The sequence below is a fragment of the Leisingera sp. McT4-56 genome (assembly GCF_020514995.1).
GTDB lineage: Bacteria > Pseudomonadota > Alphaproteobacteria > Rhodobacterales > Rhodobacteraceae > Leisingera > Leisingera aquaemixtae_A.
Window position 1 is genome coordinate 272,208 of sequence record NZ_JAJALF010000003.1, and the last position, 53,516, is coordinate 325,723.

General features: G+C 65.8%; 59 protein-coding genes (2 of these 59 cut by a window edge). 24 read left to right on the forward strand and 35 right to left on the reverse strand.

All coding sequences use genetic code 11. The features are described 5' to 3' along the window. Together LHL23_RS06600 and lepA are read right to left on the reverse strand one after the other, a co-directional pair. Positions 1-272, reverse strand: the 5' end (the start) of a protein-coding gene (locus LHL23_RS06600; protein ID WP_226429241.1) for a hypothetical protein. It extends 1,141 nt beyond the left edge of the window; 272 of the gene's 1,413 nt are visible here — the first part of the coding sequence; it begins with the start codon at positions 270-272; its stop codon lies off the left edge, out of view. 9 nt (positions 273-281) lie between these two features. Further along, positions 282-2,081 (reverse strand): translation elongation factor 4, encoded by a 1,800-nt coding sequence (gene lepA, locus LHL23_RS06605; protein ID WP_222478153.1) that lies wholly within the window; start codon positions 2,079-2,081, stop codon positions 282-284. A gap of 344 nt (positions 2,082-2,425) precedes the next feature. On the opposite strand from lepA, the gene LHL23_RS06610 reads away from it, so the two are divergent. Further along, positions 2,426-3,697 carry a hypothetical protein gene (locus LHL23_RS06610; protein ID WP_226429242.1) on the forward strand — a complete coding sequence of 424 codons (1,272 nt, stop codon included), beginning with the start codon at positions 2,426-2,428 and terminating at the stop codon, positions 3,695-3,697. A gap of 160 nt (positions 3,698-3,857) precedes the next feature. Here the strand turns inward: LHL23_RS06610 and LHL23_RS06615 are convergent, their stop codons facing one another. Further along, positions 3,858-4,613 (reverse strand): hypothetical protein, encoded by a 756-nt coding sequence (locus LHL23_RS06615; protein WP_226429243.1) that lies wholly within the window; start codon positions 4,611-4,613, stop codon positions 3,858-3,860. A gap of 211 nt (positions 4,614-4,824) precedes the next feature. Between LHL23_RS06615 and LHL23_RS06620 the strand changes: the two genes are divergently transcribed. The 3 genes from LHL23_RS06620 (at position 4,825) to LHL23_RS06630 (ending at position 6,602) form a co-directional block, all read left to right on the forward strand. Beyond that, positions 4,825-5,007, forward strand: coding sequence for a hypothetical protein (locus LHL23_RS06620; RefSeq protein WP_222478146.1), 183 nt, complete (start codon positions 4,825-4,827; stop codon positions 5,005-5,007). A 149-nt stretch (positions 5,008-5,156) separates the two neighbouring features. Continuing rightward, on the forward strand, positions 5,157-5,468 hold the full coding sequence (locus LHL23_RS06625; RefSeq protein WP_222478145.1) for a hypothetical protein: 312 nt from the start codon (positions 5,157-5,159) through the stop codon (positions 5,466-5,468). Positions 5,469-5,636: 168 nt separating this feature from the next. Continuing rightward, positions 5,637-6,602 carry a LysR family transcriptional regulator gene (locus LHL23_RS06630; RefSeq protein WP_226429244.1) on the forward strand — a complete coding sequence of 322 codons (966 nt, stop codon included), beginning with the start codon at positions 5,637-5,639 and terminating at the stop codon, positions 6,600-6,602. Between the two features lie 15 nt (positions 6,603-6,617). On the opposite strand, the gene LHL23_RS06635 is transcribed toward LHL23_RS06630, so the two are convergent. Further along, positions 6,618-7,055: a low molecular weight protein-tyrosine-phosphatase gene (locus tag LHL23_RS06635; protein ID WP_226429245.1), complete on the reverse strand. Its 438-nt coding sequence runs from the start codon at positions 7,053-7,055 to the stop codon at positions 6,618-6,620. Positions 7,056-7,105: 50 nt separating this feature from the next. On the opposite strand from LHL23_RS06635, the gene LHL23_RS06640 reads away from it, so the two are divergent. Further along, positions 7,106-7,807 (forward strand): NAD-dependent deacylase, encoded by a 702-nt coding sequence (locus tag LHL23_RS06640; protein WP_226429246.1) that lies wholly within the window; start codon positions 7,106-7,108, stop codon positions 7,805-7,807. Positions 7,808-7,902: 95 nt separating this feature from the next. On the opposite strand, the gene LHL23_RS06645 is transcribed toward LHL23_RS06640, so the two are convergent. The 5 genes from LHL23_RS06645 to meaB form a co-directional block, all read right to left on the reverse strand. Then, positions 7,903-8,391 (reverse strand): copper chaperone PCu(A)C, encoded by a 489-nt coding sequence (locus tag LHL23_RS06645; protein ID WP_226429247.1) that lies wholly within the window; start codon positions 8,389-8,391, stop codon positions 7,903-7,905. 56 nt (positions 8,392-8,447) lie between these two features. After that, entirely contained in the window at positions 8,448-8,798 is a 351-nt protein-coding gene (locus LHL23_RS06650) for a DUF2946 family protein (RefSeq protein ID WP_226429248.1), read from the reverse strand. A gap of 138 nt (positions 8,799-8,936) precedes the next feature. Next, on the reverse strand, positions 8,937-9,227 hold the full coding sequence (gene rpmB, locus LHL23_RS06655) for a 50S ribosomal protein L28 (RefSeq protein ID WP_019296104.1): 291 nt from the start codon (positions 9,225-9,227) through the stop codon (positions 8,937-8,939). A gap of 150 nt (positions 9,228-9,377) precedes the next feature. Beyond that, positions 9,378-10,181 carry an alpha/beta hydrolase gene (locus LHL23_RS06660; protein ID WP_226429249.1) on the reverse strand — a complete coding sequence of 268 codons (804 nt, stop codon included), beginning with the start codon at positions 10,179-10,181 and terminating at the stop codon, positions 9,378-9,380. 9 nt (positions 10,182-10,190) lie between these two features. Continuing rightward, entirely contained in the window at positions 10,191-11,168 is a 978-nt protein-coding gene (meaB, locus tag LHL23_RS06665) for a methylmalonyl Co-A mutase-associated GTPase MeaB (protein WP_226429250.1), read from the reverse strand. Positions 11,169-11,499: 331 nt separating this feature from the next. On the opposite strand from meaB, the gene hrpB reads away from it, so the two are divergent. From hrpB to LHL23_RS06680, 3 genes are all read left to right on the forward strand, one after another. Beyond that, complete coding sequence (hrpB, locus tag LHL23_RS06670) at positions 11,500-13,947, forward strand: ATP-dependent helicase HrpB (RefSeq protein ID WP_226429251.1); 2,448 nt, start codon at positions 11,500-11,502, stop codon at positions 13,945-13,947. Between the two features lie 165 nt (positions 13,948-14,112). After that, entirely contained in the window at positions 14,113-14,571 is a 459-nt protein-coding gene (locus tag LHL23_RS06675; RefSeq protein ID WP_226429252.1) for an NUDIX hydrolase, read from the forward strand. A gap of 90 nt (positions 14,572-14,661) precedes the next feature. Beyond that, positions 14,662-16,143, forward strand: a complete 1,482-nt coding sequence (locus tag LHL23_RS06680; protein ID WP_222478125.1) for an inorganic phosphate transporter — start codon at positions 14,662-14,664, stop codon at positions 16,141-16,143. 74 nt (positions 16,144-16,217) lie between these two features. On the opposite strand, the gene LHL23_RS06685 is transcribed toward LHL23_RS06680, so the two are convergent. From LHL23_RS06685 to LHL23_RS06700, 4 genes are all read right to left on the reverse strand, one after another. Continuing rightward, entirely contained in the window at positions 16,218-16,937 is a 720-nt protein-coding gene (locus tag LHL23_RS06685) for an SDR family NAD(P)-dependent oxidoreductase (protein WP_226429253.1), read from the reverse strand. 111 nt (positions 16,938-17,048) lie between these two features. After that, positions 17,049-17,624, reverse strand: coding sequence for an isochorismatase family protein (locus LHL23_RS06690; protein ID WP_226429254.1), 576 nt, complete (start codon positions 17,622-17,624; stop codon positions 17,049-17,051). A gap of 213 nt (positions 17,625-17,837) precedes the next feature. Beyond that, positions 17,838-18,764 carry an ornithine carbamoyltransferase gene (gene argF, locus LHL23_RS06695; protein ID WP_222478119.1) on the reverse strand — a complete coding sequence of 309 codons (927 nt, stop codon included), beginning with the start codon at positions 18,762-18,764 and terminating at the stop codon, positions 17,838-17,840. 79 nt (positions 18,765-18,843) lie between these two features. Beyond that, the gene (locus tag LHL23_RS06700) at positions 18,844-20,019 is read right to left on the reverse strand and encodes an aspartate aminotransferase family protein (protein ID WP_226429255.1); all 1,176 of its coding nucleotides are present in this window, start codon (positions 20,017-20,019) and stop codon (positions 18,844-18,846) included. Between the two features lie 429 nt (positions 20,020-20,448). Here LHL23_RS06700 and LHL23_RS06705 point away from each other — a divergent pair, with 429 nt between their 5' ends. Both LHL23_RS06705 and LHL23_RS06710 read left to right on the forward strand, forming a co-directional pair. Further along, entirely contained in the window at positions 20,449-21,360 is a 912-nt protein-coding gene (locus LHL23_RS06705) for a DMT family transporter (protein ID WP_226429256.1), read from the forward strand. Between the two features lie 130 nt (positions 21,361-21,490). Further along, a complete protein-coding gene (locus tag LHL23_RS06710) occupies positions 21,491-22,729 on the forward strand; it encodes an MFS transporter (RefSeq protein ID WP_226429257.1) in 1,239 nt (412 codons plus the stop codon). 18 nt (positions 22,730-22,747) lie between these two features. On the opposite strand, the gene LHL23_RS06715 is transcribed toward LHL23_RS06710, so the two are convergent. Then, entirely contained in the window at positions 22,748-23,560 is an 813-nt protein-coding gene (locus tag LHL23_RS06715) for an ABC transporter permease (RefSeq protein WP_226429258.1), read from the reverse strand. A gap of 161 nt (positions 23,561-23,721) precedes the next feature. Here LHL23_RS06715 and LHL23_RS06720 point away from each other — a divergent pair, with 161 nt between their 5' ends. Both LHL23_RS06720 and LHL23_RS06725 read left to right on the forward strand, forming a co-directional pair. Further along, positions 23,722-24,315 (forward strand): GcrA family cell cycle regulator, encoded by a 594-nt coding sequence (locus tag LHL23_RS06720; RefSeq protein ID WP_222478107.1) that lies wholly within the window; start codon positions 23,722-23,724, stop codon positions 24,313-24,315. 164 nt (positions 24,316-24,479) lie between these two features. Then, a complete protein-coding gene (locus LHL23_RS06725; RefSeq protein ID WP_226429259.1) occupies positions 24,480-24,875 on the forward strand; it encodes a cupin domain-containing protein in 396 nt (131 codons plus the stop codon). Positions 24,876-24,961: 86 nt separating this feature from the next. Here the strand turns inward: LHL23_RS06725 and LHL23_RS06730 are convergent, their stop codons facing one another. Continuing rightward, positions 24,962-25,480, reverse strand: a complete 519-nt coding sequence (locus LHL23_RS06730) for a YHS domain-containing (seleno)protein (protein WP_226429260.1) — start codon at positions 25,478-25,480, stop codon at positions 24,962-24,964. 272 nt (positions 25,481-25,752) lie between these two features. On the opposite strand from LHL23_RS06730, the gene yghU reads away from it, so the two are divergent. Further along, positions 25,753-26,628 (forward strand): glutathione-dependent disulfide-bond oxidoreductase, encoded by an 876-nt coding sequence (gene yghU / locus LHL23_RS06735; RefSeq protein ID WP_226429261.1) that lies wholly within the window; start codon positions 25,753-25,755, stop codon positions 26,626-26,628. 65 nt (positions 26,629-26,693) lie between these two features. Here yghU and LHL23_RS06740 read toward each other — a convergent pair whose 3' ends face one another. The 3 genes from LHL23_RS06740 to LHL23_RS06750 all read right to left on the reverse strand — a co-directional run bounded on the left by LHL23_RS06740 (position 26,694) and on the right by LHL23_RS06750 (position 28,606). After that, positions 26,694-27,107 carry an ester cyclase gene (locus LHL23_RS06740; protein WP_222478099.1) on the reverse strand — a complete coding sequence of 138 codons (414 nt, stop codon included), beginning with the start codon at positions 27,105-27,107 and terminating at the stop codon, positions 26,694-26,696. A 93-nt stretch (positions 27,108-27,200) separates the two neighbouring features. Then, positions 27,201-27,992, reverse strand: a complete 792-nt coding sequence (locus LHL23_RS06745) for an SseB family protein (protein ID WP_226429262.1) — start codon at positions 27,990-27,992, stop codon at positions 27,201-27,203. Continuing rightward, on the reverse strand, positions 27,989-28,606 hold the full coding sequence (locus LHL23_RS06750; RefSeq protein ID WP_226429263.1) for a uracil-DNA glycosylase family protein: 618 nt from the start codon (positions 28,604-28,606) through the stop codon (positions 27,989-27,991). Before LHL23_RS06750 ends, LHL23_RS06745 begins: the two co-directional genes overlap by 4 nt. A 239-nt stretch (positions 28,607-28,845) precedes the next feature. Here LHL23_RS06750 and LHL23_RS06755 point away from each other — a divergent pair, with 239 nt between their 5' ends. From LHL23_RS06755 to LHL23_RS06770, 4 genes are read left to right on the forward strand one after another with little or no spacing between them, the layout of a single operon-like run. Beyond that, positions 28,846-29,505, forward strand: coding sequence for an ABC transporter ATP-binding protein (locus LHL23_RS06755; protein WP_222478093.1), 660 nt, complete (start codon positions 28,846-28,848; stop codon positions 29,503-29,505). Beyond that, positions 29,483-31,156, forward strand: a complete 1,674-nt coding sequence (locus LHL23_RS06760) for a capsule biosynthesis protein (protein ID WP_226429264.1) — start codon at positions 29,483-29,485, stop codon at positions 31,154-31,156. The genes LHL23_RS06755 and LHL23_RS06760 overlap by 23 nt, the downstream gene beginning before the upstream one ends. A gap of 15 nt (positions 31,157-31,171) precedes the next feature. Beyond that, positions 31,172-32,005, forward strand: coding sequence for a 3-deoxy-8-phosphooctulonate synthase (gene kdsA, locus LHL23_RS06765; protein WP_226429265.1), 834 nt, complete (start codon positions 31,172-31,174; stop codon positions 32,003-32,005). Between the two features lie 21 nt (positions 32,006-32,026). Then, complete coding sequence (locus tag LHL23_RS06770) at positions 32,027-33,523, forward strand: phosphomannomutase/phosphoglucomutase (protein ID WP_222478087.1); 1,497 nt, start codon at positions 32,027-32,029, stop codon at positions 33,521-33,523. A 213-nt stretch (positions 33,524-33,736) separates the two neighbouring features. Here LHL23_RS06770 and LHL23_RS06775 read toward each other — a convergent pair whose 3' ends face one another. From LHL23_RS06775 to LHL23_RS06785, 3 genes are all read right to left on the reverse strand, one after another. Continuing rightward, positions 33,737-35,698: an AsmA family protein gene (locus LHL23_RS06775; protein ID WP_226429266.1), complete on the reverse strand. Its 1,962-nt coding sequence runs from the start codon at positions 35,696-35,698 to the stop codon at positions 33,737-33,739. Positions 35,699-35,938: 240 nt separating this feature from the next. Continuing rightward, positions 35,939-36,793, reverse strand: a complete 855-nt coding sequence (locus LHL23_RS06780) for a pentapeptide repeat-containing protein (RefSeq protein ID WP_226429267.1) — start codon at positions 36,791-36,793, stop codon at positions 35,939-35,941. Beyond that, positions 36,723-37,388, reverse strand: coding sequence for a pentapeptide repeat-containing protein (locus LHL23_RS06785; RefSeq protein ID WP_226429268.1), 666 nt, complete (start codon positions 37,386-37,388; stop codon positions 36,723-36,725). Before LHL23_RS06785 ends, LHL23_RS06780 begins: the two co-directional genes overlap by 71 nt. A gap of 259 nt (positions 37,389-37,647) precedes the next feature. Here LHL23_RS06785 and rimO point away from each other — a divergent pair, with 259 nt between their 5' ends. Next, complete coding sequence (rimO, locus tag LHL23_RS06790) at positions 37,648-39,066, forward strand: 30S ribosomal protein S12 methylthiotransferase RimO (protein ID WP_226429269.1); 1,419 nt, start codon at positions 37,648-37,650, stop codon at positions 39,064-39,066. A 97-nt stretch (positions 39,067-39,163) separates the two neighbouring features. Here the strand turns inward: rimO and LHL23_RS06795 are convergent, their stop codons facing one another. Beyond that, on the reverse strand, positions 39,164-39,994 hold the full coding sequence (locus tag LHL23_RS06795; RefSeq protein WP_226429270.1) for a sulfotransferase family 2 domain-containing protein: 831 nt from the start codon (positions 39,992-39,994) through the stop codon (positions 39,164-39,166). Positions 39,995-40,282: 288 nt separating this feature from the next. Between LHL23_RS06795 and LHL23_RS06800 the strand changes: the two genes are divergently transcribed. Beyond that, positions 40,283-40,537 (forward strand): CDGSH iron-sulfur domain-containing protein, encoded by a 255-nt coding sequence (locus tag LHL23_RS06800; protein ID WP_226429271.1) that lies wholly within the window; start codon positions 40,283-40,285, stop codon positions 40,535-40,537. Between the two features lie 45 nt (positions 40,538-40,582). Here the strand turns inward: LHL23_RS06800 and LHL23_RS06805 are convergent, their stop codons facing one another. From LHL23_RS06805 to LHL23_RS06825, 5 genes are all read right to left on the reverse strand, one after another. Further along, a complete protein-coding gene (locus LHL23_RS06805; RefSeq protein WP_226429272.1) occupies positions 40,583-40,858 on the reverse strand; it encodes a DUF6455 family protein in 276 nt (91 codons plus the stop codon). Further along, positions 40,855-41,115 (reverse strand): DUF6455 family protein, encoded by a 261-nt coding sequence (locus tag LHL23_RS06810; protein ID WP_226429273.1) that lies wholly within the window; start codon positions 41,113-41,115, stop codon positions 40,855-40,857. The genes LHL23_RS06805 and LHL23_RS06810 overlap by 4 nt, the downstream gene beginning before the upstream one ends. Positions 41,116-41,145: 30 nt before the next feature. After that, a complete protein-coding gene (locus LHL23_RS06815; RefSeq protein WP_222478073.1) occupies positions 41,146-41,409 on the reverse strand; it encodes a DUF6455 family protein in 264 nt (87 codons plus the stop codon). 89 nt (positions 41,410-41,498) lie between these two features. After that, a complete protein-coding gene (locus LHL23_RS06820; RefSeq protein WP_226429274.1) occupies positions 41,499-41,891 on the reverse strand; it encodes a YigZ family protein in 393 nt (130 codons plus the stop codon). 2 nt (positions 41,892-41,893) lie between these two features. Next, a complete protein-coding gene (locus LHL23_RS06825; protein WP_226429275.1) occupies positions 41,894-42,619 on the reverse strand; it encodes a M48 family metalloprotease in 726 nt (241 codons plus the stop codon). Between the two features lie 149 nt (positions 42,620-42,768). Here LHL23_RS06825 and LHL23_RS06830 point away from each other — a divergent pair, with 149 nt between their 5' ends. Beyond that, positions 42,769-43,005, forward strand: a complete 237-nt coding sequence (locus tag LHL23_RS06830) for a hypothetical protein (protein ID WP_174146486.1) — start codon at positions 42,769-42,771, stop codon at positions 43,003-43,005. Positions 43,006-43,008: 3 nt separating this feature from the next. Here LHL23_RS06830 and LHL23_RS06835 read toward each other — a convergent pair whose 3' ends face one another. After that, the gene (locus tag LHL23_RS06835; protein WP_226429276.1) at positions 43,009-43,290 is read right to left on the reverse strand and encodes a DUF167 domain-containing protein; all 282 of its coding nucleotides are present in this window, start codon (positions 43,288-43,290) and stop codon (positions 43,009-43,011) included. Positions 43,291-43,487: 197 nt separating this feature from the next. Here LHL23_RS06835 and LHL23_RS06840 point away from each other — a divergent pair, with 197 nt between their 5' ends. Further along, the gene (locus LHL23_RS06840; RefSeq protein ID WP_226429277.1) at positions 43,488-44,066 is read left to right on the forward strand and encodes a nitroreductase family protein; all 579 of its coding nucleotides are present in this window, start codon (positions 43,488-43,490) and stop codon (positions 44,064-44,066) included. Next, on the forward strand, positions 44,063-44,752 hold the full coding sequence (locus LHL23_RS06845; protein ID WP_222478061.1) for an EI24 domain-containing protein: 690 nt from the start codon (positions 44,063-44,065) through the stop codon (positions 44,750-44,752). The genes LHL23_RS06840 and LHL23_RS06845 overlap by 4 nt, the downstream gene beginning before the upstream one ends. A gap of 317 nt (positions 44,753-45,069) precedes the next feature. Here the strand turns inward: LHL23_RS06845 and LHL23_RS06850 are convergent, their stop codons facing one another. Both LHL23_RS06850 and mce read right to left on the reverse strand, forming a co-directional pair. Continuing rightward, a complete protein-coding gene (locus LHL23_RS06850) occupies positions 45,070-45,345 on the reverse strand; it encodes a DUF1467 family protein (protein WP_226429278.1) in 276 nt (91 codons plus the stop codon). 56 nt (positions 45,346-45,401) lie between these two features. Further along, a complete protein-coding gene (gene mce, locus LHL23_RS06855) occupies positions 45,402-45,806 on the reverse strand; it encodes a methylmalonyl-CoA epimerase (RefSeq protein ID WP_222478056.1) in 405 nt (134 codons plus the stop codon). 188 nt (positions 45,807-45,994) lie between these two features. On the opposite strand from mce, the gene LHL23_RS06860 reads away from it, so the two are divergent. Both LHL23_RS06860 and LHL23_RS06865 read left to right on the forward strand, forming a co-directional pair. Then, positions 45,995-46,714 (forward strand): response regulator, encoded by a 720-nt coding sequence (locus LHL23_RS06860; protein WP_226429279.1) that lies wholly within the window; start codon positions 45,995-45,997, stop codon positions 46,712-46,714. 1 nt (position 46,715) lies between these two features. Beyond that, on the forward strand, positions 46,716-46,859 hold the full coding sequence (locus LHL23_RS06865) for a hypothetical protein (RefSeq protein WP_226429280.1): 144 nt from the start codon (positions 46,716-46,718) through the stop codon (positions 46,857-46,859). Positions 46,860-47,132: 273 nt separating this feature from the next. Here LHL23_RS06865 and LHL23_RS06870 read toward each other — a convergent pair whose 3' ends face one another. The 5 genes from LHL23_RS06870 to LHL23_RS06890 form a co-directional block, all read right to left on the reverse strand. Then, on the reverse strand, positions 47,133-48,374 hold the full coding sequence (locus LHL23_RS06870; protein ID WP_226429281.1) for a DUF1501 domain-containing protein: 1,242 nt from the start codon (positions 48,372-48,374) through the stop codon (positions 47,133-47,135). 15 nt (positions 48,375-48,389) lie between these two features. After that, positions 48,390-49,775 (reverse strand): DUF1800 domain-containing protein, encoded by a 1,386-nt coding sequence (locus LHL23_RS06875; RefSeq protein ID WP_226429282.1) that lies wholly within the window; start codon positions 49,773-49,775, stop codon positions 48,390-48,392. 231 nt (positions 49,776-50,006) lie between these two features. Beyond that, positions 50,007-51,791 carry an aspartate--tRNA ligase gene (gene aspS, locus LHL23_RS06880; RefSeq protein ID WP_226429283.1) on the reverse strand — a complete coding sequence of 595 codons (1,785 nt, stop codon included), beginning with the start codon at positions 51,789-51,791 and terminating at the stop codon, positions 50,007-50,009. Positions 51,792-52,082: 291 nt separating this feature from the next. After that, positions 52,083-52,736 carry an aminotransferase class IV family protein gene (locus tag LHL23_RS06885; protein ID WP_226429284.1) on the reverse strand — a complete coding sequence of 218 codons (654 nt, stop codon included), beginning with the start codon at positions 52,734-52,736 and terminating at the stop codon, positions 52,083-52,085. After that, positions 52,679-53,516: the 3' portion of an aminodeoxychorismate synthase component I gene (locus LHL23_RS06890; protein WP_226429285.1), read on the reverse strand. It continues 314 nt past the right edge of the window; the window shows 838 of its 1,152 coding nt (coding positions 315-1,152); its start codon lies off the right edge, out of view — the gene reads right to left on this strand; it ends in the stop codon at positions 52,679-52,681. Before LHL23_RS06890 ends, LHL23_RS06885 begins: the two co-directional genes overlap by 58 nt.

A 53,516-nucleotide genomic window follows, 5' to 3' on the forward strand; every position in this document is an offset into this window, starting at 1 on the left:
TTTTGCTCGACCAGACCCAAAGAAAGAGAAAAAACCTCTTCATCCAATTGAAACAACGCCGCAGCGTGAAAAACAAACAAAAACACAAATACAATTGAGGTCCGTGCAAGCAAACCTAATCGGTCGCCTTCAAGGACCGCAATCGTTGAGCTGAGTGATGACCTAAGAAAGGCAAGTTTGCGATTGTCAGTTGGCAAAACACGGAGTTGCAGCTGGGTGTCGCAAGTGACAGCAGCAGCAAGTGTGGCAACAAAAACCGCAAAAAAATCCAATATCCCTACCTAGCTGTCCATTTTGAGGGCGCTAATAAACGCCTCTTGCGGGATGTCCACCTTGCCGAACTGGCGCATCTTCTTCTTGCCCGCTTTCTGCTTGTCCAGGAGCTTGCGCTTCCGGGTGGCGTCGCCGCCGTAGCATTTGGCGGTCACGTCCTTGCGCAGCGCCGAGAGGGTCTCGCGGGCGATCACCTTGCCGCCGATGGCGGCCTGGATCGGGATCTTGAACATGTGGCGCGGGATCAGCTCCTTGAGCTTCTCGCACATCGCCCGGCCGCGCATCTCGGCGCGGTCGCGGTGGACCATGGTGGAGAGCGCATCGACCGGCTCGTCATTCACCAGGATCGACATTTTCACCAGATTGTCCTGGCGGTAGCCGGTCATCTGGTAGTCGAAGGAGGCATAGCCCTTGGTCACCGATTTCAGGCGGTCGTAGAAGTCGAACACCACCTCATTGAGCGGCAGGTCATAGACCACCATGGCGCGGGAGCCGGCGTAGGACAGGTCCATCTGGATGCCGCGGCGGTCCTGGCAGAGCTTCAGCACGTCGCCGAGGTATTCGTCCGGCACCAGGATGGTTGCCTTGATGCGCGGCTCCTCCATGTGGTCGACCTTGGACAGGTCGGGCATGTCGGCGGGGTTGTGCAGCTCGATCATCTCCCCGTCCTTCATGTAGACGTGGTAGATCACGCTCGGCGCGGTGGTGATCAGCTCGATGTTGTATTCGCGTTCGATCCGGTCGCGGATCACCTCCAGGTGCAAGAGGCCCAGGAAGCCGCAGCGGAAGCCGAAGCCGAGGGCGGCGGAGGTTTCCATTTCGAAAGAGAAGGAGGCGTCGTTGAGCGCCAGCTTGTCGATGGCGTCGCGCAGGTCCTCGAACTCCGCCGAGTCGACCGGGAACAACCCGCAGAACACCACCGGCTGCGCCGGTTTGAAGCCCGGCAGGGCTTTTTCGGTGCCGTTGCGGTCGTTGGTGATGGTGTCGCCGACGCGGGTGTCGCGCACCTGCTTGATCGAGGCGGTGAGGAAGCCGATCTCGCCGGGCCCGAGCTCATCCACCACCTGCATGGCGGGGCGGAACACGCCGATGCGGTCGACGTGGTGCAGGGTGCCGTTCGACATGAACTTGACCCGCATGCCTTTCTTGAGGACGCCGTCCATGATGCGGACCAGAACGATCACGCCGAGGTAGCTGTCGTACCACGAGTCGACCAGCATCGCCTTCAGCGGCGCGTCGCGGGTGCCCTCGGGCGCGGGCAGGTGCTGGACGATTGCCTCCAGCGTTTCGCGGATCCCCTGGCCGGTCTTGGCAGAGACCTGGATGGCGCCGGTGGCGTCGATGCCGATCACATCCTCGATCTGCTCCGCCACCCGGTCGCAGTCCGATGCGGGAAGGTCGATCTTGTTCAGCACGGGGACGATCTCATGATCCGCCTCGATCGCCTGGTAGACGTTGGCCAGCGTCTGCGCCTCCACCCCTTGCGTCGAGTCGACAACCAGCAGCGAGCCCTCGACCGCGCGCATGGAGCGGGAGACCTCATAGGCAAAGTCGACGTGGCCGGGGGTGTCGATCAGGTTCAAGACGTAAGTCTCGCCGTTCTGCGCCTTGTAGTCGATGCGCACGGTGTTGGCCTTGATGGTGATCCCGCGCTCGCGCTCGATGTCCATGGCGTCGAGCAGCTGCTCCTTCATATCGCGGTCCTTCACCGTTCCGGTCTCCTGGATGAGCCGGTCAGCGAGGGTGGATTTGCCATGGTCGATATGGGCGACGATGGAGAAATTGCGGATGTGAGCGAGGTCAGTCATGCTGTGGCATATGATTTGGATTCGGGGTTTGGTCAAGGCTGATTGGAGCGTTGCGTGTGGCTAGAGAATTTCTCAAGCGCATAGGGAGTGAAAGCGAGTGGCTGGGTACGCAACCGTGGCAAACGAAAAATACAGTTGTGGCTCGACACGCACTTCGTTGTTTTTCGTTCGTCAACGACTTTATCATTCATGCTCACAGCAACCGCGTCAGTGAATTAGCTACGCTTGAGGCTGCGAGGACTTGTATTACCCTGGCCTCCAATTGCACTCACTCAGGGCCCTATAACATCGCCCCTCCAACGACGCTTGTTTTTGCCGGGGGAAACTCAGCCGAACAGGCAGGAATGCTTGCGATGCACCCTATTGGCCTTGCAGCTACGCAAGCCATAAAATCTGCCAGTGCAGCACTACCATCTCGCAACTTCAGCGAAAAAATTCAACAATCTCTCGAAATTTCCGCTGAACTTGATGACAGTGTGGCAGCAAACTTTGTCTCGGACGTTGACGTACTGAGACGCGGAACGCCCTTCTCGGACGGCTCACTTCTTTCAGATGGAACGGGATTCGCCATCTCTAGTGAAGAATTATACCTCTCCCCACTGTGGAAAACCGCCCCCCTTCACATTCAGCACTTCGCTGTACCGCAACCCAAAACCCCTTGGAAGTTTTGGGAAGAATGGCATCGAGCCTTCTGGGAAAGCAAACCTCTAAGCTCTTCACTTCAAAGTGAAGTAGCGCGCATAGCAGACCCGATATGGGAAGCCGGCCCCGGAGCTGTCGCCGCCGAGATCGAGCGCATCAAAGCAGAGATGCTCTCCGAAAAACTGCCGATGGCCGAGACCATCGAGCTGAACCCGGAGACCGGCCAGTTCCGCGCAGTGCCCATCCCGGTCGAAAACGCCCCCTATATGTCCGCCCTGCTGTCGCAGATCAGCGACGCGCTGGAGGATTCCTTAGGCGGGCATAACGGGCTGTCGGAGCGTTCAGGAGATACCAAAAAACTCAACCGGGTGCTGACCAAATACAAGGACGACCCGCAGAACGCCGAGCTGACCCTGACCCGGGTGGCGGGCAGCCTGCGGGCGCAGTTGCATGACAGCCGCGAGTTGCCGGACAATGAAGACAACCTCGCCCTGCTGAACGCGGTGGAGGAAGGTGTGCGGGGCATCCGGGCCAATCATCCGGAGGTGGCCGCCAACCGCGAACAACTTGCCCAGCAGGCGTTCAAGGCGCTGGCGCCTGAGGACAAACAGGTGCTGGAAGAGGCCCTGCCCGTGCTGACAGCCATTAGCGAGCCGGAGCTGGCAGAGGACTTCGCGCAGGACATTCCCGAGCTGATCAACGATGCCCGGCTGCCGCTGCCCGATGGCGCGCCGCCCTTGCCGGGGGCTGATGCGGCAACGCGGGTGTTCAGCCGGGTGTCGAAGATGGCTCTGCTGCAAGAGCAGTACAGCAAGCTCACACGCAAGGGCGCCGAATGGTTTGACAGCGACACACGCAAGACCGTGCAGCTCGCTGGTTTGGTTGGTGGCAGCGCCATTGCAGCATGGGTCAATTTCGGCCCCAAACTGCTTGAATTTGTACAAATCGGCCTGCGCCTGCTTGGCGTCCTCTAACTGGACTCCCCGCCCGGCGGCACCGCCGGGCAGCGCCCGTCCGCCCCCATGGGCGGGCTCTGCCCTCGTTATTCAGTTTCCGCCCTCGCTTTTCAGGTTTGAAACAGCCCGCGCTCCGTTCGGGGAGGCGCCATGGCGCCTTCCCTTTGCAGGGCTGCGCTCACCCCTGCCCTGCCATCTCTGCCGACAGCCAGTCCAGCGCGCGGGCGAGATCGGCGGTGCTGCAGGGAGCCGGGGTGACGTCCAGGTCGGCGCCCGCGCGCATCAGGTTGCGCGACCAGGCGCGGGTGTTGGCAAACCGCAGCATCAGGGTGCTGCAGCCCAGCACCGGGTCCGCCGCCACCCGGTGCAGCCGGTCGGCGGGCAGGAAATAGGCGTCGCCCTGCCGGTAGGCCGCGGTGGTCTCCAGCCGCACCCGGGCCGGGCCGGCCGGAAGCAGCGGCTGCTGCGCGTCGCGGTAGTGGTACTCGCTATAGACCTCGGCATCGCCCGACAGCGCGTCCTCCCAGTATTCCGACACCAGCGCGCCGTTCAGCACCCGGGAGACCAGCGGCCAGCGGTGCGAATGCAGGTTCTCCTGCGCGTGGACGCCGGGCAGCCAGATATGCAGCCGCAGCGAAAACCCCGGCCGCTCGGCCAGCCGGACCTTGTAAAACCCGTTCTTGTTGAACACCGAGCGGCGGGCCAGCGCCGCCAGCTCCGCCTCATCCGCGCGCAGGCCGGCCAGCCGGGCCGCCAGCCATCCGGCGGGCAGCGCCGCCAGCGCCTGCTTGGCGCCGTTCAGGATCTGCAGCGTGCGGCGTCCGGCCGCCAGGCCCTCCTGCAGGCGGTCCGCGAAACCTGCGAAACCGCCGTCAGCCTCTGCAAAGCCGGGGCGTGTCTGCGCCGGGCGTGCCAGAGTATAAGAAACGTTCATAAAAGCATCCTCTTGCCTGTTGAAACAAAAGGAGTTTTGCAAAGGAGCGCGGGCAAAAAAACACCGGACGCGGAGACCGTTTGCCGCTGTTGCAGGCGGGTGCGCGGACGCCGCGGATGTGCCTGCCGCCAAAATGCGCTATACTCTCCCAGTACCGCGAGACGCGCGCCCCGCTGACGGGAGATGACCACAGCAAAGGAGGACGACCCGCATGGATGCAATCAAAGCCGCTGAATACGCCCGCGCGCTCTACAGCGCGCATGGCGACAAGGCCGAGGCCGAAGCCGCGCAGAAGATGCGCGAATGCGAGGCAGCCGGCAAGGACAGTGAGGCTGCAGACTGGAAGGCCGTGCGCCAGGCAGTCCGCGCGATGCGCGGGCCGCACCAGACCTGAGCATCTGGCACCGCTGGAGGGCCGCGGGACGCGGCGCTCCGGCCCCCTCTGACCCTGTTCACCGCGATTGAAAATGGCGGCGGATTGCGCCATACTACGGCCAGTTCCGCGGGCATAAGACCCGCTTGCCAAGAACGGGGCACGAGCAGATGAAACACTTCCTGACAGCAGCGCTTTGCGCTGGATTTCTTGCAGCATTGGCCCCGGCCGGGGCCGAGGCCGGCGCCATCGAGCGCGCCTGCCGCCAGTCGGACCGCACCGCCGCAACGCCGTCGCTGTGCAACTGCATCCAGAGGGTTGCCAACCGCAGCCTGACGCGGTCGGAGCGCAAGACGGTGTCCAAGTGGTTCTCCGACCCGCACCAGGCGCAGGTGGTGCGCCAGTCCAGCAACCGCAGCGACGAGCGGCTGTGGCAGCGCTACAAGGCCTTCGGCGACCACGCGGCGCGCAGCTGCGGCTGAACCCGGGCCGGTCCGGCATGGGCCGTTAAGGGCGCCCCTTGGGGCGCCTTTTCATTTGATGCATCATTGCTGCGGCATTTTCGCAAGGGGGAAAGGCTGCGGCATTGCCACCCTTGACCGCACCGCTTCAAACCGCAAAGAACGGCCTAAGGTATTGGAGCAGTTCACATGTTGATCAAAGGTGTTACCCTGCGCGGGCTGGAAGTGTTTGAGGCTTTGGCCAAAACCGGGTCCGTGGCGCAGGCCGCCGAGATGACCGGGCTGAGCCAGCCGGCCGTCAGCCAGCAGATGCGCAACCTGGAAAAGGCGCTGGACAGCGAGCTGATCGACCACGGCCGCCGCCCGATGGTGCTGACCGCTGCCGGGCGCAGCTTCCTGGCCCGCACCGAGGCGGTGCTGTCCGAATTGCGGCTGGCCCAGAGCGAGCTGACGGTGATGGACCTCACCCACCTGCAGGCGCTGTCGATCGGGCTGATCGACGATTTCGACAACGATCTGACGCCGCGGCTGGCGACCATCCTGGCCGACAGCCTGACCCAGTGCCGGTTCAAGATGATCACCGCCTCCAGCCACGACATCGTGCGCGCCCTGGAAGCCCGCGAGCTGCACATCGCCGTTGCCGCCACCACCGGTGAGCTGCGCGAAGGGCTGGTCGAATACCCGCTGGTGCGCGACCCCTTCATCCTGGTGGCGCCGCGCGGCACGGTGTCGGATGCGGCGCAGGCGGCAGAACAGCTGCAGGGCCTGCCGTTCCTGCGCTACGCCCGCGAGCAGCTGATCTCGCAGCAGGTTGAGGCGCTGCTCAGCCGCCAGAAGCTGGAGTTCGAAGACCGCTTCGAGGTCGGCTCGCATCTGGCGCTGATGGCGATGGTGGCGCGGCGGATCGGCTGGGCGATCACCACGCCGCTGGGCTACATGCGGGCGGGCCGCTTCCACGACCAGATCGACGCCTTCCCGCTGCCGTTTGGCGAGATGTCCCGCACGATCTCCCTGTTCACTGCCGCCGACTGGGCCGACCGGGTGCCGCGGGACGTGGCCGAGACCCTGCGCCGCCTGGTGCAGAGCCAGATGATCGACCCGGCAGTGCAGCAGCTGCCGTTCCTGGCGGGCGGCTTCCGGGTGATCGCGGAGTAGGGTCAGGACCCTAAGCTAGAGCACCGCCTTGAGCCCCTTTGCGGCACGCTCGATCAGCTCCAGGCAACCGTCGAAGTCGCGGGTGTAATAGGGATCCGGCACATGGTCCGCGCCGGTATCCGGCGCGTAGTCGGTGAACAGGCGCACCGGGGTGTCATTGCCCGCGGGGCGCAGCATCTCGATGTTCTCCAGGTTGCTGGCATCCATCGCGATGATCAGATCGAAAACTTCGAAATCGCCGCGCCGGAACTGCCGGGCGCGCAGGTCGGAGATATCCAGCCCCCGCACCCGCGCCGCCGCCTGCATCGGGCCGTAGGGCGGCTCCCCCACGTGATAGGAGGCGGTGCCGGCGCTGTCGGTCTCGGCTTCCGGGCAAAGCGCGCGGAACACCCCCTCGGCCGCCGGGGAGCGGCAGATGTTTCCTAGGCAGACGAACAGAATACGGGTAGGCATTGGCAGACGGCTCCTGTGATCCGGGGGTAGTGATAGGAGGTTCTGCGGCGATGGGAAAGAGCGGCCAGAAGATTGTCATCCTGACCGGCGCCGGGATTTCCGCCGAAAGCGGGCTCGGCACCTTCCGCGACGAGGGCGGCCTCTGGGCGCAGCACCGGATCGAGGATGTGGCAACGCCGGAGGCCTTCGCGCGCAATCCGGATCTGGTGCATGGCTTCTACAATGCCCGCCGCGCGCAAGCGGCCGCGGCGCAGCCCAACCCGGCGCATCAGGCGCTGGCCCGGCTGCAGGCGGAACACGCGGGCGAGGTGGTGATCGTCACCCAGAATGTGGACGCCCTGCATGAGGCCGGCGGCGCCGCGCAGGTGCTGCACATGCACGGCACGCTCGCGGGCGCGCTGTGTGCCGCCTGCGGCCACCGCTGGCCCGCGCCGATGCAGATGCAAACCAGCCAGCCCTGCCCCGCCTGCGCCGCGCCTGCCGGGCGGCCCGACGTGGTCTGGTTCGGCGAATTCCCGTATTTCATGGAGGAGATCTATGCCCACCTGGCCGGGGCGGATCTGTTTGCCGCCATCGGCACCTCGGGCGAGGTCTACCCGGCAGCCGCCTTTGTCGATGAGGCGCATCTGGCTGGCGCCCATACGGTGGAGCTGAACCTGGAGCCGTCGGCCACCGCCTCCCGCTTTGCTGAGCGCCGCTTTGGCCCGGCCAGCGAGATTGTTCCGGACTGGGTGGCGGAGCTGCTGGGCTGACCCCTGGCAGCAAAAAGCCCGCCACGGGGCGGGCTTTGGGCGCGAAGGAGGGCCGCAGCGCGGCCTGACGCCGCGCCCGCCCTGCCCCTTGCAGATCAGTTGGAATGGGTGGAGTGGTCCATCTGGCCGTGGCCTTCGTCCTTGCGCTCCAGATCGACCGGCACCTCGATTTCGACCTCGCCGGCCTTCTCGAACACCAGCGTGACCTTCACCACATCGCCGTGGTTCAGCGACTGGTTCAGACCCATAAACATGATGTGGTCGCCGCCGCGCATAAGCATGTGGGTTGCGCCTGCGGGCACCGCAAAGCCTTCCTCCACATGCATCATCTTCATGACGCCGTCATCGCCTTCCTTGTGGGTGTGCAGCTGCACCTTGGCCGCCACGTCGGAGCGCACATCGATCAGCTGATCGTCGGCTTCGCCTTTGTTCATGATCTCCATGAAGGCGGCGCCGGCCTTGGCGGTGGGCGACGAGACGCGCGCGTATTGGTCATGCACCATGATCATGGCATCGCCTGCAAAGGCGGAGGTGGCAAAGGCAGCAACAGCGGCGGCTGCAAAGACAACAGACTTCAGGGACATATCCTGTCTCCTCTTGGTAGATATTCAGTTTTCAAATGGGTGGTTGGGGTGGCCGTTCAGGCGTCGGCTGGCGGCGCGCGGGCGCTGGCGTTCAGACTATTCTGAACGGAGGCCGGAGTGACCTGCCGGCCCGCCGTCACTTCGCTGCTGACCTCCACCGGCAGCACCAGCCCTGCAGGCTGCACCACCGCGTCCAGCACATGCATCACGCAATCGGGGCAATGGTGCGGCGGCTTGGCCGGCTGGCCTTCGCTGTCAACATAGACGGTGACAGGGCCGGTGCCGGTGCAGATCACCATCTGCCCGGCGGCATCTCGCTCCCCCTGCCGGGCGGCGGCGCTATGCGCCGTCAGGGCAACGGCAAAGGCCAGAAACAGGCCGAGGTATAGGCGCAGAAAATGCATCATCACCGCAAGATATGCCCGCGCGGCGCGCAGCCTGCAAGGCGCAACCCTGCGGCAGATTGCACAAACGCAAACACCGCGCAGAGTTGCCTCTGCGCGGTGTCTGTTATCCGATCCGGTGAAGGGATCAGGCCAAGTCGATTAAGCCTGAGCGGCTTGTGCCTTGGCGATCTCTTTCTTCACTTTCAGCGCGTTTGCCGACAGTTCTTCGTCCTTGGCTTTGGCCAGGAACGCGTCCAGGCCGCCGCGGTGGTCGACAGAGCGCAGGGCAGCTGCGGAGATGCGCAGCTTGACGCCACGGCCCAGAACTTCGGACTGCAGGGTCACGTCGTTCAGGTTGGGCAGAAAGCGGCGCTTGGTTTTGTTGTTGGCGTGGCTGACATTGTTGCCAGTCATCGGGCCTTTTCCGGTCAGTTCGCAACGGCGCGACATATCTTCATCCTTCGTTTTTTGTAGGTCCGGAGCAGCTCCGGTCCAAATCACAAGGGGCGCGGCCATTGGCTGCGCCCGAAAACTGGTCCGCTGCTCTTACGCTCAACCGGCAACAGCGTCAAGTGATTCAACTCAGCTTTCTTGCCCGGCTTACTGCACGGTTTCCCGGCCCTCTGCAAGCCCTTGCAGCCAGGCGTCCGCCGCCGCCCCGAGCTGCGGCCTGCCGCGCTGCCGCGCCACCCGTGCCAGCTTCTGCCAGTAGGTCCGCGACAGCCTGCGCCGGCTCCGGTGCAGGTCCAGCACCCGCGCCGCATTCAGCGGCCCGTCGCGCAGCATCGACTGCAGGTCCCAGAAGCTGCCGCCCTCGCGGATCACCTGGCTGGCCGGATGGCCGCCGCAGGACAGCCGGCACAGCTGCAGGTCCGGGAACACCGCCTGGATGAACATCGCGTGGCTCAGATCCATCTTGCGGAACGGGTCGAACAGCACCACCCCCTGCACGCCGTGGCGGCCGTAGCGGATCAGGTCGCCCAGCGCTTCGTCAAACGCCTCCGCCTCCTTGCGGCGGCGGTCGTAGGGCACCACGCCCGGCGCGATGGTGTATTGCGGCGAGACCGCAATCAGACGGCTGAGGCGCAGCGCCCTGGAGAACCGCAGCGCCCCGTAGCCGCCCATGGAGAACCCCATGGCAGAAACGTCCTGATAGCCGTTGGCCAGTTCCTTGAGGCTGCGCGACAGCGCCTTGGTCTCGCTGTTGATGTACCAGTCGTTGTTGCGGGGCTGGATGTGCAGATGGGCATAGCCATGCGCGGTCATGTTCCGGACCGGGCCGCGGTCCTCGAATTCCCCGGCCACGGCAACCCGCTGGCGGAAGGTCACGAACAGACGCTCGCCCCCCGCGTTGAACAGAGAGGCGCGCAGCTTTGCGCCGTCGAAGACCCGGGTTTCCTGCATCTGCGCGGCTCAGCCCTTCAGGTGGTCCTGCAGCATCTGCTGTGCCGCCGCCGCCGGGGTCAGCGCGCCTGCGGCGACCTGGCCCGACAGCTCTGCCATCGCGGCCTGGGCGCTGGCAGTGTGCAGCCGCGCCAGCAGCGCCTGGCGCACCTCCTGGTCGAACCAGTAGCAGGACTGGTCGGCGCGGCGGCGGTCCCAGTGGCCGTTTTCCTTGCGCCAGGCAGTCAGGGTCTGCATCTCCTCCCAGGCCTTGTCCAGCCCGTGCTCTTCCACCGCCGAGACCATCAGCGCCTTGGGAAAGCCCTCCGGGTCCTGCGGACGCTTGCGCAAGAGCCGCAGCGCGCCGGCGTAATCGGCGCAGGTGCGGGTCGCCACCGGTTTCAAGGGTCCGTCCGCCTTGTTCACCAGGATGAGGTCGGCCATTTCCATGATGCCGCGCTTCACCCCCTGCAGCTCATCGCCGCCCGCGGGCGCCAGCAAGAGCAGGAACAGGTCCGACATTTCCGCCACCACGGTTTCCGACTGCCCCACCCCGACCGTTTCGATCAGCACCACGTCAAAGCCTGCTGCCTCGCACAAGGCGACAGCTTCGCGGGAGCGGCGGGCGACGCCGCCCAGGTGGCTCTGGCTGGGGGACGGGCGGATGAAGGCGTTGCGCTCGCGGCTGAGCCGCTCCATCCGGGTCTTGTCGCCAAGGATCGAGCCGCCGGAGCGGGCAGAGCTGGGATCGACCGCCAGCACCGCCACCCGCAGGCCGAGGCCCGTCAGCATCATGCCGAAGCTTTCGATGAAGGTGGATTTGCCGACGCCGGGCGTGCCCGACAAGCCGATGCGCAGCGACTGGCGCTTGTGCTTGGCCAGCTCCGACAACAGCTCGCCCGCCCTGGCGCGGTGATCCTCGCGGCCGCTTTCCACCAGGGTGATGGCGCGGGCCAGCGCCCGGCGGTCGCCATCGAGGATCTTCTGTGTCAGCTGTTCGGTGTCCATGCGTGCTTTCCTGTCGTAATGGGCGGACCTTGGCGCAAGCCGTGCCGCAAAGTCCAGCCCCTGCCGTCTGCGGGGCAACCTACATCAGCAGGCGCCGCAGGAAAGGCGGCAAATCCGCCGCGCCTGATGCGGTTTGCGCAGCGAGTGTTCTGAATTGAAACGCCAACAAACTCACCGATCACCACTGTTTCGCCCGGCGGCACGCCGGGCAGCGCCCGTCCGCCCCCATGGGCGGGCGCTTCGCTTCCGCCCGCGGACAGGCACTCCCCTCTGCGCTCTATCAATAGACACACCGCTAGACCTCCCCCTCCGCTTTGGCGATAAGGCGGGAATGACCAGATTGCCGATCGAAGACGCCCTCCCCGAACTGCTGGACGCCCTGCGCGCCCGCGGCCGTGCTATGCTGCAGGCGCCGCCCGGTGCGGGCAAGACCACGCGGGTGCCGCTGGCGATGCTGGAGGCTGGGTTGACCCAAGGCCGCATCGTGATGCTGGAGCCTCGCCGCCTCGCCGCCCGCGCCGCTGCGGAGCGGATGGCGGAAACATTGGGGGAGAAGGCGGGCCAGACCGTCGGCTACAGGGTGCGCGGCGATTCCAAGGTCTCCAAATCCACCCGCATCGAGGTGGTGACCGAGGGCATCCTGACCCGGATGCTGCAATCGGACCCGGACCTGCCCGGCGTCGGCGCGGTGATCTTTGACGAATTCCACGAACGCTCCCTGAACGCCGATCTGGGCCTTGGCTTATGCCTGGAGGTCGCAGGCGCGCTGCGCGAGGATCTGATCCTGCTGGCGATGTCGGCAACCCTGGACGCGGAGCCGGTGGCGGCGCTGATGGACGCGCCGATGGTCACCTCCGAGGGGCGCAGCTATCCGGTGGAGACCCGCTGGCTGGAGCGCCCCCTGCCCGCGCAAGCGCGGCGCGGCGATGCGCTGGCGGACCTGGTGGTGCAGGCGGAGAAGGAGACGCGGGCAACCGGCGGCGGCATTCTGGTGTTCCTGCCCGGCGAGGGCGAGATCCGCCGCGCCGCCGGCGCGCTGGAAAAGCGCCTGCCCGGCCACTGCCATATCCGGCCGCTGTTCGGCGCCCTGCCCTTTGCCGAACAGCGCGCCGCGATCCAGCCCGAGGCGCAGGGCCGCAAGGTGGTGCTGGCGACCTCGATCGCCGAGACCTCGCTGACCATTCAGGACATCCGCGTGGTGGTGGACATGGGCCAGGCGCGGCGGGCGCGGTTCGATCCCGGCTCCGGCATGTCGCGGCTGGTGACAGAGAAAGTGACCCGCGCCGAGGCGACCCAGCGCCAGGGCCGCGCGGGCCGGGTGGCGGAGGGCATCTGCTACCGGCTGTGGACCAAGGGCGAGGAAGGCGCGCTGATGGCGTTTCCGCCCGCCGAGATCGAAAGCGCCGACCTCACCGCGCTGGCGCTGGAGCTGGCCCTGTGGGGCGCCGCGCCGGACGATCTGATGTTCCTGACCCAGCCGCCCGCGGGCGCAATGGCAGAGGCGCAGGCGCTGCTCGCGATGCTGGGGGCGCTGGACGCACAGGGGCGGATCACCGAGCATGGCAAGGCGCTGGCCGCGCTGCCGCTGCATCCGCGGCTTGGCCATATGCTGCTGCAGGCAGGCCCCGCGGCTGCGCCCTTGGCAGCGCTCTTGGGTGAACGCGACCCGCTGCGCGGGGCGCCTGCGGATCTGTCCTTGCGGCTGAAAGCCCTGAAGGATCCCAAGGGCTTTGAGCGAAATCACCCCTACCAGCTGAACCGCCCCGTCGTGGAGCGGATCAAGAGCGAGGCGCGAAGGCTGGAGAAACAGGCGGGCCGCCGCGATGCGGGACTGTCCGCTGCAACGATGGCCGCCCTCGCCTATCCCGACCGCATCGGCCAGCGCCGCAAGGGCGATAACCCGCGGTTCGTGCTGTCCGGCGGCAAGGGCGCCATACTGGACGGCGGCGACACGCTGGCGGGAGCGCCGTTCATCGTGGCGCTGGATACCGACGGCAACCCGCGCGAGGCCAGGATCCGGATGGCGGCGCAAATCTCGCTGGCCGAGATCCGCGAGCTGTTTGCCGATCAGATTGCCTGGGCTGACACCTGCGAATGGTCCAAGCGCGACCGGCGGGTGGCGGCACGCCAGCAGGAGCGCTTTGGCGCCGTGGCGCTGGACGACCGGATCTGGAAGGAGGCGCCGCCGGAGGCGGTGGCGCGCGCGATGCTGGACGGGGTGCGCGACCTGGGCCTTCGCCTGAGCGGCGCGCCGGCACGGCTGGCGGCACGGGTGGAGCTGGTCAGGGCGGAAGGCCACGATCTGCCGGACTTCTCCATCCCCGGCCTGATGGAAACCTTGGATGACTGGCTGCTGCCGATGCTGGACGGCGTGAAATCGGCCGAGGACTGGAAACGCTTTGATCTGCTGCCCGCGCTCAAGGCGGTGCTCAGCTGGGAGCAGACCCAGCTGCTGGACCGCGAGGCACCGGGCAGTTTCATCACCCCGCTGGGCCGCAAGATCCCGATCAGCTATGACGGCGAGATCCCGGAAATCTCGGTCCGCCTGCAGGAGATGTTCGGCGTCACCCGGCATCCGTCCGTCGGCGGCGTGCCGCTAAAGGTCTCCCTCCTGTCGCCCGCCCAGCGCCCGATCCAGATCACCCGCGACCTGCCGGGCTTCTGGGCCGGTTCCTATGCCGACGTGCGGAAGGACATGCGCGCCCAGTACCCCAAGCACCCCTGGCCCGAAGACCCGACGCAGGAAGACCCGACGCTGCGGGCGAAACGGCGCAAGTAGCGCCGCGCAGCGCATCCGTGATGCGATGGCCCGCGGGCGGGCGCGCGGCCCCTGCCTGCCCGGCAAACCCGCGCATCTCCTTGCAACCCCGGTCGAACAGGCGTAGATTCCCACAATTGCACACATAAACACGGGAACTTCCCCAACAACAAAGGCTGAGCACCCATGACAAGCCCCCTGACCCGCGCCTGGAACGAGATTATCAAACCGATGCTGCAGCGCCCTGCTCGCGTGCAGGTTGCCGCCCTGTGCTACCGCATGGGCGCGGACGGCAAGGAGGTGCTGATGATCACCAGCCGCGGCACCGGGCGCTGGATCCTGCCCAAGGGCTGGCCGGTCGAGGGCAAGGACGGCCCGGACTCGGCGCTGCAGGAAGCCTGGGAGGAAGCGGGAGTCAAATCGGCCCGCATCACCCCGCAGCCGATCGGCGAATACCATTTCACCAAGCGCCATGACAACGGCACCGAAGAGCCGGTCACCACGCTGATTTTCGAGGCCGAAGTGGAGCAGCTGGAGGATGACTACCCGGAATCCGCCGAGCGCACCCGCCAGTGGATGAAGCCGGAGCAGGCCGCCGGCCTGGTGCACGAGCCGCAGCTGCAGGCCGTTCTGCGCCGATTGTAAAAGTTATGTGACATTTTCATGTCGGAAGCTTGAACCGCGCCCCAAGCGGCGTTAGGCGCGTGCGCAGACCTCGGAATCAGGAATGCGACGATGAGCGATGCAGATCAGCGCACGCAATGGAACACGCTGGACAAGGATCTGAACCGGATCTCCCAGCTCGAACTGGCCGCAAGCTATGCCTCCCGCCCGCTGGTGGCGCCGGGCATTGCGCTGGCCTTCATCGTGCTGGCGGGCCTGGCGGCCGGCGTCTTCTTCGGCGGCTCCGCCATGAGCATGGTGGTGATCGCCGCCGCCGCCTTTGGCGCCTACATGGCGATCAACATCGGCGCCAATGACGTCGCCAACAACATGGGGCCGGCAGTGGGCGCAAACGCGCTGACCATGGGCGGCGCCATCGTGATTGCCGCGATCGCCGAAAGCGCAGGCGCGCTCTTGGCGGGCGGCGATGTGGTTTCGACCATCTCCAAGGGCATCATCGACCCCACCGCGGTTGCCAGCAGCAACGTGTTCATCTGGGCGATGATGGCGGCACTGATTTCCTCTGCGCTGTGGGTGAACCTGGCAACCTGGGTCGGCGCGCCTGTCTCCACCACCCATTCGGTGGTCGGCGGCGTGCTGGGCGCCGGTGTGGCTGCCGCGGGCACCGCCGCGGTGAACTGGCCCACCATGGGCAAGATCGCCGCCAGCTGGGTGATCTCGCCGGTTCTGGGCGGCATCATCGCAGCCCTGTTCCTCGCCTTCATCAAGGCCAAGATCATCTATCAGGACGACAAGATCGCCGCCGCCCGCCGCTGGGTTCCGGTGCTGGTCGGCATCATGGCAGGCGCCTTTGCCTCCTACCTGGCCCTCAAGGGGCTGAAGAAGATCGTCAAGATCGACCTGCAGACCGCGCTGCTGATCGGCGCCGGCATCGGGGCGCTGTCCTATGTCGTCACCGCGCCGCTGATCAAGCGCCAGTCCGAGGGCATGGAGAACCGCAACAAGTCGCTGAAGGCGCTGTTCGGCCTGCCGCTGGTGATCTCCGCCGCGCTGCTGTCCTTTGCCCATGGCGCCAATGACGTCGCCAACGCGGTCGGCCCGCTGGCCGCCATCGTGCATGCCACCGAGTTCGGCGATTTTGCCTCCAAGGTGGCGATCCCGACCTGGGTGATGGTGATCGGCGCCTTCGGCATCTCCTTCGGCCTGTTCCTGTTCGGCCCCAAGCTGATCCGCATGGTCGGCAGCCAGATCACCAAGCTCAATCCGATGCGCGCCTACTGCGTGTCGCTGTCGGCAGCGATCACCGTGATCGTGGCCAGCTGGCTGGGCCTGCCGGTTTCCTCCACCCATATCGCGGTGGGCGCGGTGTTCGGCGTCGGCTTCTTCCGCGAGTGGCACATGGAGCGCCGCCTGAAGAATTCCGCCGCAGGCCGCCCGGCCGAAAAGCGCATCGCGCCGGAGGAACGCCGCCGCCGCAAGCTGGTGCGCCGCAGCCACTTCATGACCATCGTGGCCGCCTGGGTGATCACCGTGCCCGCCGCCGCGCTGCTGTCCGCGGTGATCTACCTGCTGCTCAACACCTTCGTCGGCTGAGCCGCACCGCAGGAAACTCAAAGCCCCCGCGCCTTCCGGCTGCGGGGGTTTTTCTTTGTCTTGCGTCCCGCCCCCTAGAACCGCTCCACCCAGGGCCGCAGCACCAGTTCGTCGCTCCAGGCGGAGCGGTGCTGGCCGATCAGATGCATGTACTCACTGGCGATGGCATCGGGGTCCAGCATGCTGTCGGGATTGCCCTCTGCCTCTGTCCGCTCCGGCCGCGATGCATTGCGGATGCCGCCGTCGATATTGACCCAGGCGACGTGGATGCCCTTTGGGTGCAACTCCCGCGCCATCGACTGCGCCAGGCCGCGCTGGGCGAACTTGCCCATCGCAAAGGCCGCCGACTGGGCAAAGCCCTTCACGCCCGCCGAGGCGCCGGTGAACAGAATGGTGCCAAGCCGCCCGTCCGCGGGCTGCTGCGCCAGCATCCGCCGCGCCGCCGCCTGGCCCAGCACAAAGGCGCCAAAGGCGGTCACTTCCACTGCCTTGCGCACCGCTTCCGGGTCCAGCTCCGCAACGGGGCCGCGCAGCCGGGCCGAGGGGTTGTAGCAGGCCACCCGCAAATCGCCCGGCAGGCTGTCGATCAAGGCGGCGGTTCCGCCTGCGTCAGTGCCGTCGAGCACGTGCAGTCTGGCCCCGGTCTCCGCCGCCAGCGCCTCCAGCTTGGCCGTATTGCGCGCCGCCAGATGCACCGCGTAACCCGCCGCCGCCAGCCGCCGGGCAAAAGCCGCCGACAGGCCGGTGCCGGCCCCGACGATCAGCGCCTGCGGTTTGGATGATGTGTCCGCCATGGTCTTCCTCCCCCTGATTGACGCGGCAATGCTGGCGGCAAACATGCCCTGGCACAAGGGGCGCACAAAGTGTTGAGAAGCCGCCTCAGCCTTCGAGACGCCGGACGGCGCCTATGCGGAAGCAACGGCAGGCAGTCCCGCCAGCACATCCTTGGATTCCACCACCCTGCCGAACCCTGCGTGCAGGGCGGACAGCGTGACTTCCAGGACGGTTTCCGCGTCCAGCATGCCGCCCTTGCGCGCGGGCATGTCGAAGGCAATGAGCGCATCCTCCACCACCTGGATTTCAAACCCCAGGCTGGCGGCGGAGCGGGCAGTGGAGTTGACGCAGAACGCCGCAACCCCGCCAATGATCACCAGACGGGTGATCCCGGCGTCCCGCAGGTGGCGCTCCAGCCCGGTGCCATAGAACCCGGAAGAGCCGGTCTTCCAGAACACCGCCTCGCCCTCCTGCGGCACCGCGCAGGGCAAGGGCCGGCCGCTGGGCAGGTCGCGGCGGAACCTGCTCTCGGGCCGCGGGTCGTCATGCATCACATGCACCACCGGCAGCCCCGCCGCGCGGAAAGCTGCGGCCAGCTCCGCCGCTTTCTCCTGCGCATCCGGGTTGGCCTGCGGACGGCCGGAGGCCGCCACGTTGGCCATCTCCTGCTGCATGTCGACAATCAACAGGGCTGTGGAATGATGCATGAAAATCTCCTCCCGCTCGAATACCGGCGCCAGACTGTCAGAGCGGCGCGGCCGGGGCCAGTGCAATCCCCTTTTTCCGTTGGGTTCCAAACCGGACGGGCCGCGCCAAACGCACTGCGCCGGGCCAAAGGCCCGGCGCAACGCCCAACTGGCAAGGGTCATTCCCCGGAAGGATCCGCGGCAGGCGGGAGCCCCGCCGCGGGAAAGAACAGCTCAGCCGCCCAGGCACCAGCGCATGACGGCCTTCTGCGCGTGCAGGCGGTTTTCTGCCTCGTCAAAGATCACCGACTGCGGACCATCCATCACGGCCGAGGTCACCTCCTCCTCGCGGTGGGCCGGCAGGCAGTGCATGAACAGCGCGTCGGGCTTCGCATGCGCCATCAGCGCATCGTTGACCTGGTAGGGGCGCAGCATGTTGTGGCGGCGCTCCTTGGAGGACTGGCTGTCGTGCATCGACACCCAGGTATCGGCGACCACCAGGTCGGCGCCTTCCACCGCTTTCGCCGCATCGCGTTCGACCACGATCTTGGAACCGGCCTTGCGCGCCAGCCCCATGAACTCCTCCTCCGGGTCCAGCTGCGCAGGGCCGGTGAAGGTGAGGTCGAAGCCGAACTGCCCGGCGGCGTGGATGAAGGAGGCGCAGACGTTGTTGCCGTCGCCGGCCCAGACCACCTTCTTGCCCTTGATCGGGCCGCGGTGCTCCTCATAGGTCAGCACGTCGGCCATGATCTGGCAGGGGTGGGTGCGGTCGGTCAGGCCGTTGATCACCGGCACGTCCGAGTATTCCGCCATCTCGGTCAGCACGGTCTCGTCGAAGGTGCGGATCATGATCATGTCGACATAGCGGCTGAGCACCCGGGCGGTGTCGGCAATGGTCTCGCCATGGCCCAGCTGCATGTCCTTGCCCGACAGCACCATTGTCTGGCCGCCCATCTGGCGCACGCCGACGTCAAAGGACACCCGGGTCCGGGTCGAGGGTTTCTCGAAGATCAGCGCCACCATCCGGTCCTTCAGCGGCAGCTCATCATCCAGCGCTGCCTTGGGGCGGCCGAGGCGCGCCTGCTTGGTGGCTTTGGCCTGGTCGATGATTGCGCGCAGGTCTGCGGGGTCGGTTTTGTGGATGTCGAGGAAATGGTTCATGGTCGTATCGCTTTGTTCTGGCGAAGGCCGGGGGCTGCCTGCCCCCGGACCCCCGGAAGTATTTTTGCAAAGATGAAGATCAGGCATCTTCGACCTGAGCGGCGGTTTTCTCCAGGCGGCTGACAGCCTCGGCGATGTCCTCGTCCGTCAGGGTCAGCGGCGGCAGCAGGCGGATCACGTTGTCCGCTGCCGGGACGGTGATCAGCTCATTGTCATAGCCGGCCTTCACCACATCGGCGTTCACCGCCGTGCACTTGAGGCCCAGCATCAGTCCGGCGCCGCGCACCTCTTCAAAGACCTCCGGATGATCGGCCACCAGCCCTTCCAGCTTCTGCCGCAGCAGGCCCGCCTTGCGGTTCACCTCGGCCAGGAAGGCGTCATCGGCGATGTGGTCCACCACCGCGCAGCCCACGGCGCAGCCCAGCGGGTTGCCGCCGTAGGTGGAGCCGTGGGTGCCTGCGGTCATGCCGCTGGCCGCATCCTCGGTGGCCAGCACCGCGCCCAGCGGGAAGCCGCCGCCGATGCCCTTGGCCACCATCATGATGTCCGGGGTGATGCCCGCCCATTCATGGGCAAACAGCTTGCCGGTGCGCCCGACGCCGCATTGCACCTCATCCAGGATCAGCAACAGGCCGTTGTCGTCGCAGATCTGGCGCAGCGCCTTCAGCTCTGCATCCGGGACCGGACGGATGCCGCCCTCGCCCTGCACCGGTTCGATCAGGATCGCGGCGGTCTTCTCCGAGATCGCATTGGTCACTCCGTCCAGGTCGCCGAAGGTCAGATGCACGAAACCGGGCAGCAGCGGGCCGAAGCCCTTGACCATCTTCTCGGAGCCCGCGGCGGCGATGCCGGCAGACGAGCGGCCGTGGAAGGAGCCGTCGAAGGTGATGATCTCCACCCGCTCCGCCTGGCCCTTGTCATAGAAATACTTGCGCGCCATTTTCACCGCCAGCTCGCAGGCTTCGGTGCCCGAGTTGGTGAAGAACACGGTGTCGGCAAAGGTATGCTCCACCAGCTTGTCCGCCAGCGCCTGCTGCTGCGGGATCTGGTAGAGGTTGGAGACATGCCAAAGGTTCTGCGCCTGGGAGGTCAGCGCCTCCACCAGCGCCGGATGGGCATGGCCCAGCGCGTTCACCGCAATGCCGGAGCCCAGATCCAGAAAGCGTCGCCCGTCCGCCGCGGTCAGCCAGGCGCCTTCGCCTTTGACGAACTCAAGCGGTGCACGGTTGTAGGTCGGCAGAACGGACGGGATCATCGGGATCATCCTTTTCAAAGGTGGAAGCCAAAGCTGTGACGTAAGCTTGGCCTTGGGTCAACGGTGGATCATTGGATTTCGAATGGGGGATGTGCTGCACGGCAGACACAGGGGATCAAAGGGCCGGTTACGCCAGGCGGCGTCGGCGTCGCGAGATGGTGGTATATGCGCGTTTGATCATAGGCGGGTTCCATAGTGGAGGTTTTAGCGAAAGAAAACCCCTTTTGTGCAGCCTGCCCCGCCAATGCGCCGCCCGGCCCTTTCACCTTTGGCGAAATACTCCAGGGTGAATTGGCCGCAGGCCAAGAGGGGCAGCGCCCCTCCTTCTCCAAGCCCGCGGGGCAGCGCCCCTGCCCTGGAGGTTAATTACGGCGGCTGCCGAAGCCTTTCCCCTTGCATCCCGCGGCGGCTTGCCGCACCGCTGGAGCCATGACGCGCAGCACCCCGCAGAACCCGGCCCTGGCCGCCGCCCTGATCCTGGCGGCGACAACCTTCATTGCGGGCACCACGCTCATGGCCAAGGCGCTGGGAACCGAGAGCCTGGGCGCGCCGCTGCACCCGATGCAGATCAGCCACGGGCGCTTCCTGTTTGCCTTCATTGCGATTTCAACCGCCGTGCTGATCCTGCGCCCGCGCTTCATCCGCCCGCATTGGGGCTATCACATCGGGCGCACCACCTTCGGCTGGGCCGGGGTCACACTGATGTTTGCCTCGGTGGCCTATATTCCGCTGGCCGATGCCACCGCGATCACCTTCCTGAACCCGGTCTTCGGCATGCTGCTGGCGATCCCGCTCCTGGGCGAACGCGTCGGCCCCTGGCGCTGGGGCGCGGCGCTGATTGCGATGATGGGGGCAATGATCCTGCTCAGGCCGACGCCCGCCAGCTTCCAGCCCGCGGCGCTGCTGGCCCTGGGCGCGGCGGCGGTGATGGGGCTGGAGCTGATTTTCATCAAGAAACTCGCAGGCCGCGAGGGGCCGCTGCAGGTGCTGTGGTTCAACAACCTTTTGGGCATGATGATTGCCAGCTGCGCGGTGCTGCCGGTCTGGCAGATGCCCAGCCCGGCGCAATGGGCATCGCTTGCGGCGCTGGGGCTTTTGATGGCCTGCGCGCAGGCTTGTTTCATCAACGGCATGGCGCGGGCCGATGCGTCCTTCGTGGCGCCGTTCAGCTATGCCACGCTGGTGTTTGCGGCGCTTTACGATTTCCTCGGCTTTGGCGTGGTGCCGGATGCCATTTCCTTCCTCGGCGCCTGCATCATCCTGGCGGGCGCCGCTGTTCTGGCCTGGCGCGAAGGCCGGGTGCGGCCGCCCGCGGGCCGCACGGCAACCGCGGGAAGATAGCCCCGGGCCGCCGCCGCTCACGAAAAGTTATTTTCCGACACTGGCCCAGCCGCGACGCTGAGGTCGAAAACCGGCAATTTCCGCCTGCCCGGCGCGCCACCCTGCCCTAAAGCAGGACAGGAGCACGCAGATGCACGAGAGGCGGATTCCAGAATGGCTGCGCCACGCGCCGGTGCCCTCGGTCAGGGATTTCGGCATCCTGGCGGGGCTTGAGGCGGTGGTGCGCGGCACATTGATCTCGGTGTTTCCGCTGATCATGTACCGGGCGCTGGGGGATGCCGGGCTGGTCTCGGCCTCCTATTTCGCGGTGGGCATCCTGTCGCTGCTGGCCGGGCTGATGGTGCCCGCGCTGGTCCGGCTGGTGCCGCGCCGCTGGGCCTACTCCCTGGGTGCGGCGATGTTCGTGGCCTCGGCAGCCCTGGCGATCGAGGGCAGCCCGGCCTCCGTGCTGGCGGCGCTGGCGCTCAACACCGTGGCGGCGGTCACCACCTTCATCTGCTTCAACGCCTATGTGCTGGACTACATTTCCCGCGTCGAGCTGGGCAAATGCGAGACCTCGCGAATGTTCTATTCGGCCCTTGGCTGGACCGCCGGGCCGATGGCCGGCGTGCTGCTGCTGGAGATCTGGGCGCCCGCACCCTTCCTGATCTCTGGCGCTGCGGCGCTTCTGATGCTGGCGGCCTTCTGGTGGATGCGGATGGGCAACGGCAAGCAGATCGCCCGCGCCCGCGGCCCGGCCTCCAACCCGCTGAAATACCTGCCGCGTTTTCTGGAGCAGCCGCGGCTGATCACCGGCTTCCTGTTTGCGGTGATCCGGTCGGCCGGCTGGTGGATCTATGTGGTCTACCTGCCGATCTTTGCCATCGAAAAGGGACTGGGGCAGGAACTGGGCGGCATCCTCTTGTCCGTGACCAACGCCTGCCTGTTCGGCGCGCCGCTGCTGCAGCGCTGGGTGCAGCGGCATTCGATCCGGCTGGCCGTGCGCACGGGGTTTCTGACCGTTGCGGCCTGTTTCGGTGCCGCGGCGGCGCTGCAGGGCTGGCCCGCGGTATCGGTGGGTCTGCTGATGGCGGGGTCCGCGGCGCTGATCCTCTTGGATATCTGCGGCGGGCTGCCCTTCCTGATGGCGGTGAAACCGTCCGAACGCACCGAGATGTCGGCGGTCTATTCCAGCTACCGGGATATCTCCGGCATTCTGACCCCGGGGGCTGCCTGGCTGGTGCTGATGGTGTCGCCGCTGGCCGGGATCTTTGCGGCAGGCGCCGCGGCCGCCGCCTATGCCGCGCTTCTGGCGGGCAAGCTGCATCCGCGGCTGGGACGCACAAAGGCGGTCCCTCAGCCCGCGGAGGATCCGCTGCCCGCAGAGTAGCGGCGTCAGAGTTTCAGGTCAGGGTTTCAGCCGGTAGCCGGTACGCAGCATCACCCAGGCCAGCAGGCAGACCGCAAAGGTGGCGCTGCTGCACACCATCAGCCCCAGCAAGGGCGGGCTGTCGGAGGTGCCGATCACCCCGAATCGCACCCCGTCGATCAGGTAGAACACCGGGTTCAGATGCGAGATCACTTTCAGAACCGGCGGCAGCGCCTCCACCGAATAGAAAGTGCCCGAGAGGAACGCCAGGGGCGTCACGATGAAATTGGTGATCGCCGCCATCTGGTCGAACTTTTCGGCGAACACTCCGGCGACGATGCCCAGGCCGCCCAGAAACGCCGCGCCCAGAACGATGAACACCAGCGCCGTCAGCGGGTGCGCGGGCACGATCTGCAGCACCGCCATCAGCCCCAGCCCGATGCCCAGCGCCACCAGCGTGCCGCGCGCCACCGCGCCTGCCAGGTAGCCCAGCAGGATCTCCAGCCCCGACAGGGGCGGCATCAGCGTGTCGACGATATTGCCCTGCACCTTGGCAATAACGATGGAGGATGAGGTGTTTGCAAAGGCATTCTGGATCACCGTCATCATCATGATGCCCGGCGCCAGGAAGGTCAGGAACGGCACCCCCATCACATCGCCGCGCCTGGGGCCGATGGCGATGTTGAAGATCATCAGGAACAGCGCCGCGGTCACCAAGGGCGCCAGCAGGGTCTGGGTCCAGACCGCCAGGAACCGCTGCACCTCGCGCCAGGCCAGCGCCCTGAGCCCCATCCAGTTCACCCGCCCGAAGCGGCGCGCGCCCAATTCGACCTGATAGCCCTGATCTGCCATGCTGCCCCCTGCATTTCCTTGCCGGGACTGCATAACGGCTGAGCCAATAGGCGCAAGATGCCTTGTAACTCCGCCCGCAGTGATTAGAATAGGGCGATCACACGGAATATGATGGCGGCCGCAGAACCCCTGGGGCCGCTATTAGCTTGGAAAGGCAACAGATGTCCTGGACAGACGAGCGCGTCGAACTGCTCAAGAAAATGTGGGGCGAGGGCCAGTCGGCCAGCCAGATCGCCAAGGAACTGGGCGGCGTCACCCGCAACGCCGTTATTGGCAAGGTGCATCGCCTCGGCCTGTCCAACCGCAACAGCGGCGGCGCCAAGGCTGCCGAACCCAAGGAAAAGCCCGCAGCAGCCCCCGCGGCCGCCGCGCCGAAACCTGCCGCCGCCAAGCCCAAGCCGCAGCCCAAAACCGAACCGGCGCGCCCGGCCGCGGCCCAGCCGTCCGCGGACGCCAAGCCCGCAACCCCGGCACGCCGCCAGATCATCCCGGCCGGCCAGCCGCTGCCGCCGCAGCCCTCGGCCAATGAAATCAGCCCCGAGGCGCTGGCCAAGGTCAATGAGATCGAGAAGAAGGCCAAGAAACTGGGCCTGATGGAGCTGACCGAGCGCACCTGCAAATGGCCGGTCGGCGACCCCGCGACCGAGGACTTCTGGTTCTGCGGCCTGCCCGCCCAGCAGGGCAAGCCCTATTGCGAGGCGCATGTGGGCGTGGCGTTCCAGCCGATGTCCTCGCGCCGCGACCGCCGCCGCTGAAGCTGGCTGGCTTTTAGAGACTTGAAGGCGTCCGCAAGGGCGCCTTTTTTCTGTCCGGGCGGCTGCCGGCCTCTCTGCCTCCCGGAAACATGCAAAAATGTGTATGATAGCGGAGTCCGCCACCGCCCTGGCGGCGGCGGGCCTGACTCAGCGAGGAGGCCAACATGAAACGCACAGCATCCGGGGCCTGCGCCGCCCTTGGCGCAGCGATTGCCCTGTCTTTTACCCCGGCATCAGCGGACACCGTATCGGAACCGGTTCTGAAGACTGAGCTGGAAGGCATGCCCGGAACCGAAGCCAATATCGTTGTCTTCGACGTGGACCCAGACTGGGAAACCGAGCACCATTACCATCCGGGGCACGTCTTCGTCTATGTGATCGAGGGAACGGTGAAGATTGATGTCGACGGGGAAGACCCTGTCGAATACAGCGCCGGCGAAGCGTTTTATGAAAGGCCGAACATCAGCATGATCGGCTCAAACGCCAGCACCACGGAGCGGGCCAAGATCGTTGTTTTCCAGGTCGGCGAAGCTGGCAAGCCGCTGATGATCAGCAACTGACAGGGCGGCACAGCCGGTGTTTTTGATGGAATACGCCGCCCCCGGCCCTCTGACGGACCGGGAGCGGCGCAGCGGATTTGCGGCCGTCAGTTGGCGACCGGGCCTTCGGAGGTGAATTTCGGGATCACGCTGTCGGAGGCTGCCTTGGGCTCGATCCCCGGCCAGTTGCCCTCGGCCAGGTTGATGTTGCCGGGAATGTCTTCCTCCCAGAAGCCGACCACCACGTCGGTGATGTTCAGATACAGCTTGTCGTCGACGATGCGCCACAGGTTCGGGTTGGCCGGCACCTTGCCGCCCTTGGACACGCCATAGGCGCAGTGGCCGTCATACTGCGGCGCGTAATAGGCCGGGTTTTGCTGGAACGCGTCGCGGTTTTCCGCGGTGGAAAACGCCCAGGTGGCGCCGTTGTAATCGGCGGTGAATTCGGTGCTGCCGCGCACCGGGGCTGTTTGCGGCGTGCCGACCGGGTTCATCTCCAGGCTGCGGTAGGCCACCACGTCATAGCCGGAAACCGCGTAACCGGTGCCGTCGACATACTGTTCGCCGGCAAAGGCCGGCAGGGCAAAGGACAGCGCCGCCGCAGCAGCAAATGCAATACGCTTCATGGGATCGTCCCTTTCATCGGTGATCGCTTCAAATGGGGCACCGGCTCGCGGCACCGGCCTCGGCACTGACATTACCGCCCCGGCGGCAAATGCGAAGGGGGGCTCACGGCTCTGTGTCCGGGGACGAGAGGATGTGAGCGGATTGTAAAATTTCCGCGTGCAGACCTTCCAGTCATTGGAATTTGCAAATAACCCCTTATCTCAGCCGGAGCCGATCGCCGCAGCGCGTGCGATTGCCCATGAACAGGAAACAATCAGGACAAGGCCGACAGATGAGCGACACCCCCTACACCCCGCCGAAAGTCTGGAAATGGGAACAAGCCAACGGCGGCGAGTTCGCCTCGATCAACCGCCCCATCGCCGGTGCGACCCATGACAAGGACCTGCCCGCGGGCAAGCACCCCTTCCAGCTCTACTCTCTGGCGACCCCGAACGGGGTGAAAGTCACCGTGATGTTCGAGGAGCTGCTGGCCGCGGGCCACGCAGACGCCGAGTATGACGCCTGGCTGATCCAGATCGGTGACGGCGACCAGTTCGGCTCCGGCTTTGTCGAGGTGAACCCGAACTCCAAAATCCCGGCCCTCCTGGACCGCAGCGGCGCAGAGCCGGTGCGGGTGTTCGAGAGCGGCTCGATCCTGCTGCATCTGGCAGAGAAATTCGGGGCCTTCCTGCCCAAGGAGGGCGCGGCCCGCACCGAGACCCTGAACTGGCTGTTCTGGCAGATGGGCAGCGCGCCCTACCTGGGCGGCGGTTTCGGCCACTTCTATGCCTATGCGCCGGAGAAATTCCAGTATCCGATCGACCGTTTCACGATGGAAACCAAGCGCCAGCTGGATGTGCTGGACCGGCAGCTGGCGGAGCGCGAGTTCATCGCAGGCGACGAATACACCATCGCCGATATCGCCATCTGGCCCTGGTACGGCCAGCTGGTTCTGGGCCGCAACTACGGCGACGCGGCCGAGTTCCTGGATGCCGGCAGCTACAAGAACGTGGTCCGCTGGGCCAAGGCCATCGACGCCCGCCCGGCGGTGCAGCGCGGCCGCATGGTGAACCGCACCTCCGGCGATCCGGCGTTCCAGCTGCACGAGCGCCATGACGCCAGCGACTTCGACACCCGCACCCAGGACAAGCTGGAAGCGGCGGAGTAACCGCCCAGCCTGCAAGGCCCTGTTTCAAGAATTACCAGGCGCCCGCCGCGATGCGGGCGCTTTTTCTACATCCAGCCCACCTGCGTCAGGGCATGCACGTCGTTCCAGACCTTGGTCATGTGGCGGATCTTGCCGCCGTCGAAATCCAGCACATAGACATAGTCCGAGGCGACCTTCTTACCGGTCGGCGCACCGTTGCCCGCATCCACCGTGTGGGTGCCATGGAACACCGCAAACAGGATCGCGCGGTTGCCGTCCTCATCCACCGCGATGGATTTGAACTCGGCATGGGCGTCCGGCATCGGTGTCAGCAGCCCCTTGGCCCATTCGGTATAATCCGCAATCGTCTTGATCTCCGCCAGCGCATCCGCCTGGACGGAGAAGGTGGCGTCCGGCGTGCACCATTCCTGGCACACGTCCCATCCCTTGCCCGCATCGCAGGCCTCGCAGAAATCATGGGCCGTCTGTTTGATGGACATCGTTCTCTCCCTCCGGGTTGTTTTCAGGGCCTGGCGCAGGGCCACGCACCTTCAGCAGCAAATAAGGCGAAAACCGATGAGGGCGAGGAAAGCCTATTTGAGCCGCGGCGGCTTGTCCGGGTCGCTGCCGGGCTTAACCGGCTTCAATTCCTGCGGCGTCTTGGGCTGCGGCAGGTCAAACCGCAGGCCGACACGGGCCAGGCTGGCCGCCACCGGGTCCTCCGCCTCGAAGAAGCCAACATCCATCGCCCCGGCCTCGATGCCGGAGAAGGTGAGCGCCTCGCTGGCGGCCTTGGCGAGCGAGGCCTGCGCCGCCTCCTTGGCGCCGACAAACCCCAACAGATGCCCCTGACCGCCGGCGGCATAGCGCACACCGGCCAGATAGGCCGCCGCCGCCAGCCCGCCCGCGGTGGCGAGCTTGGCGTCCAGCGCCGTCAGCAGCGCCTCCGGCAGGCCCTTGGGCGCGGTGAACTCCGCCACCCCGGCCTCGACTTCCTCCGGCGCGTGGCCGAGGGTCTGGTGCAGCCAGCTAACCGCCTCTGCCGGGATCAGAAAGGCCGAGGGCGCCACCTCCAGGTTCAGCCCCAGCCCGATCCCCTGCCCGGCCAGCATCTGCGCAACCACCCGGCCCGACAGCGCCGCATAAGGCACAGGCTTGCCCGCAAACTGCGCCAGCCGCTCCTCGCGGTCGAACACCAGCACAAAGGCGCCGTTCGGCGTCTCGAACAGCTCCGGCGAGATCTGCTCCCCCGCGGCCTCTTCCGTCAGCATCAGGAACAGCTCGGCATCCGCCAGCCGTTCATAGAACCGCAGCCGGGCGGTATCGTTCTCGGGCGCAGCTTCCATCGCGGCATGGGCCAGATCCAGCGGGGTTTCATCAGTCATCGCATCAGCTCCTTCACCCGGGCCTGCAGAACCGGCAGCAGTTCCGCCTCGAACCAGGGGTTCTTCTTCAGCCATGCGGTATTACGCCAGGACGGATGCGGCAAGGGGAAGACCTGCGGCGCATGATCCCGCCAGCCCTGCACCAGCGCCGTCACCGGCCCCTTCAGCCCAAGGTGATAGCGCTGCGCATGGGCGCCGACCAGGACCTTGAGCTGAACCTCCGGCAGATGGTCCATCACCTGATGATGCCAGGTCCTGCCGCAGACGGCGGGCGGCGGCAGATCGGCCTTCCGGTCGTTGTAGCCGGGAAAGCAGAACCCCATCGGCACCACCGCGACCCGGTCCTTGTCATAAAACTCCTCCTCCGAGAGCCCCAGCCAGGCCCGCAGCCGGTCGCCGGAGGGATCGGTGAAGGGGCGGCCGCTTTCATGCACCCGCGCGCCCGGCGCCTGGCCGGCGATCAGGATGCGGGCGGAGGGGCGGAACCACACCACCGGGCGCGGTTCATGCGCAGTGGCGGTGGCGGCAAAGCGCTCCGCACAGATCCGGCAGCCGCGAATCTGCGCCTTCAAGTGCCGGCTGGCGCCTATTGTTTCAGCTTTGGAAACAGCCATCCTGCGCCCTGCCCCCTGTCCGGCCCCGGAAAACCTGCGCGATCCGCCCGGATACGCGGCAGATTGGTTAACACCTGGTTGATGATTTATGTCACAATTCGACATAATAAGACCAAATTCCCGGCGTAGGCCATTAACACTCTTTTGATAAGACAGAGCCATAGGCGCGTTGAAGGCGTCTGGACATCGAGGCAAACAGAGCCCGCGACAGGGCCGCACGGGCAGTACCGGAACAGGCGATGCTTGAGTTTGAAAACGTCAGCAAGTCCTTTTGGACGGGGACCCAGCGCAAGGTGATCCTTGACCGGGTGTCGTTCCGTATCGAGCCCGGCAAGTCGCTGGGCGTGCTGGCGCCGAACGGCACCGGCAAGACCACCCTGATCAACATGATGGCCGGCCTCGAAAAACCGGATGAGGGCGAGATCCGCCGCAACTGCAAGGTCTCCTTCCCGCTGGGGTTCATGGGCGGCGTCATCAGCCGACTGTCGGCGATGGAGAACTGCCGCTACATCGCCAAGCTGTACGGGCTGGACCCGGATTATGTGGAGGCCTACTGCCGCTGGCTCTGCGGGCTCAAGGAGTATTTCGACCAGCCGGTCGGCACCTACTCCTCGGGCATGCGGGCGCGGTTCAGCTTCTCGCTGATGCTGGCGCTGGATTTCGACGTCTACCTGATCGACGAAGGCATGCCGAGCACCACCGACGTGGAGTTCAACCGCAAGGCCGGCGAAATCCTGCAGGAGCGTCTGCAGACCACCACCATCATCATCGTCTCGCACCAGGCCAAGACGCTGGAAAAATTTGCCCGTTCGGCTGCCGTCCTCCTGCAGGGGCAGCTGCACATGTTTGACACTCTGGAAGAAGCGAAACAGCTCTATGACTACGAAACCGAGAGCTAAGAAGTTCCGCATCCGCCGCAGCCCTGCCGCCGAAGGCGCAGAGAGCGAGGCGGCCCGGCCGCAGGCGGTGGACCCTGCGGATGGCGCCGGCCGCCAGGCGCAGCCCGCTCCCGCGGCCGCTGCCCCGGCGGAACCGGCGGAACCTGCGGCGGCAGAGGCCGGCCCTGCGCCGCTCAGCGGCATGGTCAGCTCGCCGCGCGAAACCAGCATGGAAACCGACATCGACGCGATCCGCCAGGAAGGGCTGACCGGCCGCCAGCTGCGCCTCGCCCGGCGGATGGCGCAAAAGCACAATCTGTCCGCCACCTCTGATTTCGAGGCGGTGCGGATGCTGCGCGAGCGCGGCATCGACCCGTTCCAGCGCACCAATATGCTGGAGCTGGTGGTGCCGCAGAACAAGGCGCAGCCATCCGGCGCCCCGCCCGCCCCCGGCACCGTGCAGCTGCCGCAGACCATTCCAGCGGCCAAGACCACGCTGCCCGCCGCAGAGCTGAGCCCGTTGGAGCGCCGCAACCGCGAAATCCAGGAAATCCAGCGCGACATCGCCCGCCGCCGCCGCCGCAAGCTGACGATGCTGGCCACCCGGCTGGCCTTCTTCGTGATGCTGCCGACCCTGGCCGCGGGCATCTATTTCTATGCCATCGCCACGCCGATGTATTCCTCCAAGTCCGAGTTCCTGGTGCTCAAGGCCGACAGCGCCGCCAGCGGCATGGGCGGGCTGCTGTCCGGCACCCAGTTCGCCACCAGCCAGGATTCGATTGCGGTGCAAAGCTACCTGATGTCCAAGGAGGCGATGCTGCGGCTGGACCGCGAGGCCGGTTTCAAGGCGCATTTCACCCAAGACTGGCTGGACCCGATCCAGCGGCTGGAAAGCGACCCCACCAATGAGGAGGCCTATGCCACCTACAGCCGCAACGTGAAAATCGGCTATGACCCGACCGAAGGCGTGGTGCGGATGGAGGTCTCCGCCGCCGACCCGGAAGTCGCGGCCGAGTTCTCGCGCAAGCTGATTTCCTATGCGCAGCAGAAGGTGAACAACCTGTCGCAGCAGAAGCGGGCCGACCAGATGTCCGAGGCCGAAGCGGCGCTGCACGATGCCGAGGCCCAGCGCCGCGCGGCGCAGGAACAGCTGGTTGTCCTGCAGCAGCAGGGCTCGGTTCTCGACCCCGAAGGCGTGGTGGCCTCGCTGCGCCAGCAGATCAGCACCTTTGAAATCCAGCTGGAGGAGAAACGGCTGGAGCTGGCCGCGCTCCTCGACAACACCCGCCCCAACCGCGCCAAGGTGTCCGGCGCGGAGGCGGACATCAAACGGCTGGAGGCGGTGATCGCCAACCTGAACAACCGGATGGTCGACGCCTCGGCCGGCGAAAACTCGCTGGCCAGCCTGCGGATCCAGATCCAGATGGCCCAGGCCGATCTCGCCACCCGCGACCTGATGCTGCAATCGGCCTTGCAGCAAGTGGAAACCACCCGCCTGGAGGCCAACCGCCAGGTCCGCTACCTGACCACCGCGGTGGAGCCGGTCGCCAGTGACGAACCCGCCTATCCGCGCAAGTTCGAGAATACCGTTTTGGCTTTCCTGATCTTTTCCGGTATCTACCTGATGTGTTCGCTCACCGCGTCCATCCTGCGGGAGCAGGTGTCATCGTAAAGCTATCGGAAGCTCATGAAAAACATCGATATCGCCGGCCTCACCATCGGCAATGACTGTCCGCTGACCATCATCGCGGGCCCCTGCCAGCTGGAAACCGCAGACCACGCCCGGATGATCGCCGGCGCGCTCAAGGAAGCCTGCGACCAGGCAGGCGCCCAGTTCGTGTTCAAGGCCTCTTACGACAAGGCCAACCGCACCTCGCTCTCGGGCAAGCGCGGGCTTGGCATCGACGAGGGCCTGAAGGTGCTGGACACCATCCGCAGCGAGTTCGGCGTGCCGGTGCTGACCGATGTGCATACTGAACAACAATGCGCAGTGGCGGCCGAGGCTGTCGATATCCTGCAAATCCCCGCCTTCCTGTGCCGCCAGACCGACATGCTGCTGGCCGCAGGGCGCACCGGCAAGGCGGTGAACATCAAGAAGGGCCAGTTCCTGGCGCCCTGGGACATGGCCAATGTGGTCGCCAAGGTGGAAAGCACCGGCAACACCAACATCCTGCTGACCGAGCGCGGCACCTCATTCGGCTACAACACCCTGGTCGCCGACATGCGGTCGCTGCCGCAGATGGCGCAGGGCGGCTACCCGGTGGTGATGGACGCCACCCATTCGGTGCAGCAGCCGGGCGGCAAGGGCGGCTCCACCGGCGGCCAGCGCGAATTCGCGCCGCTGATGGCGCGCGCGGCGGTCTCGCTTGGCATTTCCGCGGTCTTCATCGAGACCCACCAGGACCCGGACAATGCGCCCTCCGACGGGCCCAACATGATCTATCTCGACCAGATGCCGCAGCTGATCGGCAGCCTGATGCGCTTTGATGCGCTGGCCAAGGCCGACCCTATCCGTATTTGACCCCTAAAGAGTATTTCAGACATGACCAAACCGCAGCCTGAGGTGACCCCGAACACCTGGAGCTTCCTGCGCGACGCGATGATCAAGCCGACGGGCTTCCGCGAATATGACGCGCGCTGGAAATACCCGGAGGAGATCAACCTGCCCGGCATGACCGCCCTGGGCCTCGGCCTCGGCACCCAGATGCGCAAGCGCGGCATCGACCCGGTGATCGCGGTCGGCAACGACTACCGCGACTATTCGCTGGCGATCAAGAACGCGCTGATCCTGGGCCTGATGCAGGCCGGCATCAAGGTAAAGGACATCGGCCCAGCGCTGTCGCCGATGGCCTATTTCGCCCAGTTCCACCTGGATGTGCCGGCCGTGGCCATGGTCACCGCCAGCCACAACCCCAACGGCTGGACCGGCGTCAAGATGGGCTTTGACCGCCCGCTGACCCACGGCCCCGACGAGATGAGCGAGCTGCGCGATATCGTGCTGAACGGCGAAGGCCAGCCTGCCCCCGGCGGCTCTTACGAGTTCGTGGAGGGCGTCAAGGAAGCCTATCTCGACGATCTGGTCGGCGATTTCAAAATGACCCGCCCGCTGAAGGTGGTCTGCGCCACCGGCAACGGCACCGCCTCTGCCTTTGCGCCGGAGCTGTTCAAGCGCATCGGCGTCGAGGTGGTCGAGAGCCACAATGAGCTCGACTACACCTTCCCGCATTACAACCCCAACCCCGAAGCCATGGAAATGCTGCACGACATGGCTGCCAGCGTGAAGGCTTCCGGCGCCGATCTGGCGCTGGGGTTTGACGGCGACGGCGACCGCTGCGGCGTGGTCGATGACGAGGGCGAGGAGATCTTTGCCGACAAGGTGGGCGTGATCATGGCCCGCGACCTGTCGAAGATCTATCCGAACTCCACCTTTGTTGCCGACGTGAAATCCACCGGCCTGTTTGCCTCTGACCCCGAGCTGCAGAAGAACGGCGTCACCGCGGATTACTGGAAGACCGGCCACAGCTACATGAAGCGGCGGGTCAAGGAGATCGGCGCCCTGGCCGGCTTCGAGAAGTCCGGCCACTACTTCCTGGCCGAGCCCGTGGGCCGCGGCTACGACTGCGGCATGCGGGTGGCGGTTGAGGTCTGCAAGATGCTGGACCGCAACCCGGACCAGTCGATGTCCGATCTCAGGAAGGCGCTGCCCAAGACCTGGTCCACCCCGACCATGTCGCCCTATTGCGCCGACACCGAGAAATACGCGGTGCTGGAACGGCTGGTGCAGAAACTGGTGGCCAAGCATCAGGCAGGCGACAGCTTTGCCGGCCGCGCCATCAAGGACGTCGTCACCGTGAACGGCGCCCGGGTGATCCTCGACAACGGCTCCTGGGGGCTGGTGCGGGCATCCTCCAACACCCCGAACCTGGTGGTGGTCTGCGAAAGCTCCGACAGCGAGGACGAGATGCGGGCAATCTTTGCGGATATCGACGCGGTGATCCGCACCGAGCCGCTGGTGGGCGATTACGACCAGACCATCTGACCCCCGCATACAAGAGGGATTTCGCCTGCTTCGCAGGCGATCCGCGCCCGCCTCCGGCGGGCGCTTTTTCTTTGGCTGAGAAGCGGTCCAAGGCCAGGTCTGCCCTTGGATGCGCCACTTCGAGTGTAAAGCGCCTGCGACCGCGTCAAGGACGCGCCGGGCTGCGCCCGGGGGCCTCTCGGCCCTCCTTGACCCGGCCGCAGGCGGAAGGGCTCAGTCGCCGCCCAGCAGCTTCAGCAGCTGGTCGCGGGCCTCCTGTTCGATGCGCTGCTTCAGCGCGTCGTTCAGGTCCTGCTCCGGGGCGATCTCGGTGTTCAGCTCCTCGCTCAGCTTCTGGCGCACCCGGTCCTTGGCTTCCTGCTCGATCTCGTCGATCTTCGGCTGCAGCGCCTGGCCGAAGTCCGGCCGGATGTCCGGGTTGTCCCAGCTGCCCTTGATCCGCACCGGGATGGTCAGCACCTGATCGCGCCCTGCCCGCACCAGCTGCGGCGTGAACAGGTAGTCGATATCGCGCGCGCCAAGGCCGATCCGGCCCTTGCCTTCGGCCCGGAAGCCCTTGAGCAGCACCAGAAGGTCCTTGTTGCGGAGGTTGCCGTCCTTGATCGTATAGCTGGCGGTCAGCTGGTCGAACACGGTGCTGCCGCCGTTGCCGCCGGAGCGCATCAGTTCTTCCAGGTCGAAGCCGGTGAAAAAGCCCTTGCCTGCCTCCAGCCAGCCCTTGCCGCTCAGCGAGCGCATGATCGCCTTGACGGATTTGCCGGAGCCGAGGAACTCCAGCTCGCCCAGCGCTTCGCCGTTCAGCCGGCTGTAGCCCGCGGTTTCCCCCAGGGCGCGCTCCAGCCGGATGCCGGTAAAGGTCAGCTTGCCGCCCACCGACAGCCCGCTGCGGTTGTTGGCCACCACCTGCCCCTGGACCTGGCCGCCGAACATCGACGCGGGCAGAAACTTCAGCACCGCGCGGCTGCGCTCCATCGTCAGGTTCAGCTTGCTGGCCCCCAGGTTCACGCCGCCGGTGCTGAGGCTGTCGAAGCTCAGGTCAATCGCCGCATCCGCCAGCCCCAGCGCCGAGGCGTCGATCGGATCATCCGGCCAGCCGCTGCCCGCAGACGTGCTGCTGCCGCTGCCGCCACCGCTGCCGCCCGCGCCGGAACCGCCCTGCCCGGCGGCGAAACCGGAGACATCCAGCGCCCCGCCCTGCAGCTGCGCGGTGATGCTGGGGCGCTCCTTGAACTCCACATCCGCAGCGCCGGTCAGCCTGTTTGCGCCCAGTTCAACCGCCAGATCCCGCATCGAAAGCCGCCCGTCCGCGGTATAGGTCACATCGGCGGCGAACACCGCCTTCTGCGCCAGCGCATCGGGCAGGAACACCCCCAGCGCCACGCCGGTCTGCAGGGCATCCTGCGCCCCGAACGTCAGCCGCCCGCTGGCCTCGCCATTGATATCGGCGTGGCCGTCAAACCGCCCCTTGCCGCCGGGGGCCGTGACACTTGCCCCGACCGAGGAGACCTCGCCCGCCAGGAAGGCGGCAAAGGTGCCGATCTCGGCATCCACCTCCACCGGCTCCCCCGCCGGGCGCAGGGTGGCCTTGACGACCGCGGTGCCCGCCGGGTCCGGCCACAGCAGGCTGAGGTCGATGTTCTTCATCTCCACCGGCGGCGCCCCGTGCGCCGCATAGCGCAGCGAGGCCCCGGTCAGCTCCACCGCCTCGATCCGGAGCGGCAATGCGCTGCTGCTGCTGCCGCCATCGGATGTGCCGCCGCTGCCAGTGCCGCCTGTGCCGCCGCCCGCGCCGCCATCCATGACCCAGTTGCCAACGCCCTCGGCATTGGTGGCCAGGTTCAGATGCGGCAGGATGGCCGAGACCTCGGTGATCCGCACGTCGCCCTGCAGCAGCTCTGCCGCTGAAATGCCGATGGTCAGGCGTTCGGCCCGCAGCATCGGCTCCGGCCCGGCCCAGTCCGCGTTGGACAGCGTCACCGCATCCGCCTTGACGCCCAGCGTCGGCCAGAAAGTGAACCGCACCTTGCCGCCGAACGCCAGCGTGCGCCCGGTCTGCGCCTGCAGCTGATCCGCCGCCAGCCGCGCGATCTTCTCGCCCGGCAGCAGCAGCACCAGCGCCGCCAGCAGCACCACTGTCAGCACCAGCGCCGTCACAACCCGGAAAATCAGCTTCATCAGCCCACTCCTCTTGCCTTGCCCCCTGTTCCCGCGGGGTTTTGCGCAGCTTACCGCCTGTGCGCGGGGGTGCAATGCAAAGAGGGTTCAAAGCATGGTGTTGCTGCGCTGCCGAGAGATTTGCGCCCGTCCCGGGGCGGGCGCACGTCGCACCCGCCGCCGCGCTGAAATCATGCCTCCGGCATGACGGGGCGGGCCGGCGCGAACCGGGCCGCGGGGCAGCCCGGGAGGCCAACGCCTCTACCGCAGCCGGAACCGCTGCCGCAGGCCCAGGCCGAGGAAGAACAACAGCGGCAGGCTGGCGACGGTCTGGACGCCGGACAGAACCTTCAGATGCGGCGGCAATGCCTGCAGGAATTCAGCCCCGAAATAGGCCCGCCCGAACCCGAACAGTGGAAACAGGTTTGAAAAGCTCAGCGCCATCGCCGTCCAGTCATCAGAGCCGAGCAGAGGCTTGGCGGTTTCATTCACAAAGTGCTCCGCTATCACAAAGGTGCCAAGCAACCAAATCGCGAAAAGCCACCAAAACGGGCGTGCGATGGAATAGCCGTATTCCGAGAACCAGCCAAACAACAAATAGGGCAACCGCTGCCAGAGGGAGCCAATCTTGCCAGCGAAGTGCATTTCCCGGCGGAAGAAGAAGTGTTCGTCTTCAGGGAGGCCTTGTTTGGCGAGGATGTGGCGGATGGTGGCGCAGCTATCGCGGGCGACTTCTGAATCTTGTTTCGTTTGATAAGGCCAGTAAACGGCACCCTTCCGATTTCTGTTCGCCTTAACCTCGCTCTCAGTCGGCTCCCCGCGCGCGGTAAATTTGGTTCTATCATCCAGAATAGCACCTGAAAAGTCTGGGTAAGCATTCAAAAATGAAGCTTGGCTAAAAGAGGTTGGATTGTCGAACTGGCACTCTCGGAAACTGGGGAAACTAGCCTCGACGCCCCTTGGCTCGCCAAACACAACATCTAAGAACCTAGCCCTCCCGTGAAATCTTGCCCTCTCAAACGATACCCTCCTTTTAAAAGTGGCATCAACAAAATTCGCCTCGTCCAAAAAAAGTAGTCCTACTGAAAGAAACGTAACCCATGAATTCAGAATCATGGAAATTAACTGGTTTATTGAACCGGGATTCTGAGAATGATAAATCACCGCCGAAATTAGCAAAAAATCTTGCGCGCCCGAAGAAAGATGTTCCCAGAAAATTTACATCGCCCTCAAAAACAGTCCTTCGAATTGAAACACCATCTAAGAACAGGGCATCCTCAAAGTCGACATCCTGCTTGAAACAAACATGCAAAATGTTGACACCGCTTGGAAAAACCCAACGCTGAAATTCCAACGAATCTTCCACCAAAATTCTAGACAAGCGTATAGAGTGATGGGGGGGCGGAAAATCTGGTACTGGGCAATGCGGTTCGTTCCTCCGCTTAAACTCAGCCTCAAACTTCGAAATCACTTCATCTTGGATATTCTCCCAATCGAGCAAGCCAACAGAGACTATTACACCGTCGCCAACGAGTTTTCGCTTTTCCTCCTTTGACAGTCCATGCCATACCCAAGCATTCCAAATCGCCCTGTTACGGTCATGATCGTCCCCGTAAAGCGTCATCAGCACATACCAGGGGTTCTCGTTGGCAGGCTTCAGCTTGGACTGCAGGGTGGCCGGGGCCTCCGGCGCTTCTGTCTCGTCACGCATCAATCGCTCTCGTCATGCAAATAGGTTTTGCCGCAGGCTACGTGCTTTGGCGCGCCGGCTTCAACACCTAACGGAGGGCAGCGCCTGACCTTGGGGAGGCGAGTAGCGCCTTCCCAGGGGGAAGGTCAGGCGCTGCCCGGCTGCGGCCGGGCGTGTGGCATTTGGCGCCGCCCCGGTGCACAGGGAGTGTACAGGGAGTGCACGCCTGGCACCCCCCGTTTTCCTTGCCTCCTGCCGCATTCCTGATATATGCGCGCGCATGACCAGTACCCCGTCCAGCAACCCGCCCAGCCTCCGCCCCGACCTTGCCCCGGAACCGCAGTTCCGCGACGCCCCCCGTGACGGCCAGCCGACCCTCGGCATGGTCTCGCTCGGCTGCCCCAAGGCGCTGGTGGACAGCGAGCGCATCCTGACCCGGCTGCGCGCCGAAGGCTACGGTATCTCCCCCGATTACGCCGGGGCTGACGCGGTGATCGTCAACACCTGCGGCTTCCTCGACAGCGCCAAGGCGGAAAGCCTGGAGGCCATCGGCGAAGCGCTGAAGGAAAACGGCAAAGTGATCGTGACCGGCTGCCTGGGGGCAGAGCCCGATTACATCCGCGAGCATCACCCGCGCATCCACGCGGTCACCGGCCCGCACCAGTATGAGCAGGTCTTGGACGCGGTGCATTCCGCGGTGCCGCCCAGCCCGAACCCTTACGTGGACCTGCTGCCGGCAGCCGGTGTGAAACTCACCCCGCGGCACTTCAGTTACCTCAAGATTTCAGAGGGTTGCAACCACAAGTGCAAGTTCTGCATTATCCCGGACATGCGCGGCAAACTGGCGTCGCGCCCGGTGCACGCGGTGCTGCGCGAGGCGGAGAAACTGGTTGAGGCCGGAGTCCGCGAGCTGCTGGTGATTTCGCAGGACACCTCTGCCTACGGGCTCGACCGCAAGTATTCCGCCCATCCCTGGAAGGGGGAGGAGGTGCGCAGCCATATCTTCGACCTTTCCCGCGAGCTGGGCAAGCTGGCCCCAGCAGAGGACCTGTGGGTGCGGCTGCACTATGTCTACCCCTACCCGCATGTGCGCGAGCTGATCCCGCTGATGGCGGACCCGGACAATGCGCTGCTGCCCTATCTGGATATCCCCTTCCAGCACGCCCACCCGGACGTGCTGCGCCGCATGGCCCGGCCTGCAGCGGCAGCCAAGACGCTGGACGAGATCAAAGCCTGGCGCGACACCTGCCCGGATATCACCCTGCGCTCCACCTTCATCGTCGGCTTCCCCGGCGAGACCGAGGCGGAGTTCCAGCACCTGCTCGATTGGATGGACGAGGCGCAGCTGGATCGGGTCGGCTGCTTCAAATACGAAAACGTCGACGGCGCCCGCTCCAACGACCTGCCGGACCACGTGCCGGAAGGGGTGAAGCAGGAGCGCTGGGAGCGCTTCATGGAGAAGGCGCAGGCGATTTCCGAAGCCAAGCTGGCGGCCAAGGTCGGCCAGACCATGCAGGTCATCGTGGACGACATTGATGAGGACGGCATCGCCACCTGCCGCACCAAGGCCGACGCGCCGGAGATCGACGGCAACCTGTTCATTGACGAAGGAACAGAGAGCCTCCAGGCGGGTGATCTGGTCACGGTCGCCGTGGACGAGGCCGGGGAATATGACCTGTGGGGGCAAATCGCCGGATAGGCGGCTTGTTCAAGGCAGCCTGCCCCATCTATGGCTTGGTCGCGATATGCCTGACGGCTGTCACTGCCGAGCCCCCTGGCACAGGTCCTATTGAAAGCTACGCGCCGGCGCTGCCTGCACCGAACACGGATTCATAAATTCTGACATCGTGCTCACAGGACGCTTCCAGCAATGCTTGAATGTGCTTCGGCTGCTGGCGAAACTTTGGGTAGCCCGATTTGGGAGACCTGCGCAGATGGTCAATGCTGACCGAAAGCCCTGATTTCCTTGACACTTCCCCGGCGAACCCTGCCATGTCCGACACATTTCCCACGACATCAAAGGTACGAAGGTTTTTTATTGCCGCGTCGACCCTGCCTTGAACGAATTGCCCATCCGTCTCATCGGCTCCCTGCTCCAGCCGCACATTGCCGCAGAAGTACCGTGTGTAAGAACCGGGCTTAGTGGATTCAATGGATTTTTGAAGCCAGTCTTCCAGGCTCAAATCGGTTCCGAAATGCGCCTGGTGATCCGCCTTGTGCCGGTTGTAGTAGTACTGGGACAGTTTCCGGTCAAACGGATCCCGGAGCAGCGTGACAAAAAGATCATTTTTCGCTTTGGCCTTTGCAACGGAATCCGAATAGGGGAAATGCCCGGTCAACAGAAAATACTTTCGGAGCATAAATTTATACAGAAATACATGCTCTCTGTGGACTGCAAGGTTTTCGCCCATCAAATCCGAAGACGATTTGCTCGTATGCGAGTCCAAGTGAAATACGACGTTTCTCGCGGTGAGATTCTTCTCCCGGTATGCGCTCTTCAGCGCGTCTCTTACGCTTGAGCCCCCGCATTTCGGGACGTGAAAGAAAACGATACGCTTCAGGTCAGTGGGTTCGCTGACTTCGCTCTCGCTCTCCTCAGGTTTTCGGCTAAAGAGTCGTGAAAGCACTTCCCACTCCGTTCAAATCTTGATGCCCCAGCACAAGCGCCTGCTGACGGCACTTTGCAGAAGCGGCTATAGCAAAGTCCGGCTGAAGTCGACAGTTCGGTTCGCGGGCCTTTTGCGGCGCTGGGTGCAGTGTGGACTATTGCAAACACCTGGCAGCGGCCTGAACCGCAACCGCATCCGCGTCATTCCTGGCCGGCCGGCGCGGAACCCAAACGGGCAACTTGACCTAACGCCCTAGCGGGGCAAAGTTCGGATACAGACCCCAACCAGCCAGGGAGAGCCCCAGCCATGCCGAATGACAGCACCCCGGAACCGGAGATCGCGCAGAAAGCCCCCTTCCCCGTCGAGGTGAAGGAGGGAAAGACCTATTTCTGGTGCGCCTGCGGCAAATCCAGCCGCCAGCCGTTCTGCGACGGCTCGCACAAGGACACGGCGTTTGAACCGGTCAAATACACCGCGGATAAGGACGGCAAGCTGTTCTTCTGCGGCTGCAAGCACTCGGACAAGAAACCCCTGTGCGACGGCACGCATTCCAAGCTGTAGTGAAGCGCCGGCAGGCGCAGCGCGCGACAGAAGGCCGCGCGGGGCCTAGGGCATCAGCCGCTTGAAGACATCCGCGCTGGGGCAGAACTCCGGCACCGCGGGCGCCTCACCGCGGCGGGAGGACAGCCACAGGGCGCAGGACTTGCTGCAGCCGGCGCCGCGGCATCCAGTGACCATCCTGGCATAGTCCAGCCCGCTGAGCCGCCCGTCCTGCACCGCCCGGTCCAGGTCGACGCCCGCAGCCTCGGCCACCGACCGCATCAGCCACAAGTGGCGGAAGATGTTTCCGAGGCCCTCTGCCTCCGCTGCCATGTCCTTCATCGGGCCAGTTCCTTGAGGCGCTTCAGCTCTTCGGCATTGCGGCAGCCCGGCATCGGGGCGCTGGCACGCTCATGCTCCGCCAGATACGCCGCGCATTGCTCCGGCGCTTCGCAGCCGCGGCAGGCGGTGACCATTGCCGCCCATTCCTGGTGCCCGATCCGGCCCGCGGCAAAGGCGCCGGACAGATCGGCGCCGACGGTGTCGCCCATCCTTGACAGCAGCCGCAAATGGCGCAGCGGCTCACCCAATGGATTCATGGTTTGCACTCCTTGGCTGGGACAGCGCGCTCAGGCCTGCTGCTCATTCAGATAGCCGAGCAGGTCGCGGTTGCGGCAGAAATCCGGCGCGTCTGCGCCCGGGCGCAGCCCCTCGGCCAGCCACTTGCGGCAGGCGCCGACGCCGCCGCAGCGGGTGCAGCGCAGCACCGCCTCGGCGATCTCGTCAAAGCGCAGGGTGCCGGCCACGGCTTCCTCTTCCAGATCCAGGCCCACGGCGCAGGCCATCCGGTCGAACAGTTCGGCGTGGGTTTTCAGGTCGGCTTCGGCGGTCATCGCGCAGTCCCCCGTAATCATGCATTGCCGGGGCAGCTTAGCGATCGGGAACAGGCAGGAATTTGACCCAGGTCAACCAGACGAAATTTTCACGCAGGTTTCCCGCCCTGGTGGTCCAGATAGGCGCGCACTGCATCCTGCACCCGGCGGAAACGGTCGCCGCCGAGCTTCTTGCCGCCGTACCAGCGGGTGACAATGATGACGTGACCGGTGATGCCTTCGCGCTCCATCATCCGCAGAATCACCATGCCCGCGCCGCTCTCGCCGTCATCGGCCTTGAGCCCGCCGCTGGGCAGCACCGCCGCCCAGGTGTTGTGGGTCGCCTTGGCATAGGCGCGGTCGGATTTGAGGTCCGCCAGGACCGCATCCACCTCCTCGCGCGAGGAAACCCGCGCGCCGGTCACCGCGTATTTCGAGCCGCGGTCGGTCAGCACCACGCCAAGTTTCTCCAGCGCGGGGGCAGTGCGGTCCTTGGCAGCCACGGTCAGTTCAGGCCGTTGCGCGCAATGGTCGCCTGCACCACCCGCACCCGGTCCGGGTTGGCCGGGTGGGTGCCCAGGAAGCGGTCGCCCGGATCCGGCAGCCGGTTGAAGAAGCGCACGCCGACGCTGGGCCGGTAGCCGGACTTGTGGGTGATGATGGTGCCCAGCTCATCCGCCTCCAGCTCGAAATCCTTGGAATAGGTGCGGGCGCCGACAAAGCCGCCGATGTCCTGCGCCGTTGACACGCTGGCAGAACCGCCCCCCGCCAGCGCGGTGATCAGCCCGGCGCCGGCGCTGACCAGCGCCGAATTCGTCGCCTGCCGCGCCAGGTGGCCGCGGATATGGTGGGCCGCCTCATGCGACATCACAAAGGCCAGTTCGTCGTGGTTGGCGATCTGCCCCAGCATCCGCTGGGTGAAGGTGATCACCGGGCGGCCGTTGCGGTCCAGGCTCTGATAGGCGTTCGGCGCGGCCTTGGGGTTCGGGTCGATGCGGATCAGGAAGTCGCAGTTCAGGCCCTGGGTGCGCTTACGGCACTCGCGCTCCGCCACCGGCTCCACCCGGCGGCTGACGGTGGCAAAGGCGCTGCGCGCCTCGCCCGGCGCCATCCCCTGCACCGGCTGCCGCTGCGCAGCGGGAACAGGCTGGGGCGCAGGCTGGGATGCAGGCTCAACCACCATGTTGCAGGCGCTGGCAGCAAGGGCAAACAGACACAGTAAACGGCGCATGGCACATCCTTTTGCAATTCGTCCGCACATTATCCCGCAAGCTCCGGGGATGGCAATTGCCCGGCGGCGGAACCTTGCCGGTAGATTGGAATGATCGCCTGTGTTTGCAAGGTCTTGCCAGCGGCCGGGCCGCGGTGCAGGCTGGGGCCATGTTTACCATCGAACATGAATTCGACTCGACGGTGATCACCCTTGTTGACGAGAACGGAACCCCGCTCAACGAGGATGTGACCATCAATTCCTTCGCCGAATGCGTGACGGTCGAGCAATACGACCCCCGCACCGACAGCGTGCAGAAAATCACCCTCTCGCACCTGCAGGTGCGGGACCTCGCAGCAGCGCTTGACCTGCCCGAAGGCGTCTACCGTCTGGTTGGAGAGGAGTAACCCTCAGCCCGGCCCGGTGTAGACAAAGATCTTGTCGCGGGAGGCGCCGCCGCGGCGCAGCTCAAGGTTCGACGCCGCGGTGCCCATCGCCACGGCCAGCAGGCTGCGGATGGCCTCGGTCGCCTTGCCGTTTTCCGGCGCCGTGGTGACAGAGATTTTCAGCACGCCCTCGGCCTGCACAATGGCATTGCGCGCCGCCTTGGGCGTGGCGCGCACGGCAATTTCCGCGCCCGGCACGCGCAGATGGCCCAGATCCGGCAGGTCTTTCTTCCTTGGCTTTCCCATGGCGCCAAACATGCCCTGTGCGGGCTGCAAAGGCCATAGACTTTGCCGCCCTGCCACGGCTATCACCCTGCCAGCGAAACCCAAGCCCCGCCACCTGCTGCATTTCCGGCACAGATGGCACGCAAGGCCCAATGGCTCTTGAAAAAACACCCAACGCCGCCGAAATAGGCAGCAACAGATGTAAAAAGGTTTCACATATGCCTGCACGCAATGACGCCGCCCTCGAATTCCTGCTGTCGCGCCGCTCGCGCCCGGCCAAGACGCTGGTGGCGCCCGCCCCGACGCGGGACGAGCTGCTGCCGATCCTGACCGCCGCCGCCCGCTCCCCCGATCATGGCAAGCTGGAGCCCTGGCGCTTCATCGTGGTGGAGCAGCCCGCGATGGCGCGGCTGGCAGAGCTGACAGAGGACGCAGGCAAGCGCCTCGGCAAAAGCCCGGAGGACATCGCCAAGGGCCGCAGCCAGTTCGACCAGGGCCAGCTTGCGGTGGTGGTGGTCGAGGTGCAGAAAGACAGCCCCAAGGTGCCCGCCGTTGAGCAGACCTATTCCGCCGGCGCCGTCTGCCTGGCGCTCTTGAACGCGGCGCTGGCCTCAGGCTGGGGCGCCAACTGGCTGACCGGCTGGGCCAGCCATGATGCGGGCTTCTGCGCTGCCGCCTTCGGCCTGGCGGAAAACGAGCGCATCGCCGGCATCATCCACATCGCCACCGAAAGCTCTGCCCCGCCCGAGCGCCCGCGCCCGGACCTCGACGCCATGACAACCTGGATGAGCGCATGATCTTCACCGCCTTTTTCAAGACCCTCGGCCAGACCGGCGACCCGCGCTTCCGCAAGGTGCTGTTTCTGGGGCTCGGCCTGTCTGTTGCGCTGCTGTTTGCCGCCTATGCGGTGTTCCTGATGCTGATCCAGTGGCTGGCGGGACCGGAGGTCACCCTGCCGGTGCTGGGCGAGGTCACCTGGGTCGATGACCTGCTGTCGATCGGCTCGCTGCTGCTGATGCTGCTCTTGTCGGTGTTCCTGATGGTGCCGGTGGCCTCGGCCATCACCTCGATGTTCCTCGAGGAGGTCGCCCAGGCGGTGGAGGACAGGCACTACCCCGCCCTGCCGCCGGCGGCCAAGGTGCCGTTCTGGGATGCGGTCCGGGACACGGTGAACTTCCTCGGCCTGCTGATTGCGGCCAACATCCTGGCGCTGTTTCTCTATGTGCTGTTCCCGCCTGCGGCGCTGTTCATCTTCTGGGGCCTCAACGGCTTCCTTCTGGGGCGCGAATATTTCACCCTCGCCGCCGCCCGCCGGGTCGGCACCGCCGAGGCCAAGCGGCTGCGCCGCCGCCACTCCACCACCATCTGGGCGGCCGGCACGCTGATGGCGGTGCCGCTGTCGGTGCCGCTCTTAAACCTGGTGATCCCGATCCTGGGCGCCGCCACCTTCACCCACATCTACCACGCGCTGGCGCGCCGCTAGGCCGGCGCCAACCTCCCGGCCGCAGCCGGGTCAAGGCCGGCGCCAGCCGCCCGTGCGGCACGCGCGGGTTGCCTTGACGCGGCGGAGGCCGCAATACACTCGAACGGGCGTCTTTAAGTGCAGACCTGCACTTAAAGCGCTTCTCAGTAAATCTCTTCTGACTGCCTATTGGCACCCGGCCCGCTCCGGCCCGGCGGGCCGGCCGCCTCCGCGCCGCGCGCCAGCGCGGCGCCATGCCCAACCGTTGCAAAGGCATTGCAATGCCTCAATGCAGGGCGGGAGTGCCTGTTGACTTGTTTGCCGGATGTCCGGACGGTTCACTGCCGCTCCGGCAGCATCCCCATCCAGTCGAAATCATGCACCGAGACCGCGCCGGAAATGATGATCCCGGCAATGACCGCCCAGAGCACGGCCGCCACCCCGGTGGTGATCCAGGCTTTCTGCTTCAGGAAATGCCGCTCCGGCGCGCCCGCATGGGTGCCGGGCACCACGTCGCCCTTGTCGCCCTGGGTCTCCAGCCGGATCGGGATGATCACCAGGAAGGTCAGGAACCAGATCACTGCATAAAGCACGATCGCTGATGTAATGCCCATGGCGCCGGCCTTTCGTTATTGCCCTGCCCCGCAGCCGGGGCAGGACGCTCATAACGTCAAACCTGCTCGAGTTCCACCAGGCAGCCGTTGAAATCCTTCGGGTGCAGGAACAGCACCGGCTTGCCGTGGGCGCCGATCTTCGGCTCGCCGGTGCCCAGCACCCGCGCACCCTGCGCCTTCAGATGGTCGCGCGCTGCCAGGATGTCCTCCACCTCGTAGCAGACGTGGTGGATGCCGCCTGCCGGGTTCTTTTCCAGGAAGCCGTTGATCGGCGAGTTCTCTCCCAACGGATACAGCAGCTCGATCTTGGTGTTGGGCAGCTCGATGAACACCACGGTGACGCCGTGATCCGGTTCATCCTGCGGCTCCCCCACCTTGGCGCCCAGCGCGTTGCGGTACTGGGCTGAGGCCGCCTCCAGATCAGGGACAGCAATGGCAACATGGTTCAAACGGCCGATCATCTTTTTCGTGCTCCTCTCACAAACGATCCTTGGCCACGGTTATGGGGCGGATGCTGCGCCGCGGCAAGTGCGCCAATCCGCGCGCGGCCTGCCGCCCGGCTGCCGATCTGGGCCGGCGCGCGCGCCGTTAACCTGTAATTAGCCTCGTTTCCCTAGCGTGGAGTCCTATCCCGCAAGGAGGATACGTTATGGACGATTCGGAACTGTTTGCGGCGGCCCAGCGCCTGCCGACCACACGGCGCCCGCTGCTGGGGCTGACCATCCTGGTGGTCGAGGACAGCCGCTTTGCCTGCGAGGCGCTGCGGCTGCTGTGCCTGCGCAGCGGCGCCCGCATCCGCCGTGCCGATTGCCTGGCGTCCGCCCGCCGCCATTTGCAGGTCTACCGCCCGTCGGTGCTGATTGCCGATGTCGGGCTGCCCGACGGCTCCGGCCTCGACCTGATCCGCGAGCTGGCGGACGCCAGCCCGCGCCCCAGCGTGATCCTTGCCACTTCCGGCGACTCCAGCCTGGCGGATGCGGCGATCGAAGCCGGCGCCGCCGGTTTCCTGGAAAAGCCGATCACCTCGCTGGCCGCCTTCCAGCAGGCGGTGCTGTCCAGCATGCCCCCCGACCGCCGGCCCTCCGGCCCGCGCGCGCTGGCCGACGAAACGGTGGAACCGGACCTGATCGCCTACCGCGACGACATGGCCCATGCCGCCGATGTGCTGAACATGGGGCAGGAGGAAAAGACCCTGGCCTATCTGGCGCAGTTCCTGGGCGGCGTCGCCCGCAGCGCCGGCGACAACCCGCTGGCCGAAGCCGCCGACCGGCTTGCCCGCTCGCGGCAGAACGGGCGGCCGCTGACGCAGGACGCGGCCACCCTTGCCGGGCTGGTGCAGGAGCGGCTGGAACGCCGCGCGGCGATCTGACATGGCCGAAGCCTGCATCATCGCCCTCGCCACCCTGATCATCGTGCTCTACGGCCAGGTCCGGCTGGAAGCCCGGGCCATCCGCCGGAACCGCAGCAGCGATGCAAACACCCGCCCGCTGATCCTGCGTTCGGGCAGACCCTGACGCTTAACCGGGCCGCGGGTCCAGGCCGCCAGCGGCCATCGCAGCCAATAGCGGCCCTGCCGCCTGCAGCCCCCGCATCATGCCCCCCGCGCCTGACGCGCCGCGCTTGCTTGCGCTGCCGCTCCGCAACCATGCAGCCCGGAAAATCTCCCGCGCCCGCAGCGGCACGGCTTGCGCCGCGCCGCTTGGCGGCGGTGCCGGGCCTAACGGGACGGTCCATGCCCTGAACGGGACGGACCGACGGGAGCCGCCGCCTGACAGCCTGCCGGGCTGCTAGAGCAGCAAACCGGGATCCCTGCCCATGGCCAAACCGGGGAACACGTCGGTTTCCAGCCCGCTCTTGCCAGCCCCGGTCAGCCCGTGCAGGAGCCAGGCCAGCTGGCCGCGCACATCCGCGGTCGGCATCAGGTCGCGGCGGTCATAAAGATCCGCCTCTGCCAGCCCCGGCCAGCGCCCCAGAACCCGGCCGCCGCGGACCGCGCCGCCCGCCAGCAGCATCGCGCCGCCGGTGCCGTGGTCGGTGCCGCCGGTGCCGTTCTCCCGCGCGGTGCGGCCGAACTCGGTCACCGCCGCCACGGCGGTCTTGCCCCAGATCTCCGGCCCCAAGCCGCTCTGCAGCGCCAGAATGGTCTCTGCCAGCCGCCCCAGCGCCCCTTTCAGCGCCCCCGCCTGGCGGAAATGGGTGTCCCAGCCATTGATGGAGAAGGCCGCAATCCGGCTGTCGCCGCGCAGCTGCTGCGCCGCATAGGCGGCAACCTCGCTGTGCGCCTTGCCTTTCGGTGCCGTCATCATCGACGCCATCATGTCTTCGCCGGCTTCCGCGCTGTCCCCCTCGCCGCCGTCCTCGCCGTCCTCGCCGCCCAGGGCCATGTCCTGCCGGGTCAGCTCGAGCGCCTCGTTCAAAGCGGCATGGAACAGCGGATCGTCCTCCATCAAGAGCCCCGCCAGCCGCTCCGCCTGCGGGCTCATCAGCAGCCCGGCCCCCGGCGCCCACTGCGACACCGGCGCGCTGCCCTCCAAGATCAGCATCCGCTCCTGGCCTATGGCAAAGGCGGTGCGCGCCTCCACTCCCGGCATCTGCTGCAGCAGCCGGTTCAGCCAGCCGCCTTCCGCCTGGCCCAGCCCCGCGGTGCCGGCCTCCAGCAGGTCCTGGCCGTCGAAATGGCTGCGCCGGTCGCGGTAGGGCGTCGACACCGCCTGCACAAAGCCCAGCTCGCCCGCGCGCCACAGCGGCAGCAGCGGCGCCAGGCCGGGGTGCAGCGCATAGAACCCGTCCAGATCCGCGGCCCCCGCGGCCGGGCCGCCGGACAGGCTCTGGCGCAGCCCGGCATAATGCGGGTCGCCATAGGGCTGCACCACGTCCAGCGCGTCCATGCCGCCGCGCAGGATGATCACCACCAGCCGGGTGTCCCAGGGGGCGGCGGCAAAGGTAACCGGGGTCAGCAGCGGGCTGGCCGCCAGCGAACAGCCCAGCACGGCGGAACGGGTCAGAAGGGAACGGCGGGTCAGCTGCATCTGCAAGGCCTCCTGTCAGCGGCGCTGGAACGCGGGAGAGGACAGGATCAGGCCGATCCCCTCGGTTTGGGTTTCCGCCGCGCGGGCGGCAAAACGGACCCGTTCATTGGCGTATCCGCCCAGGGCAGCATCCGCAAAGTCCCGCGGATCCGGCAGCCCTTGCGCCAGCCGCCGCGGCGCCGCCATGGCCCAGCGCAGCCGCGCGGCCAGCGCCTGCGGCGTGATCCAGGCCGCGTCTTCCTCTGTCCAGCCGTCCGGGCCGCTGGAAAACTCCCAAGCCTGCCCCATCGGCGTCAGCGGCGCCAGCAGCAGGCGGTTCAGCTGCCGGGGCTTCAACGCATCGATCCGCTCTGCCGGCACCGCCAGCGCCCGGCAGGCGGAGGCCACGAAATCAAACGGCGGCTTCACGTTGCGCAGCTCAGGCGCCCAGGCGGCGTGATGGCCCAGAAGCGCTTCATAGACCGCCATCAGGCCGCCGCCGCTGGCCTGATAGCGGTCCGCCAGATAGTCCACCAGCGCCGCATCCGGTGTGTCCGAGACAAAATGCACCGCCAGCTTCCAGGCGATATGGCGCGCAGTGGCGGGATGGCGGGCCAGGTCGCGCAGGGCGCTCAGCACCTGCTGCAGCTGCGGCTTGCCGCCGCCGTAGGTTTTGCCCAGCACGGTCTCAGCCCCGGGCTCAGCCATCCCGGGCCGGAACACAAACCCCTTTTCGCGCGAAATGCTCAGCCCGGTGAACAGCTCCGCCAGCTGCCGCACATCTGTCTGGCTGTACGGCCCGCCGACGCCCAGCGTGTGCAGCTCCAGCACTTCGCGGGCCAGGTTCTCGTTCAGCCCCTCAAGGCGCTTGGCCCGCTTGGCGGCACGGCTGCCTTCCCCGGCAGAGCGGAACTGATCCAGATAATGCAGCATCAACGGGCTGGTGACGGCGGCGATCAGCAGGTCCTCGAACCGCCCGCTGACATGCGGCCGGATCACGCTTTCGGCATAAGGCGCGGCCAGAACCCGAAGTGCCGGGGTCTTTCCCTGCGCGGTGAAATGGTCGGCCCAGAACAGCACCAGCCGCTCGCGGAACCCGTCGCGGGTGTGGATATGGCGCAGCAGCCGCTGGCCGTGCCAGCCGATCCGGGCCTGATTCTGCGCCCGGCGGAAATCCTTGAACGCCTTGTCCGCGGCCTCATAGCCGGACTTCCCCGCCAGCCGGTTGCGCTGCCGCCGCAGCTTCTGGAAGGTCCCTGCGCCGGCCGCTGCCGAGTCAAATCCGCTGACCGGGAAACGCCCGGCGGCCTCATCCGGGCCTTGCAGGCGCTCCAGCATCTCCGCAGCCGAGGCCGGGGGCGGCAGCAGCGGGGACAGCCCTGCACCAAAGCGGATCTCTGCCAAATCTCCGTCAAACCGCATCGTTCCGCTTTCCCTCTGCCCTGCTGCTGCGCCTGCAGGTTAGAGCATCGCCGCCCCTGCCCACAGGTGAATTTCAGGTGATACGCAGATCTCCGCGTGTTCCGTCGCCAGCCCGGCAGATTTTTGAAACCCGGTTCTTCCGGCCGGAAATGCTGAAGCGCCCGGAAAGACCCCGGCTCAACAAAAAAGGCCCGGGCAACTGCCCGGGCCTGTTCAGGAAACATGCAGAGTTTACTGGTCCTGCGGGATCAGCCGCAGCCCCAGTTCCATCAGCTGCTCGGCCATCGGCTCCGACGGCGCCGACATCATCAGGTCCTCGGCGCGCTGGTTCATCGGGAACATGATGACCTCGCGGATGTTGGCCTCGTCGGCCAGCAGCATCACCATGCGGTCGATGCCGGCCGCGCAGCCGCCGTGCGGCGGGGCGCCGTACTGGAAGGCGTTGACCATGCCGCCAAAGCGCTTGCGGACTTCATCTTCGCCGTAGCCGGCGATCTCGAAGGCCTTGAACATGATTTCCGGCTTGTGGTTCCGGATCGCGCCGGAGACCAGCTCATAGCCGTTGCAGGCGAGGTCGTACTGGTAGCCCTTGACCGCCAGCGGATCGCTCAGCAGCGCGTCCATGCCGCCCTGCGGCATCGAGAACGGGTTATGCTCAAAGTCGATCTTGCCGGTTTCCTCGTCCTTCTCGTAGATCGGGAAGTCGACGATCCAGGCAAAGGCAAAGCGGTCCTTGTCAATCAGGCCCAGCTCCTCGCCGATGACGGTGCGGGCCTTGCCCGCGACGCCTTCGAACGCCTTCGGCTTGCCGCCCAGGAAGAAGGCCGCGTCGCCGACGCCCAGGCCCAGCTGCTGGCGGATCGCCTCGGTGCGCTCAGGCCCGATGTTCTTGGCCAGTGGGCCCGCGGCCTCGATCCCCTCGCCCTGGTCGCGCCAGAAGATATAGCCCATGCCCGGCAGGCCTTCGCCCTGGGCGAACTTGTTCATCCGGTCGCAGAACTTGCGGGAGCCGCCGGTCGGCGCCGGGATGGCGCGGATTTCGGTGCCTTCGTTTTCCAGCAGGTTTGCAAAGATCGCGAACCCGGACCCGCGGAAATGCTCAGAGCAGTCCTGCATCTTGATCGGGTTCCGCAGGTCCGGCTTGTCGGTGCCGTACCATTTGGCGGCATCCTTGTAGGAGATCTGCGGCCACTCATGCGCCGGGTCCACCTTGCGGCCCTGCCCGAATTCCTCGAACACGCCCGCCATCACCGGCGCGATGGTGTCAAAGACGTCCTGCTGGGTGACAAAGGACATTTCCATGTCCAGCTGGTAGAAATCCGCGGGCGAGCGGTCGGCGCGCGGGTCCTCGTCGCGGAAGCAGGGCGCGATCTGGAAATACTTGTCAAAGCCCGACACCATCATCAGTTGCTTGAACTGCTGCGGCGCCTGCGGCAGCGCGTAGAACTTGCCCGGGTGCAGGCGCGACGGCACCAGGAAGTCGCGCGCGCCTTCGGGGCTGGAGGCGGTGATGATCGGGGTCTGGTATTCATTGAAGCCGATGTCCCACATCCGCTTGCGGATCGACTGGATCATGTTGGCGCGCAGCACCATGTTGCGCTGCATCTTCTCGCGGCGCAGGTCCAGGTAGCGGTAGCGCAGGCGGGTTTCCTCCGGGTATTCCTGCTCGCCGAACACCATCAGCGGCAGTTCCTCGGATTTGCCCAGCACTTCGATGTCGCGGATGAAGACCTCGACCTCGCCGGTCGGGATCTTGGGGTTCACCAGGCTCTCGTCGCGCGCCAGCACGTTGCCGTCGATGCGGATGCACCATTCGCTGCGGACCTTCTCGATCTCGGCAAACACCGGGCTGTCCGGGTCGGCCATCACCTGGGTCACGCCGTAGTGGTCGCGCAGGTCGATGAACAAGAGGCCGCCGTGGTCGCGGACGCGGTGGACCCAGCCCGACAGGCGGACGGTTTCACCGACGTTGGATTTGTTCAGTTCGGCGCAGGTGTGGCTGCGGTAGGCGTGCATGGCTCGGCCTTTCGTTATGCGGGTCGCGGGTCCTTCGGGACCGTCATTCGGGAGTAGCGCAAAAGGGCGCTTGAATTCGTCCGGGGTGGTACACAAGGTTGCAGCCCGCTTGTCAAGCAAACAGGGCCATTTCCGCGCACACTGACGCCTGAAATCGGCGGTTCCTGACGCCAGCGGCGGGACCTCCAGGGTTGGGCCGGGCGCCGCGCACCGTCAGGTGCGCTGCCGGGCCCAAGGGCAACGGCCCGCAGGCGCCAGCCAGGGGCCTGTTGCCCGCGGGAGCGCTGCCTGTCAGACCAGCCGTGCCGGGATCAGTCCGCGCAGGGAATTACCCATATGAATGGCTTTTGCGTCCTTCAGGTCCTGCAGTTCCAGAACAGCCTCCTGGCACTCCCCCCGCTCCAGCAGAACCTGCCGCAGGATGCCCGGCAGCAGGCCGCAGGAAAGCGGCGGCGTCACCATCCGGCCATCGGCACGGGTCACGAAGAGATTGGTGATGGTGCCCTCGCAAACCTCGCCGCGCCGGTTCAGGAACAACAACTCGTCCACGCCTTCCGGCAGCGCTGCCCGTGCAGTGTCATAGAGCGCGCGGCGGGTGGTCTTGTGCTGCAGCCAGATATCCCCGGCCTCCAGCCGGGTCTCCGCGATGCCGAGGCGCCATTCAGACGGGTTGTTTCCCAGCGGTGCCGTGGTCAGCTCCAATTGGCCAGCCGCATCCAGCGTCAGGCGGCAGCGCAGCCGCGCATCTCCGGCGGCCTCAGCCAGAACCGCCTGCGCCTGGGCCGCATCAAAGGGAATGCCAAAAGCTGCCGCGCTGCGCTCCATCCGGGCCAGATGCGGCTGCAGATGCCGGAATCCTTCGCCCGGATGCCAGCCCAGCGTCTCGATCAGGCGGAAAGCGGGATCGTTCTGGACGGCGTCACGCGGGCGAACCGGGCTTTCCATAGCGCTTCCTCATATTCGGAGTCTGCGGTGCTGTCCCAGACCACGCCGCCGCCCACGTTGAGCGTCGCGCGGCCCTCTTCCAGCATCAGCGTGCGGATTGCCACGTTGAACTCGGACGCGCCGTCTGGCGCCGCCCAGCCGATGGTGCCGCAATAGATGTCGCGCGCCCAGGGTTCCAGCTCCGCCAGGATCTCCATCGACCGGATCTTGGGCGCGCCGGTGATCGAGCCGCAGGGGAACAGCGCCGCAAAGATCTCTGCCAGTCCGGCATCACGCCGCAATTTCGCGCGCACCAGCGACACCATCTGATGCACCGTGGCATAGCTTTCGACCGCAAACAGCTCCGGCACATGCACCGAGCCTGTTTGCGCCACGCGGCTGATGTCATTGCGCAGCAGGTCGACGATCATCAGGTTCTCGGCGCGGTTCTTCTCGTCCTGGCGCAGGAAGTCGCGGCGGCGGGCGTCCTCGACGGGATCGTCGCTGCGCGGCTGGGTGCCTTTCATCGGGCGGGTTTCGATCACGCCCTCGGCGTCGGTGCGGAAGAACAGCTCCGGCGAGCGCGACAACAGGTCCGGCAGCCCGTCCTGCTGGACCAGAACGCCGTGGCCCACCGCCTGTTTGGCCTGCAAGGCAGCATAAAGTTCTTCGGCAGTGCCGTAGGCATCTGCATCAATCGGGAAAGTCAGGTTGGCCTGATAGATGTCGCCCTTGCCGATATTGCGTTTCACTTCGGCAAAGGCCTCGGTGTAGCGCTCCTGGCCCCAACGAGGAGTAATA

Bases quoted from the DNA above. Each gene is read 5' to 3' on its own strand.
- lepA (WP_222478153.1), bottom strand. From the start codon at position 2,081: ATGACTGACCTCGCTCACATCCGCAATTTCTCCATCGTCGCCCATATC.
- LHL23_RS06610 (WP_226429242.1), top strand. From the start codon at position 2,426: ATGCTTGCGATGCACCCTATTGGCCTTGCAGCTACGCAAGCCATAAAA.
- LHL23_RS06615 (WP_226429243.1), bottom strand. From the start codon at position 4,613: ATGAACGTTTCTTATACTCTGGCACGCCCGGCGCAGACACGCCCCGGC.
- LHL23_RS06620 (WP_222478146.1), top strand. From the start codon at position 4,825: ATGGATGCAATCAAAGCCGCTGAATACGCCCGCGCGCTCTACAGCGCG.
- LHL23_RS06625 (WP_222478145.1), top strand. From the start codon at position 5,157: ATGAAACACTTCCTGACAGCAGCGCTTTGCGCTGGATTTCTTGCAGCA.
- LHL23_RS06630 (WP_226429244.1), top strand. From the start codon at position 5,637: ATGTTGATCAAAGGTGTTACCCTGCGCGGGCTGGAAGTGTTTGAGGCT.
- LHL23_RS06635 (WP_226429245.1), bottom strand. From the start codon at position 7,055: ATGCCTACCCGTATTCTGTTCGTCTGCCTAGGAAACATCTGCCGCTCC.
- LHL23_RS06640 (WP_226429246.1), top strand. From the start codon at position 7,106: ATGGGAAAGAGCGGCCAGAAGATTGTCATCCTGACCGGCGCCGGGATT.
- LHL23_RS06645 (WP_226429247.1), bottom strand. From the start codon at position 8,391: ATGTCCCTGAAGTCTGTTGTCTTTGCAGCCGCCGCTGTTGCTGCCTTT.
- LHL23_RS06650 (WP_226429248.1), bottom strand. From the start codon at position 8,798: ATGATGCATTTTCTGCGCCTATACCTCGGCCTGTTTCTGGCCTTTGCC.
- rpmB (WP_019296104.1), bottom strand. From the start codon at position 9,227: ATGTCGCGCCGTTGCGAACTGACCGGAAAAGGCCCGATGACTGGCAAC.
- LHL23_RS06660 (WP_226429249.1), bottom strand. From the start codon at position 10,181: ATGCAGGAAACCCGGGTCTTCGACGGCGCAAAGCTGCGCGCCTCTCTG.
- meaB (WP_226429250.1), bottom strand. From the start codon at position 11,168: ATGGACACCGAACAGCTGACACAGAAGATCCTCGATGGCGACCGCCGG.
- hrpB (WP_226429251.1), top strand. From the start codon at position 11,500: ATGACCAGATTGCCGATCGAAGACGCCCTCCCCGAACTGCTGGACGCC.
- LHL23_RS06675 (WP_226429252.1), top strand. From the start codon at position 14,113: ATGACAAGCCCCCTGACCCGCGCCTGGAACGAGATTATCAAACCGATG.
- LHL23_RS06680 (WP_222478125.1), top strand. From the start codon at position 14,662: ATGAGCGATGCAGATCAGCGCACGCAATGGAACACGCTGGACAAGGAT.
- LHL23_RS06685 (WP_226429253.1), bottom strand. From the start codon at position 16,937: ATGGCGGACACATCATCCAAACCGCAGGCGCTGATCGTCGGGGCCGGC.
- LHL23_RS06690 (WP_226429254.1), bottom strand. From the start codon at position 17,624: ATGCATCATTCCACAGCCCTGTTGATTGTCGACATGCAGCAGGAGATG.
- argF (WP_222478119.1), bottom strand. From the start codon at position 18,764: ATGAACCATTTCCTCGACATCCACAAAACCGACCCCGCAGACCTGCGC.
- LHL23_RS06700 (WP_226429255.1), bottom strand. From the start codon at position 20,019: ATGATCCCGTCCGTTCTGCCGACCTACAACCGTGCACCGCTTGAGTTC.
- LHL23_RS06705 (WP_226429256.1), top strand. From the start codon at position 20,449: ATGACGCGCAGCACCCCGCAGAACCCGGCCCTGGCCGCCGCCCTGATC.
- LHL23_RS06710 (WP_226429257.1), top strand. From the start codon at position 21,491: ATGCACGAGAGGCGGATTCCAGAATGGCTGCGCCACGCGCCGGTGCCC.
- LHL23_RS06715 (WP_226429258.1), bottom strand. From the start codon at position 23,560: ATGGCAGATCAGGGCTATCAGGTCGAATTGGGCGCGCGCCGCTTCGGG.
- LHL23_RS06720 (WP_222478107.1), top strand. From the start codon at position 23,722: ATGTCCTGGACAGACGAGCGCGTCGAACTGCTCAAGAAAATGTGGGGC.
- LHL23_RS06725 (WP_226429259.1), top strand. From the start codon at position 24,480: ATGAAACGCACAGCATCCGGGGCCTGCGCCGCCCTTGGCGCAGCGATT.
- LHL23_RS06730 (WP_226429260.1), bottom strand. From the start codon at position 25,480: ATGAAGCGTATTGCATTTGCTGCTGCGGCGGCGCTGTCCTTTGCCCTG.
- yghU (WP_226429261.1), top strand. From the start codon at position 25,753: ATGAGCGACACCCCCTACACCCCGCCGAAAGTCTGGAAATGGGAACAA.
- LHL23_RS06740 (WP_222478099.1), bottom strand. From the start codon at position 27,107: ATGTCCATCAAACAGACGGCCCATGATTTCTGCGAGGCCTGCGATGCG.
- LHL23_RS06745 (WP_226429262.1), bottom strand. From the start codon at position 27,992: ATGACTGATGAAACCCCGCTGGATCTGGCCCATGCCGCGATGGAAGCT.
- LHL23_RS06750 (WP_226429263.1), bottom strand. From the start codon at position 28,606: ATGGCTGTTTCCAAAGCTGAAACAATAGGCGCCAGCCGGCACTTGAAG.
- LHL23_RS06755 (WP_222478093.1), top strand. From the start codon at position 28,846: ATGCTTGAGTTTGAAAACGTCAGCAAGTCCTTTTGGACGGGGACCCAG.
- LHL23_RS06760 (WP_226429264.1), top strand. From the start codon at position 29,483: ATGACTACGAAACCGAGAGCTAAGAAGTTCCGCATCCGCCGCAGCCCT.
- kdsA (WP_226429265.1), top strand. From the start codon at position 31,172: ATGAAAAACATCGATATCGCCGGCCTCACCATCGGCAATGACTGTCCG.
- LHL23_RS06770 (WP_222478087.1), top strand. From the start codon at position 32,027: ATGACCAAACCGCAGCCTGAGGTGACCCCGAACACCTGGAGCTTCCTG.
- LHL23_RS06775 (WP_226429266.1), bottom strand. From the start codon at position 35,698: ATGAAGCTGATTTTCCGGGTTGTGACGGCGCTGGTGCTGACAGTGGTG.
- LHL23_RS06780 (WP_226429267.1), bottom strand. From the start codon at position 36,793: ATGATTCTGAATTCATGGGTTACGTTTCTTTCAGTAGGACTACTTTTT.
- LHL23_RS06785 (WP_226429268.1), bottom strand. From the start codon at position 37,388: ATGCGTGACGAGACAGAAGCGCCGGAGGCCCCGGCCACCCTGCAGTCC.
- rimO (WP_226429269.1), top strand. From the start codon at position 37,648: ATGACCAGTACCCCGTCCAGCAACCCGCCCAGCCTCCGCCCCGACCTT.
- LHL23_RS06800 (WP_226429271.1), top strand. From the start codon at position 40,283: ATGCCGAATGACAGCACCCCGGAACCGGAGATCGCGCAGAAAGCCCCC.
- LHL23_RS06805 (WP_226429272.1), bottom strand. From the start codon at position 40,858: ATGAAGGACATGGCAGCGGAGGCAGAGGGCCTCGGAAACATCTTCCGC.
- LHL23_RS06810 (WP_226429273.1), bottom strand. From the start codon at position 41,115: ATGAATCCATTGGGTGAGCCGCTGCGCCATTTGCGGCTGCTGTCAAGG.
- LHL23_RS06815 (WP_222478073.1), bottom strand. From the start codon at position 41,409: ATGACCGCCGAAGCCGACCTGAAAACCCACGCCGAACTGTTCGACCGG.
- LHL23_RS06825 (WP_226429275.1), bottom strand. From the start codon at position 42,619: ATGCGCCGTTTACTGTGTCTGTTTGCCCTTGCTGCCAGCGCCTGCAAC.
- LHL23_RS06830 (WP_174146486.1), top strand. From the start codon at position 42,769: ATGTTTACCATCGAACATGAATTCGACTCGACGGTGATCACCCTTGTT.
- LHL23_RS06835 (WP_226429276.1), bottom strand. From the start codon at position 43,290: ATGGGAAAGCCAAGGAAGAAAGACCTGCCGGATCTGGGCCATCTGCGC.
- LHL23_RS06840 (WP_226429277.1), top strand. From the start codon at position 43,488: ATGCCTGCACGCAATGACGCCGCCCTCGAATTCCTGCTGTCGCGCCGC.
- LHL23_RS06845 (WP_222478061.1), top strand. From the start codon at position 44,063: ATGATCTTCACCGCCTTTTTCAAGACCCTCGGCCAGACCGGCGACCCG.
- LHL23_RS06850 (WP_226429278.1), bottom strand. From the start codon at position 45,345: ATGGGCATTACATCAGCGATCGTGCTTTATGCAGTGATCTGGTTCCTG.
- mce (WP_222478056.1), bottom strand. From the start codon at position 45,806: ATGATCGGCCGTTTGAACCATGTTGCCATTGCTGTCCCTGATCTGGAG.
- LHL23_RS06860 (WP_226429279.1), top strand. From the start codon at position 45,995: ATGGACGATTCGGAACTGTTTGCGGCGGCCCAGCGCCTGCCGACCACA.
- LHL23_RS06865 (WP_226429280.1), top strand. From the start codon at position 46,716: ATGGCCGAAGCCTGCATCATCGCCCTCGCCACCCTGATCATCGTGCTC.
- LHL23_RS06870 (WP_226429281.1), bottom strand. From the start codon at position 48,374: ATGCAGCTGACCCGCCGTTCCCTTCTGACCCGTTCCGCCGTGCTGGGC.
- LHL23_RS06875 (WP_226429282.1), bottom strand. From the start codon at position 49,775: ATGCGGTTTGACGGAGATTTGGCAGAGATCCGCTTTGGTGCAGGGCTG.
- aspS (WP_226429283.1), bottom strand. From the start codon at position 51,791: ATGCACGCCTACCGCAGCCACACCTGCGCCGAACTGAACAAATCCAAC.
- LHL23_RS06885 (WP_226429284.1), bottom strand. From the start codon at position 52,736: ATGGAAAGCCCGGTTCGCCCGCGTGACGCCGTCCAGAACGATCCCGCT.